At 65.5% G+C, this 57,671-nt stretch carries 48 protein-coding genes and 1 riboswitch; of the genes, 42 read left to right on the top strand and 6 right to left on the bottom strand.

Features of this window, described 5'->3' with window-relative positions; genetic code table 11:
• Window positions 1-158: 158 nt before the first annotated feature.
• Window positions 159-331: riboswitch (SAM riboswitch) on the top strand.
• Between the two features lie 88 nt (window positions 332-419).
• The 12 genes from ENJ37_06650 (at window position 420) to sat (ending at window position 12,982) form a co-directional block, all read left to right on the top strand.
• Window positions 420-1,667, top strand: coding sequence for a threonine synthase (locus tag ENJ37_06650; GenBank protein ID HHL40168.1), 1,248 nt, complete (start codon window positions 420-422; stop codon window positions 1,665-1,667).
• Window positions 1,668-1,901: 234 nt separating this feature from the next.
• Window positions 1,902-4,355, top strand: a complete 2,454-nt coding sequence (locus ENJ37_06645; GenBank protein HHL40167.1) for a hypothetical protein — start codon at window positions 1,902-1,904, stop codon at window positions 4,353-4,355.
• Between the two features lie 88 nt (window positions 4,356-4,443).
• The gene (locus tag ENJ37_06640; GenBank protein HHL40166.1) at window positions 4,444-4,725 is read left to right on the top strand and encodes a MoaD/ThiS family protein; all 282 of its coding nucleotides are present in this window, start codon (window positions 4,444-4,446) and stop codon (window positions 4,723-4,725) included.
• On the top strand, window positions 4,722-4,958 hold the full coding sequence (locus ENJ37_06635) for a FeS-binding protein (protein ID HHL40165.1): 237 nt from the start codon (window positions 4,722-4,724) through the stop codon (window positions 4,956-4,958). Before ENJ37_06640 ends, ENJ37_06635 begins: the two co-directional genes overlap by 4 nt.
• A 353-nt stretch (window positions 4,959-5,311) precedes the next feature.
• Complete coding sequence (locus tag ENJ37_06630) at window positions 5,312-6,247, top strand: cysteine synthase (GenBank protein ID HHL40164.1); 936 nt, start codon at window positions 5,312-5,314, stop codon at window positions 6,245-6,247.
• A 1-nt stretch (window position 6,248) separates the two neighbouring features.
• Window positions 6,249-6,665 (top strand): M67 family peptidase, encoded by a 417-nt coding sequence (locus ENJ37_06625; protein HHL40163.1) that lies wholly within the window; start codon window positions 6,249-6,251, stop codon window positions 6,663-6,665.
• A 77-nt stretch (window positions 6,666-6,742) separates the two neighbouring features.
• Window positions 6,743-7,564 carry a molybdopterin-synthase adenylyltransferase MoeB gene (gene moeB, locus ENJ37_06620; protein HHL40162.1) on the top strand — a complete coding sequence of 274 codons (822 nt, stop codon included), beginning with the start codon at window positions 6,743-6,745 and terminating at the stop codon, window positions 7,562-7,564.
• A gap of 59 nt (window positions 7,565-7,623) precedes the next feature.
• A complete protein-coding gene (locus tag ENJ37_06615; protein ID HHL40161.1) occupies window positions 7,624-8,850 on the top strand; it encodes a radical SAM protein in 1,227 nt (408 codons plus the stop codon).
• A gap of 55 nt (window positions 8,851-8,905) precedes the next feature.
• Window positions 8,906-10,357, top strand: coding sequence for a DASS family sodium-coupled anion symporter (locus tag ENJ37_06610; GenBank protein HHL40160.1), 1,452 nt, complete (start codon window positions 8,906-8,908; stop codon window positions 10,355-10,357).
• Window positions 10,358-10,359: 2 nt separating this feature from the next.
• Window positions 10,360-10,824, top strand: coding sequence for a universal stress protein (locus tag ENJ37_06605; protein ID HHL40159.1), 465 nt, complete (start codon window positions 10,360-10,362; stop codon window positions 10,822-10,824).
• A 124-nt stretch (window positions 10,825-10,948) separates the two neighbouring features.
• Complete coding sequence (locus ENJ37_06600) at window positions 10,949-11,653, top strand: phosphoadenylyl-sulfate reductase (GenBank protein HHL40158.1); 705 nt, start codon at window positions 10,949-10,951, stop codon at window positions 11,651-11,653.
• 147 nt (window positions 11,654-11,800) lie between these two features.
• Window positions 11,801-12,982, top strand: coding sequence for a sulfate adenylyltransferase (gene sat, locus ENJ37_06595; GenBank protein HHL40157.1), 1,182 nt, complete (start codon window positions 11,801-11,803; stop codon window positions 12,980-12,982).
• Between the two features lie 285 nt (window positions 12,983-13,267).
• Here sat and ENJ37_06590 read toward each other — a convergent pair whose 3' ends face one another.
• Entirely contained in the window at window positions 13,268-13,663 is a 396-nt protein-coding gene (locus ENJ37_06590; protein HHL40156.1) for an FxsA family protein, read from the bottom strand.
• 195 nt (window positions 13,664-13,858) lie between these two features.
• Between ENJ37_06590 and ENJ37_06585 the strand changes: the two genes are divergently transcribed.
• From ENJ37_06585 to ENJ37_06570, 4 genes are all read left to right on the top strand, one after another.
• Complete coding sequence (locus ENJ37_06585) at window positions 13,859-14,434, top strand: hypothetical protein (protein HHL40155.1); 576 nt, start codon at window positions 13,859-13,861, stop codon at window positions 14,432-14,434.
• Window positions 14,435-14,471: 37 nt separating this feature from the next.
• Window positions 14,472-17,021 (top strand): tetratricopeptide repeat protein, encoded by a 2,550-nt coding sequence (locus ENJ37_06580; GenBank protein HHL40154.1) that lies wholly within the window; start codon window positions 14,472-14,474, stop codon window positions 17,019-17,021.
• A gap of 140 nt (window positions 17,022-17,161) precedes the next feature.
• Window positions 17,162-17,548, top strand: coding sequence for a hypothetical protein (locus tag ENJ37_06575; GenBank protein HHL40153.1), 387 nt, complete (start codon window positions 17,162-17,164; stop codon window positions 17,546-17,548).
• Window positions 17,549-17,681: 133 nt separating this feature from the next.
• Complete coding sequence (locus ENJ37_06570; GenBank protein ID HHL40152.1) at window positions 17,682-20,000, top strand: hypothetical protein; 2,319 nt, start codon at window positions 17,682-17,684, stop codon at window positions 19,998-20,000.
• Between the two features lie 132 nt (window positions 20,001-20,132).
• Here the strand turns inward: ENJ37_06570 and ENJ37_06565 are convergent, their stop codons facing one another.
• Window positions 20,133-20,651: a hypothetical protein gene (locus ENJ37_06565; GenBank protein HHL40151.1), complete on the bottom strand. Its 519-nt coding sequence runs from the start codon at window positions 20,649-20,651 to the stop codon at window positions 20,133-20,135.
• 210 nt (window positions 20,652-20,861) lie between these two features.
• Complete coding sequence (locus tag ENJ37_06560) at window positions 20,862-22,562, bottom strand: methyl-accepting chemotaxis protein (GenBank protein HHL40150.1); 1,701 nt, start codon at window positions 22,560-22,562, stop codon at window positions 20,862-20,864.
• Between the two features lie 434 nt (window positions 22,563-22,996).
• On the opposite strand from ENJ37_06560, the gene ENJ37_06555 reads away from it, so the two are divergent.
• The 25 genes from ENJ37_06555 (at window position 22,997) to ENJ37_06435 (ending at window position 54,403) form a co-directional block, all read left to right on the top strand.
• A complete protein-coding gene (locus tag ENJ37_06555; GenBank protein ID HHL40149.1) occupies window positions 22,997-24,433 on the top strand; it encodes a hypothetical protein in 1,437 nt (478 codons plus the stop codon).
• Window positions 24,434-24,500: 67 nt separating this feature from the next.
• Window positions 24,501-25,967 carry a hypothetical protein gene (locus ENJ37_06550; GenBank protein HHL40148.1) on the top strand — a complete coding sequence of 489 codons (1,467 nt, stop codon included), beginning with the start codon at window positions 24,501-24,503 and terminating at the stop codon, window positions 25,965-25,967.
• 97 nt (window positions 25,968-26,064) lie between these two features.
• Window positions 26,065-27,033 carry a hypothetical protein gene (locus tag ENJ37_06545; GenBank protein ID HHL40147.1) on the top strand — a complete coding sequence of 323 codons (969 nt, stop codon included), beginning with the start codon at window positions 26,065-26,067 and terminating at the stop codon, window positions 27,031-27,033.
• Window positions 27,034-27,042: 9 nt separating this feature from the next.
• The gene (locus ENJ37_06540) at window positions 27,043-28,254 is read left to right on the top strand and encodes an S-layer homology domain-containing protein (protein ID HHL40146.1); all 1,212 of its coding nucleotides are present in this window, start codon (window positions 27,043-27,045) and stop codon (window positions 28,252-28,254) included.
• A gap of 48 nt (window positions 28,255-28,302) precedes the next feature.
• Window positions 28,303-29,172 carry a hypothetical protein gene (locus tag ENJ37_06535; GenBank protein ID HHL40145.1) on the top strand — a complete coding sequence of 290 codons (870 nt, stop codon included), beginning with the start codon at window positions 28,303-28,305 and terminating at the stop codon, window positions 29,170-29,172.
• A 331-nt stretch (window positions 29,173-29,503) separates the two neighbouring features.
• On the top strand, window positions 29,504-30,259 hold the full coding sequence (locus ENJ37_06530; protein HHL40144.1) for a hypothetical protein: 756 nt from the start codon (window positions 29,504-29,506) through the stop codon (window positions 30,257-30,259).
• A gap of 36 nt (window positions 30,260-30,295) precedes the next feature.
• On the top strand, window positions 30,296-31,078 hold the full coding sequence (locus ENJ37_06525) for an ABC transporter permease (GenBank protein ID HHL40143.1): 783 nt from the start codon (window positions 30,296-30,298) through the stop codon (window positions 31,076-31,078).
• Window positions 30,949-31,764, top strand: coding sequence for an ATP-binding cassette domain-containing protein (locus ENJ37_06520; protein HHL40142.1), 816 nt, complete (start codon window positions 30,949-30,951; stop codon window positions 31,762-31,764). The genes ENJ37_06525 and ENJ37_06520 overlap by 130 nt, the downstream gene beginning before the upstream one ends.
• 30 nt (window positions 31,765-31,794) lie before the next feature.
• Window positions 31,795-32,835 (top strand): MCE family protein, encoded by a 1,041-nt coding sequence (locus ENJ37_06515; protein HHL40141.1) that lies wholly within the window; start codon window positions 31,795-31,797, stop codon window positions 32,833-32,835.
• The gene (locus ENJ37_06510) at window positions 32,825-33,790 is read left to right on the top strand and encodes a tetratricopeptide repeat protein (protein HHL40140.1); all 966 of its coding nucleotides are present in this window, start codon (window positions 32,825-32,827) and stop codon (window positions 33,788-33,790) included. The genes ENJ37_06515 and ENJ37_06510 overlap by 11 nt, the downstream gene beginning before the upstream one ends.
• A gap of 5 nt (window positions 33,791-33,795) precedes the next feature.
• Window positions 33,796-34,878 (top strand): response regulator, encoded by a 1,083-nt coding sequence (locus tag ENJ37_06505; protein ID HHL40139.1) that lies wholly within the window; start codon window positions 33,796-33,798, stop codon window positions 34,876-34,878.
• Window positions 34,879-35,216: 338 nt separating this feature from the next.
• Complete coding sequence (locus tag ENJ37_06500; GenBank protein ID HHL40138.1) at window positions 35,217-36,527, top strand: ribosome biogenesis GTPase Der; 1,311 nt, start codon at window positions 35,217-35,219, stop codon at window positions 36,525-36,527.
• 17 nt (window positions 36,528-36,544) lie between these two features.
• Window positions 36,545-37,429 carry a YihY/virulence factor BrkB family protein gene (locus ENJ37_06495; protein HHL40137.1) on the top strand — a complete coding sequence of 295 codons (885 nt, stop codon included), beginning with the start codon at window positions 36,545-36,547 and terminating at the stop codon, window positions 37,427-37,429.
• Between the two features lie 431 nt (window positions 37,430-37,860).
• Window positions 37,861-39,810 (top strand): ATP-dependent metallopeptidase FtsH/Yme1/Tma family protein, encoded by a 1,950-nt coding sequence (locus tag ENJ37_06490; GenBank protein HHL40136.1) that lies wholly within the window; start codon window positions 37,861-37,863, stop codon window positions 39,808-39,810.
• 196 nt (window positions 39,811-40,006) lie between these two features.
• The gene (folP, locus tag ENJ37_06485; GenBank protein HHL40135.1) at window positions 40,007-41,260 is read left to right on the top strand and encodes a dihydropteroate synthase; all 1,254 of its coding nucleotides are present in this window, start codon (window positions 40,007-40,009) and stop codon (window positions 41,258-41,260) included.
• 322 nt (window positions 41,261-41,582) lie between these two features.
• A complete protein-coding gene (locus tag ENJ37_06480) occupies window positions 41,583-42,944 on the top strand; it encodes a phosphoglucosamine mutase (GenBank protein ID HHL40134.1) in 1,362 nt (453 codons plus the stop codon).
• Window position 42,945: 1 nt separating this feature from the next.
• On the top strand, window positions 42,946-43,662 hold the full coding sequence (locus tag ENJ37_06475) for a pyridoxine 5'-phosphate synthase (GenBank protein ID HHL40133.1): 717 nt from the start codon (window positions 42,946-42,948) through the stop codon (window positions 43,660-43,662).
• A 419-nt stretch (window positions 43,663-44,081) separates the two neighbouring features.
• The gene (locus ENJ37_06470) at window positions 44,082-44,432 is read left to right on the top strand and encodes a 4'-phosphopantetheinyl transferase superfamily protein (GenBank protein HHL40132.1); all 351 of its coding nucleotides are present in this window, start codon (window positions 44,082-44,084) and stop codon (window positions 44,430-44,432) included.
• Window positions 44,429-45,988 carry an NAD(P)H-hydrate dehydratase gene (locus ENJ37_06465; protein HHL40131.1) on the top strand — a complete coding sequence of 520 codons (1,560 nt, stop codon included), beginning with the start codon at window positions 44,429-44,431 and terminating at the stop codon, window positions 45,986-45,988. The genes ENJ37_06470 and ENJ37_06465 overlap by 4 nt, the downstream gene beginning before the upstream one ends.
• On the top strand, window positions 45,978-46,460 hold the full coding sequence (gene tsaE, locus ENJ37_06460; protein HHL40130.1) for a tRNA (adenosine(37)-N6)-threonylcarbamoyltransferase complex ATPase subunit type 1 TsaE: 483 nt from the start codon (window positions 45,978-45,980) through the stop codon (window positions 46,458-46,460). The genes ENJ37_06465 and tsaE overlap by 11 nt, the downstream gene beginning before the upstream one ends.
• A 3-nt stretch (window positions 46,461-46,463) precedes the next feature.
• Entirely contained in the window at window positions 46,464-47,855 is a 1,392-nt protein-coding gene (gene lpdA, locus ENJ37_06455; protein HHL40129.1) for a dihydrolipoyl dehydrogenase, read from the top strand.
• A gap of 5 nt (window positions 47,856-47,860) precedes the next feature.
• A complete protein-coding gene (locus ENJ37_06450) occupies window positions 47,861-49,099 on the top strand; it encodes an aspartate kinase (protein HHL40128.1) in 1,239 nt (412 codons plus the stop codon).
• A gap of 255 nt (window positions 49,100-49,354) precedes the next feature.
• Entirely contained in the window at window positions 49,355-51,070 is a 1,716-nt protein-coding gene (locus ENJ37_06445) for a citramalate synthase (GenBank protein HHL40127.1), read from the top strand.
• On the top strand, window positions 50,980-51,417 hold the full coding sequence (locus tag ENJ37_06440) for a helix-hairpin-helix domain-containing protein (protein HHL40126.1): 438 nt from the start codon (window positions 50,980-50,982) through the stop codon (window positions 51,415-51,417). Before ENJ37_06445 ends, ENJ37_06440 begins: the two co-directional genes overlap by 91 nt.
• Window positions 51,418-51,955: 538 nt before the next feature.
• Complete coding sequence (locus tag ENJ37_06435) at window positions 51,956-54,403, top strand: PAS domain S-box protein (GenBank protein HHL40125.1); 2,448 nt, start codon at window positions 51,956-51,958, stop codon at window positions 54,401-54,403.
• A 57-nt stretch (window positions 54,404-54,460) separates the two neighbouring features.
• Here the strand turns inward: ENJ37_06435 and ENJ37_06430 are convergent, their stop codons facing one another.
• The 3 genes from ENJ37_06430 to ENJ37_06420 are packed head-to-tail and all read right to left on the bottom strand — an operon-like array spanning window position 54,461 to window position 57,206.
• Window positions 54,461-55,114, bottom strand: coding sequence for a uracil-DNA glycosylase (locus tag ENJ37_06430; protein HHL40124.1), 654 nt, complete (start codon window positions 55,112-55,114; stop codon window positions 54,461-54,463).
• Between the two features lie 20 nt (window positions 55,115-55,134).
• Window positions 55,135-56,235 (bottom strand): HD domain-containing protein, encoded by a 1,101-nt coding sequence (locus ENJ37_06425; GenBank protein HHL40123.1) that lies wholly within the window; start codon window positions 56,233-56,235, stop codon window positions 55,135-55,137.
• A complete protein-coding gene (locus ENJ37_06420; protein HHL40122.1) occupies window positions 56,232-57,206 on the bottom strand; it encodes an NAD-dependent epimerase/dehydratase family protein in 975 nt (324 codons plus the stop codon). Before ENJ37_06420 ends, ENJ37_06425 begins: the two co-directional genes overlap by 4 nt.
• Before the next feature lie 280 nt (window positions 57,207-57,486).
• On the opposite strand from ENJ37_06420, the gene ENJ37_06415 reads away from it, so the two are divergent.
• Window positions 57,487-57,671: archease (locus tag ENJ37_06415; protein ID HHL40121.1), on the top strand; the 185-nt coding region annotated here is incomplete at its 3' end.

Raw genomic sequence — 57,671 nt, 5'->3', positions numbered from 1 at the left:
GCGGCGGAGCCTGGGCGGGTGCGCCGCCTTCCGGTTTCGGCCGGCCGGACAGGAGCCGGGAGCCCACGCAGCTTTTTTGTCGCAGAGACCGTCCATTATTGTCTTGACATTCGGCCGTTTTCATATTATATAACCAGATACAACTGAATACGCTAACGTTCTTATCAAGAGTGGCAGAGGGAACTGGCCCTGTGAAGCCACAGCAACCGGCCTCTTCGGGGGTGACAGGTGCTAATTCCAGCAAGGTCCGCCACGTCCCGGCCGGGGTCTGCCGGGGGGCGAATGGCGCCTCGGGCCCCGGCAGGCCGAGGAGGACCTTGGAAGATAAGAAAAGGTCTCGTACCTCTTCTTAGCTTCAAAAGAAGAGGTTTTTTTTTGGCCGCCGAAAAAGAGTTTTTTCAAGCAAGGGGGGAATGGAGATGAGTTACGTGAAGGCGCTAAAGTGCAGGGAGTGCGGCAAGGAGTACCCCAAAGAGGCGCTCCATGTCTGCGAGTTCTGCTTCGGCCCGCTCGAGGTCGTCTACGAATACGAAGAGATAGCGAAGGCGCTGAGCCGCCGGGTCATAGAGTCGAGGCCGGCGAACATGTGGCGCTACCGTGAGCTCCTGCCCCTTGACGGAGAGCCAACCGTGGGCGCACAGGTGGGCTTCACCCCCCTTGTGAGGGCCCGCAACCTCGAAGAGGCCCTCGGCGTTGACGAGCTCTACATAAAGAACGACGCCGTCAACTACCCGACCCTCTCCTTCAAGGACCGGGTCGTCTCGGTGGCCATATCGAAGGCTGTGGAGCTGGGCTTCGACGTGGTGAGCTGCGCCTCCACCGGCAACCTCGCAAACTCGGTGGCCGCCAACGCCTCGGCGGCGGGCCTCGAGAACTACGTCTTCATCCCCCACGACCTGGAGCCCACCAAGATACTCGGCACCCTCGTCTACGGCTGCAACATGGTGCGCATCAGGGGCACCTACGACGAGGTCAACCGTCTGTGCAGCGAGATAGCGGGCAAGTACGGCTGGGCCTTCGTCAACATAAACATAAGGCCCTACTACGCCGAGGGCTCCAAGGCCTTCGGCTACGAGATCGTCGAGCAGCTCGGCTGGAGGCTGCCGAAGCACGTGGTCGTGCCCATGGCCGGAGGCTCGCTCATAACCAAGGTATGGAAGTCCTTCAAGGAGTTCCACAGGCTGGGGCTCGTCGATGGGCCGCTGGACTCGAAGATCTACGGCGCCCAGGCCACCGGGTGCGCCCCCATAGTGACGGCCGTGAAGGAAGGCTCGGAGCTCATAAGGCCGGTGCGGCCCGACACCATAGCCAAGAGCCTCGCCATAGGCAACCCGGCCGACGGTTACTACTCGGCCAGGACCATGCGCGAGAGCGGCGGCTGGGGCGAGGACGTGAGCGACGAAGAGATAATAGACGCCATAAGACTGCTGGCCGAGACCGAGGGCATCTTCGCCGAGACGGCCGGAGGCGTAACGCTGGGCGTTACGAAAAAGCTCCTCGAACAGGGCCGTATCCCGCGAAACGAGTCCATCGTCGTCTCCATAACGGGCAACGGCCTCAAGACACAGGAGGCCCTCTACGGCAAGCTCGGCGAGACACCGGTCATAAACGCAAGCCTCAAGGAGTTCGACGCCCTCGTCAAGGGCCGGAAGAGCTGCGCCCTCTGAGGCGCCGGGCCGCCGCCCGCGCGGAGAGGTTTGTTGCGGGGGACCTCCGCAGTGGCGGCCACGGCCCGCACCTTCGCCGCTGGAGCGGACAGGGAGACAGGGGGACAGAGGGGCAGGTGGGGCAGGAGGATGCCTCACGGCTTGTTTTCCGCCAGCAGGGGCGTCCGCGCCCGGACGGTCCCTTGATAGAGAGGCACCGGCTGGGCAGTTCTCCTATCGGGAGTTGAAGAGATAATGAGTGATGTAAAGCAGGCGAAGAGTTTCTACGAGATACCGCAGGAGATCATCGACGACATCGACGTCTACGCCGCCGAGGTGGAGAAGGTCCTGCGCGGCGAGATATCGCGCGAGCGCTTCAAGCCTTTCCGCGTCACGAGGGGCGTATACGCCCAGCGGGGCCAGACGACCCACATGATGAGGATCAGGGTCCCGGCGGGCGGACTGCTTCCCGAACAGATGCGCCGCATAGCCGACCTCTCGGAGCGGTACGGCAACGGCATACCCCATGTGACGACCCGCCAGGACGTGCAGCTCCACCGCGTGGTGCTCGAGGACACGGTCAAGGCCATGAGGTCGCTTGCCGAGGTGGGTCTATCCACACGCGGCGGCGGGGGCAACACCCTCAGAAACGTGACGGCCTGTCCAGAGTCGGGCGTCTGTCCCCGCGAGTCTTTCGACGTGGCCCCCTACGCCGTGGCCGTCACCGAGGCGCTGCTGACGCACCCCAGCGCCTACAGCCTGCCCAGGAAGTACAAGATAGCCTTTTCCGGCTGCGCCGAGGACTGCGCCCTGGCGACCATAAACGACGTGGGCTTCGTGGCCGTGAGGCGCGGGCGCGGCGGTGCCGCCGAAGAGGGCTTCCAGGTGTGGGCCGCCGGCGGGATGGGCGCGTGGTCGCGTCCGGCAACACTCATCGAGGAGTTCATACCGGCCGACCAGGCCCTCGCCGTGGCCGAGGCGGTCATGAACCTCTTCGACAAGCACGGCAACAGGCGCAACAAGCACAAGGCGCGCCTTCGCTTCGTAATCGAGAAGTACGGCGAGCGGAAGTTCCTCGACCTCTACCGCCGGGAGCTCGATGCGGTGCGAAGCAGCGGCCCCAGGCCCATGGCGCTGCGGCCCGTCCCGCGGCTTCGTGACGTTGGCGCGGTCGAGGCCGGCGAGCCGCCGGCCGGTTTCGACGAGCGGGGCTTTGAGCTCTGGCGCGCCTCCAACGTGAGGGAGCAGAAGCAGCCCGGCTTCCACTACGCCCGCATAAGGCTCGAACTCGGCGACATCGAGGCCCCCGTCCTCAGGCGTCTTGCCGACGTGGTCGAGCGCTTCGGCGAGGGCACGCTCCGCACCGGCCACGACCAGAACCTCATGATCCGCTGGCTGCGCGAGGAGGAGCTCAGGCCCCTCTTCGCCGCGCTCGCCGAACTCGGCCTCGGCCGCGCGGGCGCCGGCCGCATCGACGACGTACTCTGCTGTCCCGGCGCGTCGACGTGCAACCTGGGCATATGCCTCTCAAGGAACATGGCGGCCGAGCTCACCAGGGAGCTTTGCGGCGGCGGACTCGATCTCGGCTCCCTCGACGTGGACATAAAGATAAGCGGCTGCCCCAACGCCTGCGGCCAGCACCCCGTAGGGGCGATAGGCCTCTACGGCGCGGCCAAGAGAGGCGACGGGCGGCTCGCCCCCCACTACGAGGTGCTTGCCGGAGGCAGGGTCGAGGCCGGCAAGACGAGGCTTGCCGAGACCTACGGCTTCGTGCCGGCGAAGAGGATACCGGCCTTCGTCACCGAGCTGCTCGGCCGCTACGCCGCCGAGAGGGGGGAGGGCGGCTTCCACGACTACCTCGACGGCGGCGGCAGGGCCGTTGTGAGGGAGCTCGTCGAGCGGTACTCGACCATGCCGCCCCATGACGAGGCCCCGCAGATGTACACGGACTGGGGCGTGGACGAGGAGTTCTCGCTGGCCGGTCTCGGTCCCGGCGAGTGCGGCGCCGGTGTCTTCGACATAATAGACGTGGACATAGAGGAGGCCGAAGGCTCGCTGGCCGGGGCGCGGCGGGCGCTCGCGCAGGGCCGTCTCGAAGAGGCGTCGGAGGCCGCCTACAGGGGCCTTGTGGCCACGTGCAAGGCGCTGCTCATAACACAGGGCATAGAGACCGCCTCGGACGAGGAGGCCGTAGACCACTTCGAGTCCAAGTTCATAGGCCGGGGGCTCGTCCCGGAGCGCTTCGCGGGGCTTGACAGGACGGCCGAACTCCTCTCGTCGCGCTTGCTCAACGAGCGGGGGCTCGATGAGTACCTGGGCCGCATCGAGGCCATGCTGGACCGCGTCAAGGCCCTCTACTCGTCGATGGACGACTTCTTCCACTTCAGGCTCGAGAGGATAGAGGGGGAGAAGGGCGGGGAGGGCGAAGCCCCGGCCCCGGAGAGCCGGCAGGCCCCCGGCGGCGCGGAGGACGAAGGGGGCGCCGGGCCCGTGCTTATGGACCTTCGCGGCGTGAAGTGCCCCATAAACTACGTGAAGGCCAAGATCAAGCTCGAGACCATGAAAAAGGGCGAGGAACTCCTGCTCTACCTCGACGAGGGCGAGCCCATAAGGAACGTCCCCTCGAGCCTGAGAAACGACGGCCAGGAGATCCTGCGCATGGAGAAGACCGGCGACCATTACGAGCTTCTCGTCAAGAAGGCGGTATGACCCCGTCCCCGCGGCCGCGGCGGCGCCGGGGGCGGCGGGGGGCGGCGGGACGGAGTAGCCGTCTACAAAACACAGGAGGTGCATACAGATGGCGGTAAAGGTGAGGATACCGACTCCCCTGAGGAAGATAACGGGCGGCCAGGACGAGGTGACGGCCGAGGGGGCCACGGTCTCGGAGGTCATCGAGGACCTCGAAAAGAGGCATCCCGGTCTCAAGGAGCGCATCTGCGACGAAGACGGCAACCTCCGTCGCTTCATAAACATATATATCAACGACGAGGACATACGCTTCAGGGACAACCTCTCCACGCCGACAAGCGACGGCGACGAACTCTCCATCATCCCCGCCATAGCGGGAGGCGTGCGTTGAAGAAGAGGGTCTACCTTACATATCCCAAGGAGCGCATCCGGGAGCCCCTCATCTACGAGGTGGGACGTCGCTTCAGGGTCGTCACCAACATACGCCAGGCCTCGGTCTCTCCGAGCCTCGGACTCGTGGCCCTCGAGTTCGACGGCGAGCCCGAAGAGATAGACAAGGCCATCGATTTCTTCATCGACAAGGGCGTCAAGGTCGAACCCATAGAGCTCGACGTCATCGAGTGAGGCCCCGCGGTGAGAGTGCCTGCGGCGGCTGCCCTGCGCAGCCGCCTCCCCTCACGCCCCTACGGTCCGCGGCCCCTTGCGCTGCGTCCCGGCCTGCGGGCCGATCCCGTAAAAAAAGGCACACAGGTCCTTAAATTTCTTGACAAGTTTAGTAGGGTATTGTAAACTTGACAAGCTTAGTAGGGTATTGCGTGCCGTTCCATTACGGGGTCTTTTTCAGCGACGGATGAGCCGCGTCAACGCGATATGCAACCTGCTCGATGGTCCTGAGTTCCATTAGGGGGTCTTTTTCAGCGACGGATGAGCCCCCTCGACGGAGGTTTTGCACAATGAGTGGAGAGAAGGCGGTGCGGATGCACGCGTTCAGGGCCCAGGGACTCGGCGTCAAGTCATCGGCCGTTGAGCTCGTCGGTAATACGCCGCTTGTGCGTATCAACCGTATTACCCGCGAGCTTCCGGCCGAGGTGGAGATATACGCCAAGCTCGAGGGCTGCAACCCCGGCGGCTCGGTCAAGGACCGGCCGGCGCTTCGCATGATAGAGGACGCCGAGGCCGCCGGCATACTGACGAAGGATAAGGTCATACTCGACTCCACCTCGGGCAACACGGGCATAGCCTACGCCTGGATAGGGGCCGTGAAGGGCTACAGGGTGGAGCTCGTCGTGCCGGCCAACGTGAGCGAGGAGCGCAAGAAGATACTCCACGCCTTCGGCGCCAACGTCGTATTTTCGAGCCCGCTCGAGGGGTCGGACGGGGCCATAAGGCTCGCCTGGAAGCTCTACGTCGACAACCCGGAGAAGTACTGCAAGCTCGACCAGTACAACAACCCCTCCAACCCGAGGGCCCATTACGACACCACAGGCGTGGAGATATTCGAGCAGACCGAGGGGCGCATAACCCACCTGGTCGCCTCCATAGGCACGGGCGGCACCATAATGGGCACGGGCAGGAGGCTCAAGGAGTACAATCCCCATATCCAGGTCGTGGCCGTAGAGCCCGACAGCCCGCTCCACGGGCTCGAGGGCCTCAAGCACATGGCCTCTTCCATCGTGCCCGGCATATACCACGCCGAGGAGCACGACGACAAGATAGCGGCCCCGACCGAGGAGTCCTACGACATGGCCAAGCGCCTTGCCCGCGAAGAGGGCCTTCTCGTCGGCCAGTCCTCGGGCGCCGCCATGTGGGCTGCGATGCGGCTCGCCTCGAGGATCGAGAAGGGGCTCATCGTCGTCATCTTTCCCGACGGCGGCGACAAGTACCTGAGCACCAGGCTCTGGGAGGGCGCCTGAGGTGCTCCGCATGACGAGGGAGCTCTACGACGAGCTCACGGCGCACGCGCGCACGGCCTATCCGCGCGAGTGCTGCGGGGTGCTCGTGGGCACGGCGTCGGAGGTCAAGGTCGTGGAGAGGGTGGTGAGGACGGAGAACAGGAACACCGAGCGCGCCGGGGACCGCTACGAGATATCGCCGGCCGACCTCAACAGGATAGACAAGGAGGCGAGGGCCGAAGGTCTCGACGTGCTCGGCTTCTACCACTCCCATCCCGACCACGCCGACAGGCCCTCGCGCTTCGACAGGGAGAGGGGGCAGCCCTGGTATTCGTACCTCATCGTCTCGGTGCGCGGGGGCAGGGTCGAGAGCGCGCGAAGCTGGTGCTTCGAGGAGCCCGACGAGCCCTTCGCCGAAGAGGCGCTGGAGATTGCATGATTAGGGAAACAAAGTTTCCCCCAGGGTAATTAATCAAGAGCTTCCATAGGAATTTCCACAGTAAGAGGTATCGCGCCATGGACTTCACAGAAGAGCAGATAGAGCGTTATTCGCGTCACATAATCCTGCCCGAGGTGGGCGGAACGGGCCAGGCCAGGCTCCTGGAGAGCAAGGTCTTCGTGCTCGGCGCCGGAGGGCTCGGCTCGCCGGCCCTCTACTACCTGGCCGCCGCCGGCGTGGGCACCATCGGCATAGCCGACGGCGACGCCGTGGACCTGAGCAACCTCCAGCGCCAGATAATCCACGACACCTCGGACATAGGCAGGCCCAAGGCCCTCTCGGCCAGGGAGTCCATCGAGAGGCTAAACCCGGACTGCAAGGTCGTGGCCTACAACGAGCGCCTCACGGCCGACAACATCCGCTCCGTCATACGCGACTACGACGTGGTGCTCGACGGAAGCGACAACTTCCCCACCCGCTTCCTCATGAACGACGCCGCCTTCTTCGAGAAGAAGACCCTGGTGTCGGGCTCCATGTTCCGCTTCGACGGGCAGGTGACGGTATTCAAGCCCCATGAAGGCCGGCCCTGTTACCGGTGCCTCTACCCAGAGCCGCCGCCGCCGGGGCTCGTGCCGAGCTGCCAGGAGGCCGGAGTGCTCGGAGCGCTGGCCGGTGTCATAGGCGTGCTCCAGGCCGTGGAGGCCATAAAGGAGGTCCTCGGCATAGGCGAGAGCCTGGCCGGTCACCTCATGATATTCGACGCCCTCAAGATGAGCTTCAGGAAGGTGCGGGTGGGGAAGGACCCGAACTGCGCCCTCTGCGGCGAGAACGCCGTCATAAAGGAGCTCGTTACATACGAGCAGAGCTGCGAGCTCCAGGCGGCCCGCTGCGAGACGTGAAAGGGGGCTTTGAGGGGGCTCTCAGGGAGCCTCGCCCCTCTTCCCGCCATAAAGGATAGATGGAGAAGAGTTACCTCCATAATCCCGGCGCGCTGAAGATCGACCTGATGCTCCGCGGCATCAGGATCGACCCCTCCATAGCCGCCGAGATAGAGGCGGCGGCCAACAGTCTCGGTCTGGACCTCTTGCTCCCCAGGGGAACGCTCGTCAACGTCCCCTTCAGGGAGGAGTTCACCGGGGCGTCGCCCTACCTGCTCACGAGCGGGGGCCGGGGGTTCAGGATCGTCGACCACAGCGGCGAGGTCGACGTGGAGGTGGTCAGGCCGCCGGAGTTCTACGGGCGCTCCACCTCAACGGGCGTGCCCTTCTCCAGGATAGCGACGGCTCACGGCCGTTACGCCGTCATAACGCCGTCGCCGAGGTGCGAGTTCTTCAACCGCAGCGTCGAGTGCCGCTACTGCGCCGGCAACTTCGATATAGACGGCGGAGATGACCGGGTATACACAGTCGACGAGGTCGTCGAGACCGTGGAGGCCATACTCAAGGAGAGGGCATCGGAGATAATCTACCTCTCCATCGGCTTCAGCTCCGGCGACGACGGGGGCATTGAGTTCCTGAGGCCTTACATCACGGCGGTGAAGAAGCACTTCCACTGCCTCGTCGCCGTGGAGGCTCTGCCGCCCAGGGACAACCGCTGGATAGACGAGACCTACGCGGCCGGAGCCGACTCGGTGCTCTACAATCTCGAGATCTTCGACAAGGAGCTCTTCGAGATGATATGCCCCGGGAGGGCGCAGCTCATAGGGCGCGAGCGCTACATCGAGGCCCTGCGCTACGCCGCCGGCATCTTCCCCAGCGGCACCGTGGCCTCGCACCTCATCGTGGGCCTTGAGATGCCGGGCTCCACCTGTCAGGGCATAGACTTCCTGACCGGCATGGGGGTCGTCCCAATCCTGCCGATCTACAGGCCGTCGCCCGAGAGGGCGCTGAGGATAGAGCCGCTTACGGCCGAGATAATCGTGCCCATTTACAGACACCTCTACGAGGCCGTCAAGCGCAACAACATAAGCATGAACTGGGTGCGCGACATCAGCGTCGTCACCACCCCCATGGAGGGGGCCCTGCTCGCCGGAGAGAAGAGCGGCTTCAAGGACATATTCGGCGGCTTCTACAAGACGCGGCTCGGCATGAAGGCCGCATGGGGGCTCTCCACGCTGCGAAGAAAACTTCGTGTGAGGGACGAGGCGGGCGAGGAGGCGGGCGGCGCCGCGACGGAGAAGGATTGAGCGAAGAGGGCGCAGCCGCCGGTCCGCCCCCTTCCGGCCCCGGCGCCGCGAGGACATACCCGTAAGGTGGAGTCGCCCCGTGGCTGTAAAGATAGACAGACGGTCCATATGGCTGCTCCTCGTCCTCAAGGGGCTCAGACCCTTATTCTTTCTGGCGCTGGCCGTCCTTTTCTGGTATATTGTCAGCCTGCCCACCCCGCAGGGACTCACGCCCGAGGGCCAGCGGGCCATGGCCATATTCATGGTCTGCCTGGTGCTGTGGGTCTCCAACGTGGTGCCGCTGGCCATAACGAGCATACTGGCCATAGTGCTCGTGCCCCTTCTGGACGTTCTGAGCACCCAGCAGACCTACGCGCTCTTCGGCAACGAGGCCGTCTTCTTCATACTCGGCGCCTTTATCCTCGCCGGGGCCGTCATGCAGTCGGGGCTCTCCAACAGGGTGGCACTGGCCATACTGGAGAGGTTCGGCGCCTCGCCGCGGCGGCTTCTGGTGAGCATATTCCTGCTCGCCGCCTCGCTTTCGTGCCTCATGAGCGAGCACGGCGTGGCGGCCATGCTCTTTCCCATAGTGCTGGAGATAGCAAAGGGGCTGGAGCTGCGGCCCGGCAGGTCCAATTACGGAAAGCTGCTCTTTCTGAGCCTTGCCTGGGGGTGCGTCATAGGAGGGGTGGCGACCTTCCTCGGCGGGGCGAGGGTGCCCCTTGCGGCCGGCATACTCAAGGAGACGACCGGTGAGACGATAGGGTTTCTCACCTATACCGTCTCGGTGGCCCCACTCGTGGCGGCCATGCTCGGCGTTGGGTATCTGGTTCTCACCAGGACCTTTCCCATGGACATAGAGAGTGTGGAGAAGGCCCGCGAGGTGCTGGGCCGCCGCATATACGAGATGGGCAAGGTGAGCTACCGCGAGTACGCCGTCGGCGCCGTCATGGCCGGCACCGTCGTCGTCTGGATGACGCTGGGACACTCGCTCGGTCTCGCCAACATAGCCCTCACGGCCGTGGTGCTGCTCTTCGCCCTGAGGCTCGTGCGGTGGAAGGACATCGAGGAGTACGTCAACTGGGGGATCATCCTCATGTACGGCGGCGCCATCATACTGGGGGCCTCGCTCGAGAAGAGCGGCGCGGCCCTCTGGCTCGCCGACAGGACCATCGGCGAGTGGGTCGAGGCGCCCTGGGCCGTCGTGGCCCTCTTCTCGCTCGTGACGCTGGTGCTCACCGAGGGGATAAGCAACGCCGCCGTAATCGCCATACTCGTGCCCATAAGCGTCGGAATGGCCGAGAATTTCGGCATGGAGCCCGCAACGCTCACCTATGCCGTGGCCGTGCCCGCGGGGCTGGCCTTCACGCTGCCGCTCTCCACGCCGGCAAACGCCATCGCCGTGTCGAGCAGCTACGTGACGGTGCGTGACATGGCGAAGATAGGCATCCTCATGAGCGCGTCGGCCTGGGTGCTCTTCAACCTGGTCGCAAACCTCTACTGGCCGCTTGTGGGCGGGGGACGCTGAAGATGGAGACCGTGCTCGTCGTGCTCACCACGTCGAGGTCCTCGCAGCGGGCCGTCGACTACGCCGTTGAGAGGGCCGCCCGCCAGGGAGCGCGCCTTCTCGCCCTCTTCCTCGTGGAGTCGGAGATCGCCAAGGGCATATTCGACACCTTCAGCGACATCGGCTTCATAGGCGAGAGGCCATCGGCGGAGCTCACCGAGGCGGTCATGCGCGAGTACAGGCTGCGCGGCCGCGAGCGGCTCGCGGCGGTCGGGGAGGCGGCCCGCAAAAGGGGCGTTCCCTTCGAGGCGAGGATGGAGGAGGGGGACTTCCTGCCCACCGTGCTGCGCGTCATAGAGGAGAGCGGAGCCGCCACGGCCGTCGTCGCAAGGAGGAAGCTCAAGACCCTCAGGCGCTACTTCTCGGCCTCGCTCTCCGAGGAGCTCAGGGAGAAGGCCCCCTGCGAGGTCGTGATCTTCGACGAGTAAGGGAAAGTGGCTTCGACGCTTTGCGCCGCAACGGCGCCCATGTGGCCGGTGGTGTCTCCGACGACCCGCCACCTGTGGAGGCGGAGCAGGGACAAAGCAACAAAAAAGGACGGAGGTAGCAGAGATGTCAGCAAAGGTATGGACCGAAGAGGAACTGAGCAGGGTCAACGAAGAGCTCGACTCCAAGGGGCCCGAGGACGCCCTGCGGTGGGCGCTCGACAACTTTCACCCCAACGTGGCGCTCGCCTGCAGCTACGGCCCCGAGGACGTGGCCCTGGTGGACATGCTGCTCAGGATAAGGCCCGATGCGAGGGTCTTTTACCTCGACACGGAGCTGCTCTTCAAGGAGACCTACGACGTGCGCGACAGGATAGCCGAGAAGTACGGCCTCAAGGCCGAGCGTTTCGCTTCCAGGATGTCGCTTGAGGAGATGGAAAAGGAGTACGGCCCCGAGCTCTGGAAGCGCGACCCCAAGAAGTGCTGCCAGATACGCAAGATATCGGCCCTCAAGGAGGCGCTGGGAACGCTGTCGGCCTGGATAACGGGCATCCGCCGCGAACAGTCGCCCACAAGGGCCAACGCCCCCATCGTGGGCTGGGACTCGCTCTTCAACCTCGTGAAGATCAACCCGCTGGTCAAGTGGACCGAGGCCCAGGTCTGGGAGTACATCCGCAGTAACGACGTGCCCTACAACGTGCTCCACGACCGCAACTACCCCAGCATCGGCTGCGAGCCCTGTACCCAGCCCGTCAAGCCCGGCGAGGACCCCAGGGCCGGCCGCTGGGCGGGCCACGCAAAGACCGAGTGCGGGCTCCACAAGGACGAGTAGCGGCGGGCGGCCGCGGGCCGCGCCGCCGCATGGACAGGACCGGCGTCGCCCATCCGTCAGGATGGGCGACGCCGGCGGTGATGACCGTTTTGCCCGGGAAGTCGGGGGTTGCGTCCCCGGGGACTTCCCCGCCGAGGAGGTAAGGAAGTGCCGGAACTGATAGCCCCCCACGGGGGCGAGCTCGTAAACAGGGTGGTCGAGGGCAAGGAGCGCGAGGAGCTCGAGAAGAAGGCCGGGCGGCTGCCGAAGATAAGGCTCAACGAGCGCGAGATATCGGACCTCGAGATGATAGCCGTCGGCGCCTTCAGCCCGCTCAAAGGCTTCATGACCAGGGCCGACTACCACTCGACGATGGACACCATGACCCTCTCCAACGGCCTGCCCTGGACCATCCCCGTAACGCTCTCATGCAAGGCCGAGGAGGCGCGCGGACTCAAGGAGGGCTCGGACGTGGCCCTCGTGGACGGCTCGGACGCGCTCCTTGCGGTGCTCCACCTCGAGGAGATATACCCGCACGACAAGGAGAAGGAGGCCATACAGGTCTACGGTACGGCCGAAGACGCCCACCCGGGGGTGAAGAAGGTCTATGAGATGGGGGAGATGCTCCTGGGCGGACCGGTGTCGCTGCTGCACCGGCGCACCTACAGGGAGTTCAACGAACACCGCCTCGACCCGGCCGAGACGAGGGCGCTCTTCAGGGAGAAGGGCTGGCGCAGGGTCGTGGGCTTCCAGACGAGAAACCCCATTCACAGGGCCCACGAGTACATACAGAAGTGCGCGCTCGAGACGGTCGACGGCCTCATGATCCATCCAATCGTAGGCGAGACCAAGAGCGACGACATACCGGCCTCGGTCCGCATGGAGTGTTACAAGGTCCTCATAGACAACTACTTCCCAAAGGACAGGGTGGCGCTCGTCGTGCTGCCGGCGGCCATGCGCTACGCCGGTCCGAGGGAGGCCGTCTTCCACGCCCTCATCAGGAAGAACTACGGATGCACCCACTTCATCGTGGGCCGCGACCACGCCGGCGTGGGCAGCTACTACGGCAGCTTCGACGCCCACTACATCTTCGACGAGTTCGACGCCGGGGCCATAGGGATAACGCCCATGTTCTTCGACTACACCTTCTTCTGCGGCAAGTGCGGCGGCATGGCGTCTTTCAAGTCCTGTCCCCACGACTCGTCCGAGCACATATCGCTCTCGGGCACGAAGGTGAGGGAGATGCTCTCAAGGGGCGAAGTGCCGCCCGCCGAGTTCTCAAGGCCCGAGGTGGCCCGCATACTCATAAAGGCCATGAAGGGCGGCGGCAAGGGCAGGGAAAAAAAGTAGCCTCCATCCTCGGACTCTTCGACGGAAAACAGAGGCGGCCGTTCCCGCAGGGAAGGCCGCCTCTTCTATTTTCTGGGGGAAACTTTCTGTAGAAGGGCCACAGGCCCACGTTTCCCCCGGACCCCCTTCAAAGACTTTAAATACGAGTTGGTTTCCCCCTGTTTTGCTATGCAAAACAGGGGGAAACCAACTCGCGTTAAAAGTCTTTGGAGGGAGTCTGAGGGAACCGTGGGGCTGTGACCCTTTACAAAAAGGTTCCCTCAGTAACCTGCCTGGGGGGCGTGCTCATCGCGGAAAGTTCGTGTCGATGGTGATGATCGTCGAGCTCTTCTCGATGCGGCGGCGAAGCCGGGCCTTTATGACGGCCCGTGTGGCGGGTATCACTATGAGAAGGCCCAGCACGTCGGTGAAGAAGCCCGGCGTGACGAGAAGCGCCCCGGCGACGAGCAGCAGCGCGCCGTCGAATATCTCCTCCGCCGGAAATATCCCCTCCGAGAGGTTGCGCTGGAAGCGGTACATGACGCCGAGTCCTTCGAGCCTCACGAGGTAGGCGCCGGCCAGGGCCGTCGCTATGACGATCATCACCGTGTTGAATACGCCGAGAAAGGAGCCCACCTTTATCAGCAGGGCGAGCTCGATCACCGGTATTAGGGTGAACAGGATGAAGAGCCTGAAGAACATTCGTCAACTCCTTTGCGCCTGAAGAGGCCCCCGCGCCGGCGCGGGGCCGTTGCCATAATTATTCCACATCGGCGCATGAAAAGCCACCGCTAACGCCCGTGCGGCGATCCCTTTGACAGACCCAAGGCCGTTGCATTGAGCCCATCTCCATGGTATATTTCAGTTGATGACCGAAGTCCCGCAAAGGAGGGGGGTATGAAGAGGGTCCTTCTCGTCCTGGCCTTTCTCGTCACGGCCGCCTGCGTTCTTCCCGCCTCGGCCTTCCCGGCGGAGGATGTCTACTACGCGCGGTGCAACCTCAAGGTGGTGAAGGGCCGTCTCATATCGTGGGTCAACTGGCAGGCGGCCAGAGAGATGATCCCTGCGGGCACGAAGCTCCTGGTGAGCTACGACGGCGGCGACGAGGCGGAGATCGAGGACCCGGCCACGGGCCGCGTCTACAGGCTGCTGCTCGGGGCCGAAGGCCGGCCCTACCTCGAAAAGTTCGTAGTAAGGGAGCCTGTGACGGTCGTGCCCTCGTCGCCTGAGATAGCGGCCGAGATGAAGAAGGGGCTCATAGCGGTGGGCATGACCAAGCTCGAGGCCTACACGGCCATGGGGCCTCCGGCCAACGCCGACATGGTCAACACCGACACCATGACGTACGATGAGATCATGGAGGCCGATCTCTGGGTCTACAAGCGAAAGAGGTTCGGCAAGAACATAGGCGTCGCCTTCGATCCCGACACCGGCCTTGTGACGAGGACCGAAGGCATATGGCGCAGGCAGTGAAAGAGCCCGTCCAGGCGGCGGCTTCCCCGGCGAGCCCATGGTTAAACGTTCGCTTCTCTCCATCGTCCTTGCGGTCCTGCTCGTGACCGGCCTGTCGCCGGCCGGCCTCGAGGCGGCCGGTCCCGGAGCCGCGGCTGGCGGCGGGCCGGCGGATGTGGAGGCGCTGGCCGCCGAGGCCGCCTCCGCCCTGTCGAGGCGGCTTTACAAGGCGGCCGCCGAGCGCATGGAGGCCATGCTCGCAAGGGACCCCTCCCTTGCGCCGAGGGTGGCTCCGCTTCTCGCCTACGCCTACGAGCGCAACGGGGAGCGGGAGCGGGGGCTGAAGCTTCTGGCGGGGTCGAGGAAGGCGAGGTACGCGCTTGCGAGGGCCGCCATAACGGGCGCGCCGCTGCGGCTCGACGGCCTGGAGCGCGAGGTGGCCCGCACGGGACTCTTCTTCGTCGACGTGGGGCTTGCTTCAGGCGTATCGGGCATGGGGCTCGAGTCGGCCGTCAGGAGGAAGGCGCTGGAGCGGGCCCTGAAGGACGCCTTCCTCTCGCTCGTCGCCGAGCCCGGCAAGAAAGAGCTTTCGAGATTCAACGACAACATCCTCTCCTCCGCCGACTCATACTACCTCTCCCACTACATATTCTCCACCGGCGAGGGCCGGGGCTTTTTCAGGTTTGCCGTCGTCGTCTTCATCGACATGGGGGCCCTGACGGACACGCTCGAGTCCTACGGCATGATCAAGGCGCGGCGCAAGAGCACGCTGCAGGTGGGCCTTCTGACGCGGAAGGGGTCGGACCGGCTGCGCAAGATGCTGCTCTCCTCGCTCCGCTCGGCGGGCTTCAACGCCGTTGACATGGGGGCCGGGGCGCTCAACCCGGAGACGATGAAGACCAAGGGCTCCATCGTCGTGGAGATAAGCGAGAGTCCCAGGGTGGCCGGCACGGTGCTGGGCTCCAACTTCAAGAGCATCGAGTGCGTCGTGGAGTTCGCCGTGGTAAACGGCAACAACGGCGTCGTCATCACAAGGCTCAAGGGGTCGCATTCGCTCGTCCACCTCAACGAGGAGGCCGGCAAGGAGGCGGCCGTAAAGCTCGCCTACGAGAAGGTGGCCGACACCCTCAGGGCCACGCTCTCGGACATAGGAAAGCGCATGGGCGAGGAGATCGCCTCCGGCGCGCTGCCTCCCATCGAGCTCTCGGTGGCCGACAGCGTGGAGATATTCTCCAATATCTACAAGTCCTATGCGGAAGAACCCTTCGCGTCGGTGCGGCTCGTCAACAACAGCGAACGCGAGATCCGGGGCGTCAAGGTTACGCTCATGGTGAAGGATTACATGGACTTCCCCTCGGAGCGCCTCATCGAGCGCATGGCCCCGGGCCAGAAGAGGACGGTCGAGCTCACGGCGGTCTTCAACAACAGGGTGCTCGAGCTCACGGAGAACACGCTGCTGCAGTCGGAGATAGTGGTCACCTACTACGACGGCGCCGAGAGCAGGTCGGTCACCGCGGCCCTGCCGATCCACGTCTACGAAAAGCACGCCCTCGTATGGGACGACAAGGCCAAGATCGCAAGCTTCATAACGCCGCGCGACCCGGTGGTCTCGACCTTCGCCTCCATGGCCGTGCGCGAATACAACTTCCCCTACATAAACCAGGCGCTCGTCAAGGCCCGCGCCGTCTTCGAGGCCCTCGGCGTCCTGGGCGTCACATACATCGCCGACCCCACGCCCTACGCGACCGTCTCCAGCGACACGACCATAGTGGACCACGTCCAGTATCCGCGCGAGACGCTGGAGCGCAAGGGGGGAGACTGCGACGACCTTGTAAGCCTCTTCGGAGCGGCGCTCGAGAGCCTGGGCATAAAGGTCATGCCCGTTGACGCGCCCTCCCATCTCTTCATCATGTTCGACACGTCCATACCGGAGCACCTGGAGGGCGAGTTCGGCTTTCCGCCCGACATGTACGTCGTCCACGACGGCACAATCTGGGTGCCCTTCGAGACCACGCTCGTGGGCTCGTCCTTCCTGCTGGCCTGGGAGAAGGGGGTGGAGAACTACGGCAAGTGGGGCGGCGAGGCGGCCTTCGTCGATCCCCGAAAGGCGTGGAAGAAGTATCTGCCGGCGACCCTGCCGCCCGCCGAGTTCAAGGGCGAGGTCTCGAAGGCGGCCATAGAAAAGGTCTTCGGCGGCGAGCTCGAGGAGCTGCGGCGCAGGCGGGTGCGCAGGCTCGCCGCCAGGTATCTGGACCTCGGGGAGAAGGGGCTGGCGCAGGCCGTCATCGTCTACGGGGAGAACGGTCTCGTCGACGACGCCCTCGCGCTGGCCAGGAAGCTCGACGCCTCCGGCGCTCTCACCCCCGACACGGCCAACAACATAGGCAACGTCCACTTCCTCAAGGGAGACTATGAAAAGGCGCTCGGCTACTACCGCATGGCCCGCGAAAAGGACGCCACCGACCCGGGCATACTGGTCAACATGGCGAGGGCCTACCTCAAGCTCGGCGACCGTGAGCGGGCCAGGGAGGTCTTCGCCGAGGCCATGGCCATGGATGCCGGCGTCAAGGAGAAGTACCTGAAGGTCTATGTGGAGCTCGGCCAGTGAGCGGCCGGGCGTGAAGGGCGGCCTGTGCGCCCCTTCGGGGGCGACCGTCGCGGGGCCGCCGGCCCTGGCGCCGGTCACGGGACAACACAAACGCCACGCAGGGCTATAGGCCTGCGCGGCGCTTTCACCGGAGGTTGGCCATGAAGCTCAGAAAAGGCATGATAGCGATCCTTGCGGCGGCCGTCGTCGCCCTCGGCGGGACCGGACCGGTCGAGGCGGGCGGTCTCATGTCATGGCTCAAGTCGATGATCGCCAGGTTCGACAGCCACTCCAGGGGGAAGTCGCGCCACTCCACCAGTGTGGCCGGCGTGAAGGGCGCTCCCGAGACGGTGGACGACGACCTCTACTGGAAGGGGCCCCTGAGCGACACGGAGATCAACGCCTTCATGGAGGCCATAAGCTACATAGAGAACGGCGACAACGAGACGGCGGCGCGAAAGCTCGAGACCTTTGTGAACGACTACCCCGACAGCCCGCTCGCCGCCGACGCAAGGGAGGGGCTCAGGCTTCTGCGCTCTTCCCTCTGAGGGGTCTTTCTCCCTCTCGCCCGGCGCGGGCCGCCGGCGAGACAATCCGACTTGCAGGGGGAGGCGCGGGAAACCCGGGGCCGTGACCTCCCCGGCCGAACCCCCCGGAGAGTCCTTCCCGCAGCGAGGTGTCATGAAGAGAGTCGTAACGCCGGTGGTGTCGCTGCTTCTCTGCCTGCCGCTCCTGGTCTCCTGCGCCGCCGACGGGGCGGCCCGCAAGGAGGGGCCCGTCGTGGCGGCAGTCCCCGCCGGCGTGAGATACCCCGCCGTCATAGCGGTGCTGCCCTTCGGCAACGAGACAGACGACGTCGCCGTGGCCGGCCAGGTGCGCCGCAGCTTCTACAACCACTTCAGCAGCAAGCCGTTCCGCGACATCGAGATAAACGTACTCGACCCCAAGCTCGCGCTGCTGGAAAAGGAGAGGGGTAAGGACTTCGCCGAGATCCCTCCGGCCGAGATAGCGGAGGCCCTCGGCGCCGAGGGCCTCGTCTACGGCAGGGTGACCGACTACCAGCGCGTGTACGCCGTCGCCTACTCGCAGATGGGCGTGGAGGCCGAGGTCTGGATGGTCGACGCGGCGACGGGCAAGGAGCTCTGGCGCATAAAGGAGGCGGTGCGCTATCACGAGGGCGGGGTGCCGCTCTCGCCGGTGGGCGCCGTCATGACGGCCGTCACCACGGCCATGAACATCCGCGACATCCAGAGAACGCGCGTCATAAACGAGCTGGGCTGGAAGCTCAACGAAAAGGTGCCGGTGCCAGAGGGCTTCGAGGGCGAGCGGGAGCCTGTCATCCGCAACGTCATGACCAACGCCGGCGAGGGGCCCTTCGGCAAGGGGAAGGTCTTCAAGGTCGCCATGGAGGGCGAGCCGGGTCTTGTGGGCATCTTCGAGATCGGCGGCTTCAGGAAGGCGCTGGCCATGAGGGAGGTCAGCCCAGGCGAGTACCTGGGCGAGTACATGGTCGTCCCCGGCGACGAGGCGAGGGACGCGCCCGTGGTGGTCTACCTCGGGCGTCCCGGCGGGGCGCAGGCGCGGTGGTTCGACATCACCGGTCTTGTCACCATCGACACGGAGCCGCCCCCCAGGGTCGGGGGGCTCACGGGTGTGGCCTTCACCGACAGGTTGGAGCTTGCCTGGAAGGGGGTCGACGCCTCCGATCTCAAGGGCTACAGGGTCATGCGCAGCATCAAACCCCTCTCCGGCTACGAGGAGGTGGCCTTCGTCGAGGAGACCCGCTTCGCCGACCGCTCCGTGCAGGCCGCAACGCCGTACTACTACAGGGTCACGGCCGTCGATGCCGCCGGAAACGAGGGGGAGCCTTCGGAGTCCAGGCGTCTTGTGCTGAGGCACGGCGAGCCCGTGGCCGTCGGCGGCGTCATCGCGGAGGACAGGACCTTCTACGCCGGCGACTACGTCCTTAAGGGAGAGGTGACCGTCGCCGAGGGGGTGAGCGTGGAGCTCGAGCCCGGTGTGCGCTTCTTCTTCGAGCCCGGCGCTTCGCTCGTGGTGCTCGGCGCGCTCCGGGCCGTGGGCACGGCCGATTCGCTCGTCGAGTTCCTCCCGGGCCGGGCGGTCGAGGCTGACGGCGGGCGCTGGAAGGGTATCTTCTTCGATTCGGCGTCGGGCCGCTTGGAGAGGGCCAGGATAAGCGGCGCGGCCATGGGGGTTGTGGTGACAAGGAGCGCCGTCAAGATCGTCTCCGCCGTCATGGAGGGCAACGTGACGGCCCTTGCGGCATCGGGACTGCCCTCGCCGGAGGTGACGGGCTCCACCGTCTGGCACAACGAGGCGGGCCTTCGCCTCGTGGAGACAAGGGCCGTCGTCAGGGGCAACGACATCACCCAGAACGGCGTCGGTATCGAAGCCGTCGATTCAAGCCCCGTCATCGAGGGCAACAACATCTACGACAACGACGTCAACGTCAGGGCCCGCGGCGCGGCCCTATCGCTCGACGGCAACTACCTCGGATCGGTCAAGGTCCAGCAGATGAGGATCGAAGGCGAGGCCGCGGCGGCGAAGGTCCTTGACGGACCGGCGCCCGAGGGCAGGCCCGTCGACGCCGTCGAGGACCCCTATGCCTCGCTGAGCGACGAGGAGCGCCGCGAGCTCCACACGAGGCTCGTCATAGAAGGCGGCCGCTACTTCAGGAAGCGCAACTTCGGAAAGGCCGCCGACAGCTTCGAGAAGGCCCTCATGATAGAGCCCAGCGAGGCGATCTACTACTACCTCGGGCTCTCCTACCAGGAGATGGACGACAACGAGCGCGCCCTCGCCTATCTCACCGAAGGGGTGGAGAAGTACCCCAATGACTCGGGGCTCGCCAAGGCCCGGGCCCTGCTCCTCTACCAGCTCGAAAGGCTCGACGAGGCGAGGCGGGCCCTCGCCGAGGCCCTGAGGCTCAATCCCGGCGACCGCCAGATAAAGTTCATACTGGAGAGGCTGGAGAGGTAGGGGGAGGGCCGGCCTCTTGTCGCCGTCGCCGCGCGGGGCGTTGAGGTTCCGGGCGTCCCTCGAAGGCAGGGCGGGTCGAAGGGGTTTGAGGGAACCTTTTCGGCAAGCAAAAGGTTCCCTCATCAGGCAAGCTCACTTCTTGGTCCCGCACTGGCCGTTTACGCAGAAGGCCTTGTAGCCCGAGTGGCAGGTCCTGCACGTGTTGGGGGCCAGTCCACCCGAGGCGGCGGCCATGTCCTTGCCGTCCTCCGAGTAGACGCCGTAGACGGCCTTGCCGCCCTTGTGGCCCGTCACGAAGAGGAGCTTGAGGTCCTTGAGATGGAGTATCATGTTGGGACCGTCGCCGAAGCCTCCGCTCCGTGCCTTGTAGGCGCCCACGGCGCCGGGCCTGACGAGGACGGCCACCTTTCCGGGACCTCCGGGTCTTACGCCGCAGTAGGTCTCCACCGTCTCCTGGTATATGGGCGGAAGGGAGCTCACGTCGGCGTCGCAGCCGGGAAGCGCCCCGATCTTGGTCAGCGTCGTCGAGATGCTCGTCCAGTTCTGCCAGTCGGAAGGAAAGGACGTCTCCGACGCGGCGCCGGCCTCCACGGTGGAGACGGCCAGCAGCGCCGCAAGGATCGCCGAGGTGCATAGGGCCTTTGTTCTCATCTTTCTGACCTCCTTGGGATGGTTTGTTGCGTCCGTAACGGTAAGCCTGTATCCTGCGCTGAAGACCCGGCGGGCTCTCACTTTCTCTCCCGGCGGCCCGGCCGGCGGCTCTCTTCCCGCGCGCCCGGCTGCACGGGCGTCGAGTCGGGGCCGCGACCGGTTGACCGGTTGCTCCGGGGGCGATGAAGCGGAGCGGAGGTCCTCCGGCCGCTACATGACGGCGGCCCTGGCCTCCGGCTTTCCGGGGGGCGGTGAGGCCGGCATGGCCGCGACCTCCTTTACCCGGCCGTTGAGCTTGAACTGCTCCACCTCGCGGTTGAGCTTCTCCGACATGCTGTCGAGCTCCTTGAAGGACTCGTACATGGCCAGCGTGCTCTCCTTGACGGCCTCCGTCGTCTCGAAGGCCCGCTGGATGTTCTCGTAGATCTCTTTTGTCGTCGCCGCCTGCTCGTCCGTGGCCGCCGCCACCTGTATGTTCATCGACGTGATCTCCTTGACGAGCTTCTCTATCTCGCCGAGCGCCTCTCCGGCCAGGTTGGTCTTCACCACTCCGCCCTCCACGTGGGTGCGGGCCCCCTCCATGGCTTCTATGGCCTCTGCGATGTTTGCCTGGATGGAGGCTATCATCGACGATATCTCCTTTGTGGACTGGGAGGTCCTCTCGGCGAGCTTTCTCACCTCGTCGGCCACGACGGCGAAGCCGCGGCCCTGTTCGCCGGCCCTTGCGGCCTCGATGGCGGCGTTGAGGGCCAGGAGGTTCGTCTGCTCGGCGATGTCGTTTATGACCAGTATGATGTCGCCTATCTTGTCCGAGCCCTTGCCGAGCTCCTCCATGAGGCTCGCCGTGCTGCTCACCTCCTTGGCTATGAGGTCCATCTCCGCCTTCGAGTCGTCCACGATCCTGGTGCCCTTGCTGACGTTTTCGAGGACCACCTCGGCGGAGCTGGCCGTCGAGTTGCTGCTCTTGGCCGTCTCCTCTATGGTCGCCCGGCTCTGCTCGGCGGCGGCCGCCACCTCGCCCATCTTCTGGCTCTGCTCGTTTATCCTCGCCAGCATCTCCTCGGTGCTCGCCGAGAGCGTCGAGATCGCCTTGCCCACGTATTCGCAGTGATCCTTGAAGGCCCAGATGGCCTTGTTGAGCTTGTGGACGAAGTCGTTGAAGCTGTTGGCCAGGGAGCCGATTTCGTTGTCGGCGTCCACCTTCACCGTCGATGAGCCGAGATCGAGGGTCTCGGTCGTGTAGGAGATCTGGCGCGACACCTCTATCACGGGCCTGACCAGCCTGTTGGTGCGGTAGACGGCTATGAGGCCGGAGATGAGCGATATGACGACGGCGACGATGGCTATCCTTTTGAGCACCTTGAGCCACGTGCCCTCTATGGCCCTGGCCGAGTAGACGGCCGTGAGCTCGCCGCCGTTGGGGATGTCGAGCTTCTTCTTTATGTAGAGGAGATAACGCTCGCCGTCGAGACTGTAGCCCTCGTCCTTTGCGGAGAGGCCGCCCGAGCGGAAGGCGCCGGAGAAGGTGTCGATGTCGTCGTCGGTGATCCCTTCCTTGACGTATGTGTACTCTATGTACTGCGGAGGTATGGCGTCGAAGAACTCGGTCTTGGGGGTGCCTTTGCTCGTGCCGCTCATCTTGAGGTAGAGGAGGTCGCTGTTGGCCTTGTAGAGCTCCCGGGCGGTCTTGTTCTTGAGCTTCATCACGTTGCCGCCGTTTATGCTGCCCGCCGCGAGGAAGCGGATGGGCTGGAGCGAGGCGTTGGCCGTGTCGACGAGCGAGCGTTCCAGAAGCTTCAGCTCGCTCAGGTACTGCAACACCCCCATGCAGGCGAGCGAGAAGAGGACACTGGTTATTACAAGAAACGTCACTTCGCGCCTGATGCTCTTGCTGTTCGATTGCCTCAACATCGATCACCTCTTTGTTTGTCCATGAAGGCCTGCCGGTCGCTGCATGCCGATTGTTGAACGTTATGAGGGATACCCCGGCTGATTGCGCGGGGAGACCCCGTGTCAGTTAAGGGGCGCAGGCCGGCGTTTCCCCTCTATTATATGTGTATTATGTTCTTCCGTTGCGTGACGCTCCCGGAGAGGTTCTGACAGAAAAGGCGTAAAGGTGCCGTCGGAGCGATCCGGACCTCGTGGTCCCCATAGCGGAACAGAATCGGCGCTTCCTCAAGTTATGTTTGCTGTTGCAGGATTTGGAGGCGTCAGCACGTTTGAGTTGTTCTTCGTCATCATGGCGCCGAAACTTTAGGGCTTCGCCCGAAAAAATGTAACCAGTGGCCTGAGGCCGCTCGGCGGGTGATAAAAATCGTTGCAACTCTGGAATTTAGGGATATAATATGCCTGTAGGCCGGAAGCCGCTGGCGCCGGAAGCCGGTCTCCGGGCGTGGGGCCGCGGCGCCAGAGGGTGGGGCCGCGGCGCCGTAGCGGGCGGCCGCCGGCCCGCCGCAGGGAGGCAGCCGCCTCCAGCCGACTCGCATCAAATCATTCATCCGTTATTCCAGTCTATGATGGGCGGGCGTCTTCAGTGGTGTCCGCTCGCGGGAGGGTTCGGGATGATATCTGTCCATGCGCCGTCATCGCGCCGCGGCGGAGTTGCGATCCTCGCAGGCTGCGGACTCCTTTTACTCCTTTTGCTTGCGCATCCCTCTGCCGTCCGCGCCGAATCAAGGGTCGTGGAGGCGAGGGGCATAGCCACCATCGTCGACGGCAACGTGGCCCTCGCCCGCGACGGCGCCGTGAGCGACGCCCTGCGCAAGGCCGTGGAGCAGGCCGTGGGCACGCTCGTCTCGTCGGAGACGATGGTCGAGAACTTCGCCGTCCTGAGCGACAGGGTCTATACGAGGACGAGGGGCTACATCAAGGACTACACCGTGACCGGCGAGGGCCAGTCGGGCGCGCTCTATCAGGTCTCGGTGCGCGCCACGGTGGAGATGGGAGAGCTCAAGGACGACCTCGACGCCCTGGGGCTTCTCATGCGGCGCGTGGGCAAGCCGCGCGTGCTCTTCATGGTGGCCGAGCAGAACATCGGCGACAGCTACTACGTCTTCTGGTGGAAGTGGTGGGGCACCAGCGAATTCCACGGCGAGACCTACTCGATGCTCGCCGGCGAGACGGCCCTGAAGGAGGCCTTCCTCTCCAAGGGCTTCAACGTCGTCGACATATCGGGCACGACCGGCGCCTTCGAGATATCGAACGCCTTCAGGGTCGCCGACCTGACGGCCGACGGCGCCAGGACCATAGGCGGCAGGCTCGGCGCCGAGGTGGTGGTGACGGGCAAGGTCGTCGCCCGCGAGGGTCCGAGGACGCCGGGCAGCCGCGTGGCCCCCTATCTCGCCGACATGACGCTCCAGGCGGTGCGCGTGGGCGACGGGGCCGTGCTCGGCTCGGCCAGCGGCCACGGCGTGGCCCGCCACATCTCGCCCGTCTCCGGCGGGAGCCAGGCCATAGCAAAGGCGGCGGCCCAGGCCGGCGAAAGACTCATGGAGCAGATAATCGCCAAGTGGACCGGCGGCGCCATGACGGTGAGGATAAAGATCAGGGGGCTTGCCGACTACGGCCAGCTCACGGCCGTAAAGGACATGCTCCGGGGCCGCGTGCGGGGCGTCAAGGCCGTCTACCAGCGCAGCTTCGAGGGCGGCGAGGCGGAGCTCGACGTGGAGGCCGACTCCACGGCCCAGCAGATGGCCGACGCCATAGCCTCGGCGAAGCTCGGCTTCCCGCTGAGCATAGTCAAGGCCACACAGAGCACCATAGAGCTCGTCGTGGGCAGGTAGACGCCGGCCGGGGTGCGGCTGGGACGGCGGCCCCGGCGGATGAGGTGGATATGCAAGGAGGTCTTTGATGATGAAGAGGTTTCCCCTCGGCGCCGTCTTTGTCGTGGTGCTTCTCCTGCTGAACTACGGTTGTGTGCCCGCGCCTTCCATAGCGCCGGACCCGTCCAACCCGGTCTACACGGTGGCGCTGCTGCCCATCTACAACGCCACAAACGACGTGGACGCGCCAGCCAGGCTGAGGGAGGCCTTCGCCAAGAGGCTCGAGGGACGCCATTACAGGGTCCTGCCCCTCGACGAGACGGACCGCATCCTGCGCGACCGCATGGGTATAACCCTCGGCGCCCAGCTCGACATGACCACGCCCCGAAAGCTCGGCGAGGAGCTCGGCGTCGACGGCGTCGTCTACGGCTATCTCCTCAACTTCGACGACGTGACGACGGGCGTCTACAACGTCAAGAAGGTCCGGGCGGGCTTCAGGCTCGTCCACGCCCGCTCGGGCAGGACGCTCTGGGCGAGGGGGCACGGCGTGAAGAGCATCCTTACAAGCGGCGGGCTCATAGGCGACGGCGTGGCCGTGGCCGCCGAGGTGAAGGACGCCCGCGAGGGCATGGAGCCCTTCCGCTCCATCGAGGGCATATCCGAGATACCGGGGCTTACGGAGTGGGACGTGCGCTACCACCGGGAAGAGAGCGTAAGGGACGCGGCCATCATGAGCCTCGGCGAGAAGCTCATCACCAAGGCCGCCGGCATGCACCTCGCGGCCGAGACTTCCCGCATGCTCGACTTCGTCTTCGCTGACTTCCCGGCGGGCCGCGGCGGCGCGGCCTACGTGGCGAGCGCCGAACCCCCGGAGGAGCCGGCCCTGGAGCCCCCGGCGATTGACATGGACTTGGAGGCCGTGCCGGAGCCCGACGTGGCGCCCCTCTACTTCCTCGAAGAGCGCGACTTCAGCGCCGTCATCACCTCCACCGCCGTCCGCAAGCGCGGCGGCGGGACGACGAAGACGACCATGAAGGTGGCCAAGAGGGGCGGAAGGCTGCGCGTGGACCTGCTGGAGGCGACCGGCGGGGAGATGCCCCCGATCGGCGGCATGTCGTTCATCTTCGACGTTGACGGGCGCAGGTCCTACTCCATCCTCCACGACCGGCGCATGTACATCGAAGACGTCATGGAGGCCGAGGACGAGGGGGCCCCCGCCGAGGACAAGGAGTTCCTCGGCGAGGAGAGTGTGGCCGGCCGCCGCTGCAGGAAGTACAGGGTGACCGTCCGTTACTCCGACGGCCGCGTGGAGACCGGCACCGTCTGGGAGGCCGTGGACCTTGACGGCTTTATCGTGAGGACGGAGTTTGAGAACGACGATGCGAGGATAGTCACCGAGGCCGGGGAGGTGAAGCTCGGCAGCCCGGACGAGGACCTCTTCGTCGTGCCGGCCGGCTACGAGAAGGTGAGCCTGGGCCGCATGTGGGAGGAGAGAGAAGACGAGGGGGGCGGAGAGCGCCGCGAGCGCGAGGTCCGGGAGCGCGACGAGCGTTGACGGCGCGGGCCGCGAGACCCCGGCAAAATAAAGTCTCCGCCGGCTGCGTGGACTGAGAGTTTCCGCGATGGAAAAGGAGGTACCATAAGGAGGTAACATGATGTCCGTAAGGTCTTACTTGTTGGGAGCTTCGTACGGAGCTGTGGTGCTTGCGGCGCTTCTTCTCGCCGCCGGATGCGCGCCCACGACCACCGGTGCCGTCAAGGAAGACGTCTCGCTCACGGGACAGCGCCAGGAGCTCGAGGAACTGGGAGCTCAGTACAGGGGGCCGCAGTACACCGTAGCCATACTGACCTTCGAGAACAAGACGCCGAGCAGGGTGCTCGGCGTGGGCGAGGCGGCGACCGAGATACTGCGCACCATCGTGAAGAAGTCGGGCCTTGAGCCCATCGTCCTCACCGACGAGGAGATGCGCCAGCAGGAGCGCCTCATCGAGCTCCAGCAAAGCGGCGCCGTGAAGGTGGGCAAGAAGGACGCCGCCGAGGGCTACATGTCCATCGATTACAGGATATCGGGCGCCGTCACCGCCTACTCGGAACTCGAGGAAGGCTCCGACATCCTGGTGGCCCAGTCCAAGACGCAGGTGGCCCGCGTCCAGGTCGACTACGCCCTCGTGGACGTCGCCACCGGCAGGACGCTCCTTGCCGAGTCCGGCGCTGGCGAGTACCGCAAGAAGACGGGCGGGGTGCTCGGCCTGGGGTCGAGGTCCACCTACGACACGGGGCTCCGTGAAGGGGCGCTGCGCGACGCGCTCACCAAGGCCATGGCGAGCATGATCAAAAAGCTCAACGCCCAGCCCTTCCGCACGAGCATCGTGCTCGTCGACGGCGACACCATCCTCATCAGGGCCGGCACCAGGAGCAGGCTCGCTCCCGGCACGGTGCTCGCCGTATACAGACCGGGCGAGGAGCTCGTCGATCCAGAGACGGGCCGCGTCATCGGAAGGCGCGAAAAGCGCATAGGCGAGATAGTGCTCACGGCGCACCAGGGGGAGCGCGTATCCGAGGCGACCGTCAAGAGCGGCGTGGGCTTCAAGGTCGGCGACGTGGTGAAGGAAATCAAATAGGAGGTGGCCATGAAAAGGGTTGGATACCTGTCGCTTCTGCTGGCGGTTCTCATCATGACGGTCGCGGGGTGCGCAAAGCCCACGCCGCGATGCACGAGCCCCGAGGACAACCCCCAGCACCACTATCTGCGCGGCATGGAACTCATCGACGACGGCAAGCTCGACGAGGCGGCCGGCAAGTTCAACAGGGCCGTCTATTGCGACGAGAAGTTCGGTCCCGCCCACGCGGGCCTGGCCATCGTTTACGCCCTGAAGGCCGGAGACAAGCGCGACCCCGCCTACAGGCAGGTCGACAGCGACAAGGCCTTCGAGCATCTCAAGCTCTCGTGGAAGCGCTCGGAGTCACCGGAGGACCAGTTCCAGTACTGGCTCGCCTCGCTGCGCGTCTACACGGAGCTGAAGACCGACGACTGGCTCGACTACGCCGTCAAGAGCTACAGGAAGGCCATGAAACTCAAGGTCGACGAGCGCAGGCTCGTCTACTACGACGGCCGCGAGGCCGCGCCGTACTTCATGGGTGTAGCCTATCTCGAGGGCCGCGAGTTCCAGAAGGCCCGCGACATGTTCGGCGAGGTCCTTTCCATGAAGCGCGAGGGCAAGTGGAACGCCAAGGCCGACAAGGGATGGAAGCGGGTCGACAAGATCGTTCGCGCCATGGCCGGCATAACGCTCGGTGACGTGGGCAAGGAGATAGCCCTCAAGGAGGAGGTCGCGCGGGGAGACATGGCGGCGCTGCTCGTCGACGAGATGAAGATCGACAAGCTCTTTGCGGGCCGCATCCCCGTAAAGAGCGAGACGGCCCGGCTCAAGGCCGACTTCATCCCCGCCGACGTGCTGAACCATCACTTCAAGGAAGAGATACTGACCCTCATGAAGTGGGGTGTGCGGGGGCTGGAGCCGCAGTACGACCCGGTCACCAAGGCCAACCTCTTCAAGCCCGACCGGCCCATAACACGAAAGGAGCTGGCCTTCGTGCTCGAGGACGTTCTCATAAAGCTGACCGGCGACGAGAGCCTGGCCACGGCGTTCTTCGGCCACGACCGCTCGCCCTACCCCGACGTGCCGGCCTCGGCCGCCTGGTACAACGCCGTCATGAACATGACCACCCGCAGTATCATGGAGACCGAGCTCTCCGGCGAGTTCAGGCCCGACGACTACGTCGACGGCGCCGAGGCCATCCTGGCCATAAGGGTCCTGCGACAGAGAATGAACATATACTGACGGACCGCGCACGTCGCGTCCCGCAACGACAGTTCAAGGAGGCGTTATATGAAACGGACTATATCCCTGCTGGTCGGTCTCTTTCTCGCCGTCACCTCCGCTTCGGCCTTCGCCCAGATGGGAGGCGGCCCCCCGGCGCTCGTGACCGACCCGGCCCAGGCCTTCATGGCCGGAGTCATAACGGTCAAGGGCGAGGGCGCCGCGCCGGCCGACAGGCCGCTCTCGCCGGCGCAGAAGGCCATCCTCGCAAAACGCGCGGCCAAGGTCGTCGCTCTTCGTGAACTCGCCGAGATACTCAACGGCGTGGCCATATACGGCGAGACCATGGTCGTCGACGCGGCGGCCCAGTCCGACACGATAAAGGCCACGGTCCAGGGGGTGGTCAAGGGCGCCCAAGTGGTCTACGAGGTCTACGACCCGGCGGCCGAGATGGCGGCCGTCTACGTGTCGGTGCCCATGAAGGGGCCCGGGGGCCTGCTGGGCCAGCTCATGCCACGCATACTCCCAACCCTGCCTCCGCCGTCGGCCCCGGTCTACACGCCGGCCGCTCCGGCCGCGCCGGCGCCTCCCTCGGCGCCGAACTACGACGGCCTCATACTGGACATCACCAAGCACCGCTTCAAACCGGCCCTCATAAACCGCGTGCTCGCCGAGAACGGCGACATACTCTACGACCCCACGAAGGTGGCACAGGAGATACTCATCGAACGGGGCGCCGGCGAGTATACCAACGACGTGGGCAAGGCCAAGGCCCTGCTCGGCGAGCGGGGAGCGAAGAACCCCCTTGTCGTCGAGGCCGTCGGAGTGGTCAAGGGCACGGACGTCAAGGTCTCGGGCGGCGATGCCGGGGTCATATTCTCCGCCAACCAGAAGACCAACTTTCTCGAAGGGGCGAAGGTGGTCTTCGTCCTTCGCTGAAGGGGCGGCCGAGGGGGCTGACCAGGGGCGGCCGAGGGGGCTGACCAGGGGCGGCCGAGGGGGCTGACCTTGCTGGGGCGGCGGCCTCAGGGCTTCCCCTGCCCTCCGACAGGCCGTAGCCTCCCCGGTCCGTGGGGCGATGGACGAACCGCTGTGCAGGAGGCGGAGCTTCCGTAACAGTATAGCCTGAAGCGGGCGGCCTGAGCGCCCCGCCTCCCACAAGGCGGGGCGCCGCCGTCTCTTCCGGCGGCCCCTCGTCGCTGCGGCCTGTCGAGGCGGTTCAGGCCGGCGGTCCTGCGCCGGCCGCAATGACTAATGTGAGGAGAGACTCTTGAAGAGATATACCATTATCGCGGTTGCGGCGCTCTCCGTCCTCGCGCTCGGCGCTACCGATGCGTCGGCCTTTCTGAAGGTGGAGGGCAGGTACTGGCTCGTGGGACTGGGAGCCGACATGAACGTAAGCGGCGGCGGCAGCCGCGGCAGCTACCTCGACCTCGCCGAAGACCTGGGCATGGACGACCAGGAGAACTTCTTCGAGGGAAGGGTCGAAGTGGGGCTCCTCAAAAACCACAAGCTCCGCTACGCCTACATGCCCATGAGCTGGGACGGAGGCAAGACCCTCAACGCCGACATCACCTACAACGGCGTGACCTACCTCAGCAACACGGCCGTCACCTCGGAGCTCGACGTCGTCTACCACAGGCTCGGCTACGAGTACGACCTGGTGGACACGCTCGGCAACCGCCTGGGCGTCATCTTCGAGGTCAAGTACTTCGACATCGACACGGCCGTAAGTGCGGCGACCAACGGCAGGTCCGAGTCGTACATGCTCATCCTGCCGGCCGTTGGAGTTACGGCCCAGGTGGGGCTTCCCCTGCTCGCCAAGCTCGAGGGCGAGATAACGGCCTTTACAATGGGAAGCTACGGCTACGCCGTAGACGCCGAGGCCGGGGTGAACGTCTCGCCGCTGCCTTTCATCACCATAGCGGGGGGCTACCGCTATCTCATCGTCAGCAGCAACCAGGGCGACGACGAGTTCGACATAGCCTTCCAGGGCCCGTTCGTGGCGCTGCGCGCGGGCTTTTAGGGGAGGAGCGCCGGGAGAGGCCGGAGGCCGCCGCCCATGGGCATTGTCGACCGTCTTGGCAGGGTGGTGATCGATAAGGTCGCGGTGGTCAAAGACGTGGCCTCCCTCACGGCCTCGTCGCTGGTCCTCGTACTCTCGGGGGGCGCGCTGCGATCCAGGGCGTCGAAGACGGTCTTCATGCGCCAGATATACTTCACCGTCTTCGAGGCCCTCTCCATCATCTTCTGGATAGCGCTCATCATCGGGCTCATAATCGTAACCGAGTCGTTCGATATCCTGCCCAAGCTCGGCGAAGAGCTTCTCATAGGCGAGATACTCGTCCTTGTGGTGATCAGGGAGCTCGGCCCCCTCTTTTCGGCCGTCATCGTCATAGCCCGGAGCGGCACGGCCATGGCCTCGGAGCTCGGCTCCATGAAGATGTCGCGGGAGGTATCGTCCCTCGAGGTGATGGGCATAGACCCGCACGGCTACCTGGTGGCGCCGAGGGTGGCGGGCACGGCCCTCGGCGTAGTGGTGCTGACCTTCTATTTCGAGGTCGTGGCCGTGCTCGGCGGCTTCCTCCTGGCGGGCTTCGAGAAGAGGATATCCTTCACGGTCTACGCAAGGAGCGTTCTCGAGGCCATGGACTTTCTCGACGTCGGTGTGACGCTGCTCAAGAGCGCCGTCTTCGGGCTCATCATCGGCGCCGTCTGCACCTACAGCGGTCTCGAGGTGTCGGGGTCCATAACGCGTATCCCCCAGCAGACGACGAGGGCCGTGATCACGAGCCTCGAGCTCGTCTTCGTCGTCAACGCCGCCGTCACGCTCGTCCTGTTCTGAGGGGGCCGGTGGCTGCGCTCATCGAGATAGAGGGGTTGAGGCTTCGCCAGGACGGCAGGCTGCTATTCGACGGCGCCGATCTCTCACTCGATGGCGGCGGGCGGGTGGTTATAGCCGGCCCCGCCGGCAGCGGCAAGGGCGCGCTCGCAAGGGTGCTCATCGGCCTTGTGCGGCCCGAGGAGGGCAGCGTCAGGGTGCTCGGCGAGGACCTCCAGGCCCTCGACGACAGAGGGCTTTCGGCCCTGCGCAGCAGACTCGGCGTCGTCCTCGCTGACACGGCGCTCATAAGCAACCTCAAGGTGATCGAGAACGTGGCCCTCCCGCTGCTCCACCACTTTCCCGAAGTCCCCGCCGCCGAGGCCCTGTCCAGGGCGCGGGAGCTTCTGGACGTGGCGGGCTACAGGGGCGGGCTCTGGGACCTGCCGGGGCCGCTGTCGACGTTCACGAGGCGGGTCGTCATGATCGCCAGGGCCGCGGCGGCGCGTCCCCCCGTCTACATCTTCGAGAGGATCACCTACGGCCTCTTCGACAGGGAGGCGGCCGGGGTGGTCGAGGTGACCAGGCGTATTCACGGTCTCGATCCTTCGGCCCTGATGGTCTTCTTCACCGGGAGTCCGGCCGAGCTCAAGCTTATCGGGCCGACGCGGCTCATCAGGGTTTCGGGCGGAAGGTTAGAGGAGGCGTAGAGGCGCCGGAGGGCCGGACGATTTCGGGATATGAGCGAGTTGGAGGACAGGGACCCGAGGTTCAGGCACCTGGAGACGAAGGTCGGGCTGCTCGTGCTGCTGACCATGGCCGGCATCGTCGCCGTGATCGTCCTCATCGGCGTCGAGCGCGACGTCTTCACCAAGAAGTTCCGCATCCACTTCATCGCCGAGTCCGGCACGGGCCTCATCGAGGGCATGCCGGTAAAGCTCTCGGGCTTCAGGGTGGGGCGCGTAAAGGAGCTGGAGCTCGCCGACGACGCAAGGGTGAGGGTGACGCTGGAGATCAACAAGCGTTACCGCAAGTGGATTCGACGGGGCTCCATGGCCTCGCTCGTCAAGGAGGGCTTCATAGGGGAGGCCGTGGTGGAGATCTCGGTCGGAGAGGCCGGAGCCGAGCCCCTGCCCGACGGTGGCTTCATCCCCTTCGAGAAGGCCGGAGGGATCGAGGAGCTGGTGGCCAGGGCCAAGCCCGTGCTCGTGGAGGTGAAGGACATAATCCACTACGCCAACGACCCCGACGGCGACCTGAAGACCACGGTGAGGAACATGAGGCTGCTGACCTCCGAGCTCCTCGATATCCGCGCCGAGGTGACGCGGACGCTGGCCGAGATAAGGAAGACCTTCGAGGGGGCGACGGCCATTGTGGACAAGGCGGGCGGCGTGGTCGACAGGATAGACAGGGAGGCCGCGCCGGTCGTGGAGAGTGTTTCCAGGGTGGTGGCCAACGTCGAGTCGGCGAGCGAGGAGCTCGGCCCCGTCATAGAGCGCGTCAAGGCCGTTGCGCGGCGGACCGACAGGGTCGTCGAAAGACTGCCGGAGGTGGAGCGCAAGGTGGAGGCCGTAATAGACAACATAAAACGCATAAGCGATGTGGTGGCCGGCGAGAGCGCGCGCATAAGGGAGATACTGGTGAACATGGACGAGGCGGCGGCCGAGGGCAAGGAGGCCGTAAAGGGGGTGCGCAGGAGCTGGCCCCTAAGGCTCATGATGCCGCCGGTCGAGGAGCCCTCGCTCATCCCCTTCGATTCCTTCGCGGGCCATGGGCGTTAGGGCGGCCTGGACGGCTGCGGTGCTTGCGGTGCTGCTCGCTGCGGCAGGCTGCGCTTCCGCGCCCGAGCCGGTGCCGGGGCCGCCCCAGTCCGAAAGGGCTTCGCAGCTCAACGTGGAGGGCGTGGCCGCGGCGGCGCGGGGGGAGTACGCCCTTGCGCTCCTGAAGTTCGAGGCGGCCCTTGCCCTGAGCCGCAGCGTTGACGACAGGCGCACGGAGCTTGCGGCGCTGCGCAACCTCGCAGCGGCGTACACGGCCCTCGGACGTCTTGAGCGGGCCGGGGAGGCGGCGCAGGAGGCGCTGGAGATCGCCGCGGAGGCCGGCGACCACCGGGCCGAGGCCGCGCTCTGGGGCATGCTGGCAAAGCTCGCCTACATGAGAGGGGACGCCGCAGGCGCCCTCGGACTCCTCGACAATGCGGCCCGCCTCGATGCGAGGTTCGCGCACGCCGACAGGGGCGCGCGGCTGAACCTGAGGGCCATGGCGCTGCTGAAGCTCGGCAGAAGAGACGAGGCCGCCGCCGTCTTGGACGAGGCGCTCAAGCTCAACGAAGCGGCCGGTCTCGACGGCGAGGTGGCCAACTCGCTTCGGCTCAGGGCCGACATGTTGAGCGGGGAGGGAAGGGATGACGAGGCCGCCGCCCTCTATGAGCGGGCCCTTGAGATCGACCGGAGGCTCGGCAGGTCTTCGCGCATATTCCACTCGCTCTACGCCCTCGGCCGCATCGCCCTTGCCGGGGGGGATGAGGACGGCGCGCTCGGACTCCTTGACAGGGCGCTGAAGGTGGCGCTCGCCGCCGGCCTCTCGGAGGGGGCCGGAGAGTGTATCGACGCGATGGCGGAGATATACGCGGGCAGGGGCGACGACGAGATGGTCCGCTTCTACAGGGCCATGAAGGAGAAGGTCGAGAGGGGGAGCGGCCCGGGCGCTACGGGGCCTGCAGCGGGAGAGGGGTAGCGCAGATGAAGCCGAGGGTCCTCATAGTCGATGACGACGCCGGCATCCGTGAGCTCATAGCCAGCAAGATGGTCATGGACGGCTACGAGGTGGAGCAGGCCGGCGACGGCCTGGAGGGGCTGGACAAGGTCGAGGCCTTTCACCCGGACCTCATCCTCGTGGACGTAATGATGCCGCGCATGGACGGCTACGAGATGTGCAGGCGCCTCAAGAGCGACGACAGGACAAGGCTCATACCGGTCGTCATGCTCACGGCCAAGTCCGAGCTCGAGGACGTGGTCCTGGGACTGGAGCTCGGCGCCGAGGACTACATAGAGAAGCCGTGCAGCCTCATCGAGGTGTCGGCCAGGGTCAAGTCGCTCCTCAAGATGAGGGCCATGCAGACCAGGCTCCACGACAGCGAGAAGCTGGCCGCCCTGGGAGAGATGGTCGACGGCATAGCCCACGAGATACGCAATCCGCTGGCGACCATAGGCGGCATGGCCCGGCTCCTGCGCTCCAGGGAGCGCGACGACAGGAACAGGGAGTACATCTCGACGATCATAAAGGCCGTGGAGCGCATGGAGCGCATGATACAGAGGATCGACGAGTACAAGGGCATACTCACCTCGCGGCTGCAGCGCTCCGACGTGAACCTGGTGATGCTCAAGGCCCTCGAGGACCTGCGCGACATCATGGACGGCAAGGAGATAGAGATCGACCTCGACCTCATGGCGGACCCGCCGGAGGTGCTCCTTGACCGCAGTAACCTCAAGAAGGCCTTCTTCAACATCCTCCAGAACTCGGTGGAGGCCATAGAGAGTAAAGGCGAGATACGGATCCGCTCCCATGTGGAGGACGGCTCCTCCCTTGTCGTGGAGATAAGCGATACGGGCTGCGGCATCGAGGAGGACGACCTCTTCAAGATATTCAGTCCCTTCCATACCTCCAAGATGACCGGAGCGGGGCTGGGCCTCACCATGAGCTACCGCATCGTCCAGGACCACGGCGGCGATATAAGCGCCGAGAGCGAGCCGGGACGGGGCGCAAGCTTCACCATAAGGCTGCCTCTGGCAAGGGCCTCGTCCCGGGGCGACCGAGGCGCGTAAATAATGGGCCCCATTAGCCCAAATTGAAAGTCCGTGAGGGGGGCTTGCCCGCGCCCGCTGCCTCGGGGGCGGTACCGGGGAGGTTCGGGCCGCGCCAGGCGGGATTTTTTTACGCCTTTGCGGCCCGAACCTCCCCGGTACCGCCGAACATCCGAATAAGATACGAGAGGGCGCGGGGAAACGTGGGCCTGTGGCCCTTCTACAGAAAGTTTCCCCCAGGGTAATTAATCAGGGTTTCCCTGTGCGCGCCGCGTGGGTTTCATGGTGATTGTGAATAAGAGACCTCTTTTTCTCTCTGGCCGGCTTTTTCCCTTCCGGGCAGGCCATGGGGTGGCGGCATGAAGCCGCTTGTCGCCATAGTGGGCCGTCCCAACGTGGGCAAGTCCACCCTCTTCAACAGGCTCATAGGCAGGCGCAAGGCCATAACGCGCAGCGAGCCGGGTGTAACGCGGGACCTCAATTACGGCGATGTGAGCGAGGGGGGACGCACCTTTACGCTCGTGGACACCGGGGGCTTCGAGCCGGAGGCCGCCGGCGGGATCATGGGCAAGGTCAAGGAGCAGATGCGCCTTGCCGTGGAGGAGGCCGACCTCGTGATCTTTCTCATGGACGGCCGCGAGGGGTTGACCGCGGCCGACCGCGAGCTCGTGGACATGCTGAGAAAGACGCACAGGCCCGTCATCTACGCCGTCAACAAGGTGGACTCGCCGAGGCTCGAGGGGGCGCTGGCCGAGTTCTACGATCTCGGCGTGGATAGGGTCATGGCGGTGTCGGCCGAGCGCGGCGACGGGGTGTACGAGCTGCTCGAAGAGGTGATGGCCGCGTTGCCGGTCCGCCGCGGCAAGGATAGGGACGAAGCGGTCACGAAGGTCGCCATCGTGGGCAGGCCCAACGCCGGAAAGTCCTCGATCCTAAACAGGCTGGCCGGCCGCGAGCGCATGATAGTGAGCGAGGTGCCGGGCACCACGCGCGACGCCGTGGACACGGAGATACGCCACCACGGCCGCAGATTCGTCATCGTCGACACGGCTGGCATAAGGAAGAAGAGCAGGGTGAGCTCCAGGCTCGAGAACTACGCGGTCATGGCGGCCATCCGGTCGGTGGAGAGCTGCGACGTTGCGCTCCTGGTCATTGACGCGCTGGAGGGGGTGAAGAGCCAGGACGCGAAGGTGGGCTCGCTCATAGCCGAGAGGGGCAAGCCAGCCCTCATCGTGATCAACAAGTGGGACCTCGTGGACAAGGACTCCCACACCATGGCCCGTTACGAGCGGGAGGTGAGAGCGGCGCTGCCTGGTCTCGGCTTCGCCCCGATCATATTCGTCTCGGCCCTGACGGGCCGCAGGACGGGGGCGATCCTCGACGCCGTCTCCTCGCTCGACGAGGCTGCGTCGAGACGTGTGCCGACGGCGCGCCTGAACGAGGTCTTCGCCGGGATTACGGCGCGCAAACGTCCCCCGGTCTACCGCGGCAGGCAGGTGAAGCTCTACTACATAACCCAGAGCGGCGTGCGGCCTCCCACCTTCGTGGTCTTCGCCAACTACCCGGCCGGCGTGGCCGAGCACTACCGCCGCTATCTCGTAAACAGGCTGAGGGAGCTGCTGGACCTCGGCGAAGTGCCGGTGAGGCTCCACTTCAGGATGAGGAAGTAGCGCGCCGGGCCGGTCGTGTGCGCCGCGCCGCAGAGGACATGACCAATCCCTTTTCCATCCTCCATCGCAGCTTCGAGCGGTTCTGGCGCCACGACGGCTTCAACAAGGCCGCCGCCATCTCCTTTTACGCCCTCTTTTCGCTCATACCCATCCTCTTTCTGCTCACCGCCTTTCTCGGTTTCATACTCGGCGTGCAGGCCGGGCTCCTCGACAGGATCATTGAGCTGGTGCGCGAGGGACTCCCCTACCTGAGCGACAGCCTGGTGGAGGACGTGCGGGGCCTTGCGCGCAACGCGCCCACCTTCGGATGGGTCGGTCTTCTGACGCTGGTCTGGACGGCCGACTTCGTGCTCTCGGCCATGCAGGACTCGCTGGCCGACATCTTCGAGGTCCGCGAGGCGAGGGGCTTTCTCATGCGAAGGCTTACGGGCATGGCCGTCATCCTCGTGGGCCTTGTGACGGCCCTCTTTTCCCTCGGCATGACGGCGCTGGTGGAGGTGGTGAGAAAGATAGACATCACCGTCTTCGATATAGACCTTTCGGAGTGGCTCGTAAGGAGTCTGACCTTCAGCCATATCCTGCCGGCGCTGCTTCTCGTGCTGAGTGTGGCGGCCGTATTCAAGATAATAGCGGGCCGCTCCATGGGTTTTGTCGACGCGCTGTGGGGAAGCGTCTTCTTCACGCTGCTGTGGGAGGCGGCCAAGACGCTCTTCAAGTGGTACATATCGAATTTTCCGAGCTACAACAAGTTCTACGGCTCGCTCGGCACGGTCATGATACTTCTCGTATGGATTTACTACTCGACGGCCATCTTCCTCTACAGCGCCTCGGTCTCCGCAACGCTGGCCGGGCGCGGGAGAGAGCGCGGCGGTCCCGGGCGGGGCGGGCCTCCGGGCGGCTGAGGCGAAGGTTTTTTCTGTTGTATTGGCCGTCCAGTTGTGTAAGAATATCAATTTATATATGAGAAAGGGCCGATGTATTCCACTGAAGGAAGCTTCTTGAAAGAGGGTCACGGCCCCACGGCTCCCTCGGACTCTCTCCAGGACTTTCTATTCGCCGTTTGAGCCGCGCCGGCTCTTGCGACCGCCGGAGGAGGCGGGCTCCATCGGCCCGAGTAATAAAGTCTCCGGAGGGGTTTCCTGACACCGCCCGCCGCCCGGGTGGCGGTCCCCTGAGGTTCGGGCCGCCCGGGCGGGGGTTTTTACGCCCTTGCGGCCCGAACCTCCGGGGACCGCCGAAGACACGAATGACACACAAGGGATAGGGGGCGACCCTTCTTCAGCAAGTTTTCCCCGGCGGCCGCGGGAACCGAAAAAGACCGGGAAAGGTAACCATGAACCAGCTTTACAAAAACATAGCCATGTGGCTAATCATCATAGTCACGGTCATCTTCATGTTCAACTTCCTCAGCTACAAGCAGCCTCCGCTTGAGCAGATAGTCTTCAGCGACTTCATGGAGGCCGTCGAGAACGGCGAGGTGGCCGAGGTGACCATCCAGGGCAGCGACATACGGGGCAGGCTCAAGAGCGAGAAGGGTTTCAGGACCTTTGCGCCCGACGACCCCGAGCTCGTCAAGCGTCTGCGGGCCGCGGGGGTGAGGATAAAGGCCGAGCCCGTGCTCGACACGCCGAGCTGGGGGACGATCTTCGTCTCCTGGTTCCCCATGTTGCTGCTCATCGCTGTCTGGATATTCTTCATGCGCCAGATGCAGTCGGGCGGCGGCAAGGCCATGAGTTTCGGCAAGTCGAGGGCGAGGCTTCTCACCGAGGAGCAGCACCGCGTGACCTTCAAGGACGTGGCTGGCGTTGAGGAGGCCAAGCAGGACGTGGAGGAGATAATCGAGTTCCTCAAGGCCCCCAAGAAGTTCACCAAGCTCGGCGGCCGCATACCGAAGGGCGTGCTCCTGGTGGGGCCTCCCGGCACGGGCAAGACGCTTCTGGCCAAGGCCATAGCCGGCGAGGCGGGCGTACCCTTTTTCACCATATCGGGGAGCGATTTCGTCGAGATGTTCGTCGGCGTCGGCGCATCGAGGGTGCGCGATCTCTTCATCCAGGGCAAGAAGAACGCCCCCTGCATCATATTCATAGACGAGATAGACGCCGTGGGACGCCACAGGGGCGCCGGGCTGGGCGGAGGCCACGACGAGCGCGAGCAGACGCTCAACCAGCTCCTCGTCGAGATGGACGGCTTCGAGAGCAACGAGGGCGTAATAATCGTGGCCGCCACGAACCGGCCCGACGTGCTCGATCCCGCGCTTCTGCGTCCCGGGCGCTTCGACCGCACCGTCGTGGTGCCCAAGCCGGACATCAAGGGGCGCGAGGAGATACTGAGGGTCCACACGGCCAAGACACCCCTTGCGCCCGACGTGGACCTCTCGAAGATCGCCCGCGGCACCCCCGGGTTTTCGGGCGCCGACCTCTCCAACCTCGTCAACGAGGCGGCCCTGCTCGCGGCGCGGCGCGGCAAGGACCGCATCGAGATGGCCGACATCGACGAGGCCAAGGACAAGATACTCATGGGCAGCGAGCGCAAGTCCATGATCATAAGCGAGGAGGAGAAGCGCAACACCGCCTACCACGAGGCGGGACACACCCTCGTTGCGCGGCTCATCCCGGGCACCGATCCCATACACAAGGTCTCCATCATACCGCGGGGCATGGCCCTCGGCCTTACGCAGCAGCTCCCCGTCGACGAGCGCCACACCTACAACAAGGAGTACCTCGCCAACAAGCTGGCCGTGCTCATGGGCGGGCGGGTCGCCGAGGAGCTTGTGCTCAACCATCAGACCACGGGCGCCGGCAACGATATCGAGCGCGCCACGGAGCTCGCCCGCAAGATGGTCTGCGAGTGGGGGATGAGCGAGCGGCTTGGCCCCCTGGCCTTCGCCAAGAAGGAGGAGCACATATTCCTGGGCCGCGAGATAGCCCAGCACCGCGACTTCAGCGAGAAGACGGCCGTGGAGATCGACACCGAGGTGAAGAGCCTCGTCATGGAGAACTACGAGAGGGCGAGAAAGCTCATCGAGGATAATATAGACGCGCTCCACAGGCTCGCCGAGGCCCTCCTGAAGAAAGAGGTCCTCGACGGCGACGAGATAGACAGGCTCATACGCGGCGAAGCGCTCGAGGGCCCCGCGGCCGGAGGCGGGGACGGTGAGGAGGGGACCGCGGTGGAGACGACGAGACAGGCGGCGAGGGAGAAACTCGCCGACAAGGACGAGGCCGACGTCGAGCCGGGGTTGCCGGCGGGCGAGGGGATCGGGGCCGGAGCGCCGGCCAAGTAGGCGGTCCTTCGCCGAGCGGCCGCCGGGCGGACCGCCGCCGTCTCCGGCCGCGCCGGCGCAGGCGGAGTACCGGGCGGCGCCGGGGGCGCGGAATGCGGCCCCGCGCCTTATGCGCCGCAAGAGCTGATCGGCACGCTGAGGGTCCCGGTGGCGTCGAGCCCCCCGGGACCGTTTTTTTGGGGAAGAGATCGTTTCCATGGAAAAGGGCGGGCGCAAAGGTGCTCGGCGCTTCTGCGTGAGGGTCCTCGCTGCGGCTGCGTCCGGCGGCTTCGTCTCCGAGATGGAGCGCATAGGGGTCGATCCCGTCGGCGTGGCGCTCATGGCGCCCAAGCAGACCCACTACAACCTCAAGGTCGAGGGGCTCAGCGCCGCGCAGGCCAACATCGTAAAGCAGGAGATGCTCGCCGTCGGCGGCGAGGCGGCCGTGTCGAAGGGGGTCGTCTCCTGCGCCGTGGAGCGCACCGACGCCCTGCTCTCGGGGACGAAGAGGCAGATGAGCCTCTTTTTGCGCAAGCTCCGCTCCCAGCCCTACGGTCTTGGGGAACTGGAGTCCGAGATAAGGGCGGTCCTCGACGACCACGGGCGCGTGGAGTTCGCCGTCCCGCTTCGAAGCGGGACGCTCGAGCTCCGGCGGCGCACGGCGGTGATGGGGATCCTCAACGTCACGCCCGACTCCTTCTACGACGGCGGCCGCTACGCCGACGTCGACGCGGCGGTGGAGCGGGCCGTGGCCATGGCCGAGGAGGGCGCCGACATCATCGACATCGGCGCCGAGAGCTCCCGGCCCGGCGCCCGGCCCGTGGACCCGGCCGAACAGAAGCGGCGGCTCGTGCCCGTGCTCTCGGCCCTCGCAAGGCGCGCCGACTTCACCGTGCCCCTCTCGGTGGACACGACGAGCGCCGAGGTCGCCGGGGCGGCGCTACAGGAGGGGGTCCAGATCGTAAACGACATAAGCGCGCTCCGGGCCGACGAGGCCATGGCGCCCCTGTGCGCGCGGAGCGGCGCCGCCGTGGTGCTCATGCACATGAGGGGCACGCCGGCGACCATGCAGCTCAACACGGCCTATGGCGACATCGTGGCCGACATCTACCGCTTTTTCGTCGAGCGCGTCGCCTTCGCCGTATCGAGCGGCATAGAGCCGAAGAGACTCATCCTCGATCCGGGCATCGGCTTCGGCAAGGACGTGGACGGCAACCTCGATCTGCTCGGCAGGCTCGGCGAGTTCCGTTCCCTGGGACTGCCGCTTCTCGTGGGGCTTTCGAGAAAGTCTTTTATCGGCAAGGTCATGGCCGCGGCCGGAGCCGGGGGGGGCGGCGACCCTCTGCTCACCGGAACGGTGGCCGCCCACGCGGCCTGCATCCTCGCTGGGGCGAGCATACTGCGCGTCCACGACGTGGCCGAGGCGCGCGCTGTTGCGGCCGTCGCAGACGCCTTGAAGGCGCGCCTTTGATTGCCCCGGGGGAACCTTTCCGTGGAAGGGCCAGGCCCCCGCGTTTCCGCAGGGGTGATCTGTCAGGGGCTCCTTCTGTCGTTCGGATATGCGGACCGGGCCTCCTCCGGGCCGACCCGCGGCAGGCGGGGGGCAAGATACCCCAAGACTTTTTGTCTGGACCGGGGGAGCCCGTCTCCTCCGGCGATCTCAAGAGCCAGGGCGGATGGAAGGGTGAGCGGAAGGTTCTTGGAGGGAGTCTGAGGCGGCCGCGGGTCCGTGACCCTTTTCGGGAGGTCCCCTCGGCGGAATAAATCGGAGTTTCTTCAGGGAGGGAGGTGTCATGGCGGAAAAGAGACTCTTCGGTACCGACGGTGTGAGGGGGATTGCCAACATCGAGCCCATGACGGCCGAGACGGCGCTGCAACTGGGCCGGGCCATAGCCTATGTATTCAAGAAGGAGCCGCGCCGTCACAGGATAATAATAGGCAAGGACACGAGGCTTTCGGGCTACATGATCGAGGCAAGCCTCATGGCCGGGGTCTGCTCCATGGGGGTGGACGCCTACATCACGGGACCGCTCCCGACGCCGGGCATCGCCTTCATCACCTCGAGCATGAGGGCCGACGCCGGTGTGGTCATCTCGGCGTCCCACAACCCCTACCAGGACAACGGCATAAAATTCTTCTCCCGCGACGGCTTCAAGCTGCCCGACGAGCTCGAGCTCGAGATAGAGGACTTCATATTCAACAGCACCGACGAGGCGAACCACCGTCCCACGGCGAGCGAGGTGGGCAAGGCTTACAGGGTCAACGGCGCCATAGGCCGCTACGTCGTCTTCGTCAAGAATTCCTTTCCCAAGGACCTCACGCTCGACGGCCTGCGCATCGCCATCGACTGCGCCAACGGCGCGACATACAAGGTCGCGCCCGAGGCCTTCACCGAGCTCGGAGCCGACGTCGTGGCCCGGCGGGGCGTGAAGCCCGACGGGGAGAACATAAACCTCGATTGCGGCGCGCTCCACCCCGAGACGCTGGCCGGGGAGGTGAAGAGGAGCGGCGCCCACATAGGGATAGCCTTCGACGGCGACGGCGACCGCTGTATACTGGTCGACGAGAAGGGCGAGATCGTCGACGGCGACAGGGTGCTGGCCATGAGCGCCACGGCCATGCTCAAGGAGGGCGCGCTGAACAACGGGACCGTGGTGGCCACGGTGATGAGCAACTCGGCGCTCGAGGAGGTCGTGGAGGGCGCGGGAGGCCGGGTCGTGAGGACCAGGGTCGGCGACCGCTACGTGGTCGAGGAGATGCGAAGAGGCGGATACAACCTCGGCGGCGAGCAGTCGGGCCACCTCGTCTACTTCGACCACACCACCACCGGCGACGGCATCATAACGGCCATGCAGGTGCTCGCCATGATGGTGCGCTCCGGCCGTCCCCTCTCCGAGCTCGCCTCGATCCTCGACCCCTATCCCCAGGTGCTCCTGAACGTGAGGGTCGGCAAGAAGCGTCCGCTCGAAGAGATGCCGCTTCTGCAAAAGGCCCTCGACGGAGTGAGGGAGAAGCTATCGGGCCGGGGCCGCGCCTTCATAAGGTACTCGGGCACCGAGCCCCTTGCGCGCATAACCGTCGAGGGCCGCGACAGCGCCCAGATCGAGACGATGGCCGCCGAGCTGGCCGACATACTGAGAAAGGAGCTCTGCTGAGATGCCGACTCTTTCGGTCAACGTCGATCACGTGGCGACGGTCCGGCAGGCGCGGCTCGATACGGAGCCGGACCCGGTGGCCGCCGCATACCTGGCCGAGCTCGCCGGAGCCGACGGCATAACCGTTCACCTGCGCGAGGACCGGCGTCACATCCAGGACCGCGACCTGCGCCTGCTGCGCGAGACGATCAAGACCGAGCTCAACCTGGAGATGGCCGCCGTCGACGAGATGGGCGACATAGCCGTCGAGGTGGGACCTGACATGGCGACGCTGGTGCCCGAGCGCAGGGCGGAGCTCACCACCGAGGGCGGGCTCGACGTGGACGGACGCTTCGACTCGCTCAAACCCTTCATTGCGCGCCTGCGGGACGCGGGTATCAGGGTCAACCTCTTCATCGACGCGGACCGCGCGATGATAGAGAGGGCGCGCGCCCTCGGCGCCGACGGCGTGGAGATACACACCGGCCCCTATGCCGAACGCTTCAGGCGCGGCGGGCACGCGGACGAGCTTGAGAGGATCGCCGACGCCGCGGCGCTGGCCTCGAGTCTCGGCCTCGCTGTCCACGCGGGCCACGGCCTCGACTTCAGGAACGTAAGGCCGCTGCTTGCCGTAAGGGAGATAACGGGCTACGCCATAGGCTTCAGCATCGTGGCGCGCAGCATATACGTGGGCATGGAGGCCGCCGTGCGGGAGATGGCGCGCATCGTCAAGGGGTAGGCGCCTTGCCGTGTTCTCCACGGCCCCCCTGTACGTTGTTTCGTATCTTCGAAAGACGGCGGCGGTCCCCGGGGGGTTCGGTCCGCGCCGGGCGGGGTCTTTTACGCCCTTGCGGACCGAATCCCCCGGGGACCGCCGCCACGAGGCAGCCGGCGCGGACCGAACCCCCGGTGCAGCCGAAGAGCCGGATAACATACGATGGGGCAGGGGGAAACGTGGGCCCATGGCCCTTCTGCAGAAAGTTTCCCCCAGACCCCCTTCAAAGACTTTCAATACGAGTTGGTTTCCCCCTGTTTTGCCAGGCAAAACAGGGGGAAACCAACTCGCGTCAAAAGTTTTTGGAGGGAGTCTGAGGGAACCTTTTTACAAAAAGGTTCCCTCGGTGCAATAAATCAGAGCTTCCTTAAGGGTGCGCGCCTGTGGAGATCGTCGGCATCGGCATGGAGATGGTCGATATCGGCCGTTTCGAGGCGGCCATGGAGCGCCGGGGACGGCGGCTTCTCGAGCGGCTCTTCACGGCCGCCGAGATCGAGTACGGTCTTTCCCGGAGGCGTCCGGCCGCGGCTCTCTCGGCGCGTTTCGCCGCCAAGGCGGCCCTGCGCAAGGCGCTGGGCAGGGCCGTGCCCTTCAGGCACGTGGAGGTCGGGCGCGACGGCCTCGGCAGGCCCGTGCTCGTCGGGGCGTGTCTCGAGGGTGTGGCCGCGTCGCTGTCGATGAGCCACGACGGCGGCGTAAGTCTTGCGAGTGTCATTGTGGGGAGGACGCCATGAGACTCGTCGATGCAAGGACCATGAAGGAGATGGACCGCAGGGCCATGGAGACCTACGGCGTGAGCGGGCTGCAGCTCATGGAGAACGCCGGCCGCGGGGTGGCCGATGTGGCCGTCTCCATGCTCGACGGCGGGAGGGGGCCCGTGGCGGTCGTCGCCGGCAAGGGCAACAACGGTGGAGACGGCTTCGTGGCGGCCCGTCACCTCTGCAACCGCGGCGTCTCGGCCGTCGTCTTCTCCCTCGCCTCCATCGACGAGATAAAAGGCGATGCCGGCCGCAACGCCCGTAGCTGGGTGAGGATGGGCGGCGAAGTCCATCTGGTGCGCACGACCGAAGAGCTGAAGCGCCACTTCTCGCCGCTCATGATGAGCACGCTCATAATCGACGCCGTCCTCGGCACCGGCCTTTCAAGTCCCGTCGAGGGTTTTTACGGCGAGGTCATCGACCTCATAAACGGCCTCGACAAGCCCGTGCTCTCGGTGGACGTGCCCTCCGGGCTGTGCGCCTCGACGGGCCGTGTGCTGGGCCGGGCCGTGAGCGCCGACGTGACGGCCACCATGGCCCTTCCCAAGACGGGCCTCTACGTCTATCCCGGACGCGCCCATGCGGGCCGCATCGAGGTCGTCGACATCGGGGCTCCGCGGGCCGTGCTCGAGGAGGGGGAGGCCGAATTCGAACTCGTGGACGAGGACTTCGTATGGAAGGTCCTGAGACCCCGCGGGGCCGACTCCCACAAGGGCACCTACGGCCACCTGCTCGTTGCGGCCGGCTCGCCGGGCAAGGGAGGGGCGGCGTACATGAGCGCGGCTGCGGCCATGCGCGCCGGAGCGGGCCTGGTGACGCTGGCCGTGCCCGAGAGCATCGCCCAGGCCATGGAGGCGAAGACGACCGAGGTCATGACCTGCGCCCTCGCAGCCGGCGCCGACGGCGCCTTCTGCAAGGCGTCGGCGGACGGCGCGAGGGCCCTGCTCGAAGGCAAGTCGGCGCTCGCCGTAGGCCCCGGCATCGGCGCTTCCGACGCCACGGCCTCTTTCGTCTCCGCGCTGCTCCGCGAGGCGCGCTGCCCGGTGGTAGTCGACGCCGACGGCCTCAACGTGCTGGCCGGCAGGCTCGACGGTCTAAAGGAGGTGGAGGCCCGGCTCGTGCTCACGCCCCATCCCGGCGAGGCCGCGAGGCTGCTCGGAACCACGGCCGCCGGGGTCCAGGACCACAGGCTCGCTTCGGCCCGCAGGCTCGCGGACCTGACCGGCGCGGTCGTGGTGCTCAAGGGCGCCGGCACCGTCGTGGCCGCCGCTTCGGGAAAGGTCTACGTCAATCCCACGGGCAGCGCGGCCCTCGCCTCGGCCGGCACGGGCGACATACTGACGGGCATAATCGGCGCGCTGCTCGCCCAGGGGGCCGCGCCGGCAGCGGCGGCCGCCGCCGGCGCCTACATCCACGGCCTGGCGGCGCAGAGGCTCGCCAGCCGGGGCTACGAGGCCGGCCTGGTGGCTACCGACCTCCTGGAGGCGCTCCCGCCGCTTCTGAGCGAGCTTTCGAGGTCCCGTGACCCTTAGACACGGCGTCCATACCACCGAGGGCCCGGAGCAGACCGAGCGCCTCGGCGCCGGGCTCGCCGGGGAACTGGGGCCGGGAGACGTGGTGGCGCTCTGCGGAGAGCTCGGAAGCGGAAAGACCTGTTTCGTCCGGGGGGTGGCCAGGGGGCTCGGCTTCGATGGATACGTCAAGAGCCCGAGCTTCACCATCGTAAACATCTACGAGGGCGGCAGAGTGCCGATCTACCACGTGGATCTCTACAGGGTGGCGGACGCCGGCGAGCTCCCCGACCTGGGGCTCGACGACTGCCTCTACGGAGAGGGCGTGACGCTTGTGGAGTGGGCCGACAGGTTTCCGGAGATCGTGCCCGACGAGGCCCTGGTGGTGAAGATAAGCCGCATCGGGACGGGACGCAGGCGGATCGAGATCGCCCGGCGCGGGCCGGGGACGGGCACGGGGGCGGACCGCCTTGAAAATACCGAGGGGAGGTAATTGATGAGGGAGTTCGACATCGTTGTCATAGGCGGGGGGCCCGGCGGCTACGTGGCCGCCATAAGGGGCGCTCAGATGGGGGCGAAGACGGCCGTCGTCGAGAGGGACAGGGTCGGCGGAACCTGTCTCAACCGCGGCTGCATACCTACGAAGGCCCTCTACTACTCGGCCAGGACCCTGACGGCCGTGAAAAAGGCCCAACGCTTCGGAGTGAGTGTGGCAGAGGCGTCCTTCGATATGGCCGTGGCCGTTGACCGCAAGGACGAGGTGGTGAAGAGACTCGTCGGAGGCGTGGAGCAGCTTCTCAAGGGCAACGGTGTGGAACTCCTGCGCGGCAACGGACGCCTCGACGGCGCCGGGAAGGTGGTCGTCGAGCGCGACGGCGCCACGGAGACGCTGCTTGCGAAGAACGTCATCATAGCCACCGGCTCCGAGCCCGCCGAGATAGCGGCCTTCAACATGGACCGCGAAAACGTCCTCACCTCCACCGAGATGCTCGACATCAGGAAGGTCCCGGAGAGCCTGCTCGTAATCGGAGCCGGTGTCATGGGCTGCGAGTTCGCCACCATCTTCGCCAAGTTCGGAAGCCGCGTGACCATGGTCGAGCTCCTGCCCGCCATCCTCTCCACCGAGGACAGGCAGGTCGTTCGCACCGTCATGAAGAGTTTCAAGGCCATGGGCGTGGAGGTGCTCACCGGTGTCGGCGTGGAGGAGGTGGAGGTCCGCGACGGCTCGGTCAGGACCGTCGTCTCCGGCGGCCGCGAGATAACGACCGAGAAGGTGCTCGTCTCCATAGGCCGCCGCTTCAACTCCGGGGGGCTCGGACTCGAGACGGCGGGCGTTGAGACCGAGCGGGGCCGCATAAAGGTCAACGAGCGCATGGAGACGAACGTCCCCGGCATATACGCCATCGGCGACGTGACGGGCGGGATGCTCCTTGCCCACACGGCGAGCGCCGAGGGCGGGGTGGCCGCCGCCAACGCCATGGGCGGGTCCGCGGCCATGAGCTACGACGCCGTGCCCGCCGGCATATTCACCGACCCCGAGATAGCGAGCGTGGGGCTGCGCGAGAAGACGGCGGCCGAGCAGGGCATGGACGTGAAGGTCGGCCGCTTCCCCTACGCCGCCTGCGGCAAGGCCCTGGCCATGGACGAGACCGAAGGCTTCGTGCAGGTCGTGGCCGACCCAGGCACCGATCGCGTACTGGGCTGCACCATAGTGGGCGCCCACGCCACCGACCTCATAGGCGAGGTGGCCCTTGCCGTGAGAAGCGGCGCGAAGGTGAGGGACATAACCGGCACCATCCACGCCCATCCCACGCTGCCGGAGGTCGTGCTCGAGGCGGCCGAGGACGTGCACGGCCTGGCCGTCCACAAGGTGGGCAGGAGGAGGTAGCGGCCGTGGCGCTGGTGGTCCAGAAGTACGGCGGCACCTCCGTGGGCTCCATAGAGCGTATCCGGAACGTTGCGCGCCGGGTGGTCGAGACCCGCAAGGCCGGAAACGACGTGGTCGTCGTCGTCTCGGCCATGGCGGGCGAGACGGACAGGCTCATCTCGCTCGTGCGCCGGTGCTCGCATGACCCGCCGGGCCGGGAGTACGACACGGTGGTCTCCACGGGCGAGCAGGTGACGATAGGGCTTCTCGCCATGGCCGTGGAGGAGCTGGGGACGCCGGCGGTGAGCCTGCTGGGCTTTCAGGTGCCGGTGCGCACCGACGGCCGCCACGGCTCGGCCCGCATCGAGGAGATAGAAGACGGCCGCATAAGAAGAGAGCTCGGGGCCGGCAGGGTCGTCGTCGTCGCGGGCTTCCAGGGCATAGACGGGCGCGGCGACATAACCACGCTCGGCCGCGGCGGCTCGGACACCACCGCCGTGGCCCTGGCGGCGGCCCTGAGCGCCGACCTCTGCGAGATATACACCGACGTGGAGGGCGTCTATACCACCGATCCCGCCATCTGTCCCCATGCGCGCAAGCTCAAGAAGATATCGTACGACGAAATGCTCGAGATGGCGAGCATGGGCGCAAAGGTCCTTCAGACCCGCTCGGTCGAGTTCTCGAAGAAGTACGACGTGCCCATCATGGTGCGCTCCTCCTTCTCCGACGCGCCGGGCACGCTCGTATGCAAGGAGGATGAGGAGATGGAGAAGGTCGTTGTCTCTGGCGTGACCTACAACCGCAACGAGGCCAAGATTTCGGTGCTCCGCGTGCCCGACAAGCCCGGCATCGCCGCAAGGCTCTTCGAGCCGCTCACCGAGAAGGGCATAAACGTGGACATGATAGTCCAGAACATAAGTCACGACGGCTTCACGGACATGACCTTCACCGTGACCAAGGACGACTACAAAAGGGCCTTCGAGCACGTGAAGGGCATCGCCGCCGGACTGGGCGCGCGGGACGTGGTCGGCGACCCCGACATAGCCAAGATATCCATCGTCGGCGCCGGCATGAGAAGCCATGCCGGCGTGGCCTCGCGCATGTTCGCCGCCCTGGCCGCGGAGAACATAAACATCCAGATGATATCGACGTCGGAGATAAAGATATCCTGCGTCATAGACTCGAAGTACACGGAACTGGCCGTGAGGATCCTCCACGACGCCTTCGAACTGGGAAGAGACGACGTGGAAGAGGAACTGCCCTGAAGAAACCTTTACTGAGGGAACCTTTTTAAAAAAGGTTCCCTCAGACTCCCTCCAAAAACTTTTAACGCCCTGCGGATCATCCCGATTTTGCTTGCAAAATCGGGATGATCCGCAGGGAATTAAAAGTCTTTGAAGGGGGCGTCCTGCCCGCCCCGATTGCCTCGGGGGGCTGTGCCGGGGGGTTCGGGCCGCAAAGGCGTAAAGATCCCGCCTGGCGCGGGCCGACCCCCCGGTGCAGCCGAAGATCCGAAAGAGATACATATGATTACCCTCTACGACACCACGCTGCGTGACGGCACGCAGGCCGAGGACATATCGTTCACCGTCGAGGACAAGGTGCGGATTGCGCAGGCCCTCGACGAGCTCGGCGTCCACTACATCGAGGGCGGGTGGCCGGGGAGCAACCCCCGGGACATCGAGTTCTTCGAGGAGATGTCGAAGGTGAAGCTTGCGCGCTCGGTGCTCACGGCCTTCGGCTCCACGCGCCGCGCCCGCACCAGGGCGTCGCGCGACGCCAACATAAAGGCCCTTCTCGGCGCGGGCACCGCGGCCGTGACCATCTTCGGCAAGAGCTGGAAGCTGCACGTGACCCATGCCCTCAAGGTCCCGCTCGAAGAGAACCTCGACATGATCCGCGACTCGGTGGCCTACCTGAAGAAGAGGGTCGATACGGTCTTCTACGACGCCGAGCACTTCTTCGACGGCTACAAGGCCGACGCCGACTACGCCATGCGCACGCTCAGGGCCGCCGAGGAGGCCGGGGCCGACTGTCTCGTCCTATGCGACACCAACGGCGGGACACTGCCCGGCGAGATAGCGGAGATCGTCGCGGCCGTTAAGGAGCGGGTCGCCGCGCCCCTGGGCATCCACGCCCACAACGACTCCGAGACGGCCGTGGCCAATACCCTCGAGGCCGTGCGCATGGGGGTCGTCCACGTGCAGGGCACGCTCAACGGCTTCGGCGAGCGCTGCGGCAACGCCAATCTGTGCTCCATCATACCGGCGCTGCGGCTCAAGATGGGGCTCGACGTCATAACGGCGGCGAGGCTCAGAAAGCTGCGCGAGGTCTCGCGGCTCGTCTACGAGCTCGCCAATCTCCCGCACTTCAAGCACCAGCCCTACGTGGGCGAGAGCGCCTTCGCCCACAAGGGGGGCATACACGTGAGCGCCGTGACGCGCGAGCCCGAGACCTACGAGCACATAAGGCCCGAGCTCGTCGGAAACCACCAGCGCGTGCTCGTCTCCGACCTCTCGGGCCGCTCCAACATCCTCTACAAGGCCCAGGCCTACGGCGTGGACGTGGAGAGCCGCGAGGAGGCGGTGCGAAAGGTGCTCCACGACCTCAAGGTCCTCGAGCACCAGGGCTTCCAGTACGAGGGCGCCGAGGCGTCCTTCGAGCTCCTCATCCAGCGCACTCTCAGGAAGAAGCGGCGAAAACCCTTCAAGCTCCTGGGCTTCAGGGTAATCGACGAGAAGAGGAGGGAGGGTGAGGAGCCCTACTCGGAGGCGACCATAAAGCTCGAGGTCGGAGGGGTGGTGGCCCACACGGCGGCCGAAGGCAACGGACCGGTCAACGCCCTCGACAAGGCGCTCAGAAAGGCCCTTGAAAGGTTCTATCCATCGCTGAAGGACGTGGAGCTTCTGGACTTCAAGGTCCGGGTCCTCACCGCCGGCGCGGGCACGGCGGCCCGCGTGCGGGTCCTCATCGAGTCCGGCGACAGCGAGGACCGCTGGGGCACCGTCGGCGTCTCGGAAAACGTCATCGAGGCGAGCTGGCAGGCCCTGGTCGACAGTATCGAGTACAAGCTCTACAAGGACAGAAAGAAGAAGAGGAGAAGAGGTGGCCCGCCCCATGAAAGACCGCCTCCGAGGACGATTCCATGGCCCATGAGCGGGAAGGGGAGGTCTCTTTCGAGCGTGATCGCGAGCGCGGCCTTGCGCTCTTGCTCCTGGCGGCGCTCATGGCCGTAACAGCGGCGCTCCGTTCCGATCTGCCGCGCCGTGCGGCCGTCTGGTTCTTCGGCCCTTCCCCTTCCGCCGGGGTGCGTTCTCTTGCCGGTCCGCCGCCTGTGCCGGGAGTTCCCATCGACATCAATTCTGCCGGAATCGAGGAGCTCGTCCTGCTGCCCGGCATAGGTTACGGGCTGGCCGGGGCGATTGTCGCGGAGAGGGCGCGGCGCGGGGGCTTCGGCTCCGTGGGGGAGCTTCTCTACGTCAGGGGCATAGGCGCATCGCGCCTGCGGGCACTGGAAGGACTCGTCTTCGCCGGGAGCCGTCAGTCGCCTCCCTTTGCCTCCCCCGGTTCCTCTCCACCATAAGTACTTCAAAGAGACGGCTTTCCGTGGTATGAATTAAGGAGAGTCTGACTTATTGCCCTGAGGGAACCTTTTGTAAAGGGTCACGGACCCACGGGTCGCAGACCCACGGTTCCCTCGGACTCCCTCAAAAAAACTCTTAACGCGAGTTGGTTTCCCCCTCTTTTGCCTGGCAAGACAGGGGGAAACCACCTCGTATTGAAAGTCTTTAAAGGGGGCGTCTTGCCCGCATCAGCTGGCCGGGGGGCGGTCCTTTGGGGGTTCGGCCCGCAAAGGCGTAAGAAAACCCCGCCTGGCGCGGGCCGAACCCCCAAAGGACCGCCGGACATCCGAATAACATACGAGGGAGCCGCAAGTTCGCCCCAGGGTAATTAATCAGGGCTTCCTCATATCTTATTCGTCCCTGCGTGGCGGTCGCCGGGAGGTTCGGCCCGCAAGGGCGTAAGGCCCCGTCCGGCGCGGGCTGAGCTTCAACGGGGACCGCCATGCAGGCGGGGGATGGGTTCCCCTTCGGCCGGGACGACGACCTGCATCTGCGCACTTGCAGCAGGACTGGATGGGCTCGATGCGCATCACGTACTTCATATACGGCCTTGCCCTCTTTCTTTTGGGGCTCGGCCTCTTCCTCCGTCCGCAGCGCCCCTCCCTCACGGCGACTGTCCTTGGGCGCGGCGTTCCGTGGTTCGCCCTCTTCGGCCTCTGTGTCATCGTAGTCTTCGGGGTCGCCGCTGGCGAACCCTCGGGCGGCGCGTCTTACGCCCTGGAGCAGTGGGAGCTCGTCTTCTCTCTTGCGGCCCTCGGGACGGCGTCCCTCGGAGCGGCGTACTCCATCGTGAGGGCGCTGCGGGCCGTGGGGGGAGACGATGGCGGCGGCGCCGCCTCCGGCGTCGCCTCCCCCCTGCCGGAGACCAGGTACCGGGCCTTCTTCGAGTCGGCCGGCGACCCCATCCTGGCCGTGGCCGGCGCCGGGGGGCCGGCGGCCGCGGTGATCGACGCCAACGAGGCGGCGCTCCGTATGCTCGGCTGGTCGGCCGAGGGGATCAGGGGCCTTGCGGCCGAGAGGATCATCGCACCGGAGGTCTACGAAAAGACCCGGCGGGCCATGGCCGCCGCGGCCGATTCCGGCGGCTCCTTTCTCGTAGAGACGCTCTGGACGACGAAGGCCGGGGCCAGGATACAGGTGGAGGTGAGCGGCCGGGCGGTCTCGGTCGGTGGCGAGAGGGTGGTGGTCCTTACGGGACGCGACATCACCGGCCGCAAGCGGGCCGAGGACGAGATGCGGCTGCTCCAGAGGATGACAAGGGCCATAAGCGAGGCCGACGACTTCGACGAGGCCCTCGGTGTGGCGCTCCGCATGGTGAGCGACGCCACGAGCTGGCACTACGGCGAGGCCTGGACCATGAACGCCCGCACCGGCGCGCTCGAACTGAGCCCGGCCTGGTACACCTGCCACACGAGCCTCCACGCCTTCAGAAAAGAGAGCGAGCGCTTCCGGTTCGAGCCCCACGTCGGGCTTCCCGGCAGGGTCTGGGCCTCGGGGCGGCCGGAGTGGATACCGGACGTGTCGGCGACCTCGGAAAAGGTCTTTCTGCGCACCTCGCTCGCCCTGGAGACGGGGCTCAAGGCGGCCCTCGGAATCCCCATCGTAGCATCGGGCGAGGTCCTGGCCGTGCTCGTCTTCTTCATGTTCCAGTCCAGGGAGGAGGACAGAAGGCTCATCGAGCTGGTCTCGACGGTGGCGGCCCAGCTGGGCGTCATCATACGGCGCAAGCACGCCGAACAGGCCCTGAGGGCGAGCGAGGAGCGTTTCAGGGAGATGGCCGAGAACATAAAGGAGGTCTTCTGGATGGTCTCGCCCTCGCAGAGGCGGCTCATCTACATAAGTCCCGCCTACGAGAAGATATGGGGCCGCAGCAGCGACGCCCTCTACTCGGACCTCCTCTCCTACATAAAGGCCGTCCACCCCGAGGACCGCAGGCGCGTGGCGCGTTATTACGGCGGCTACACCGACGGCGAAACGCTGATCGAGTACAGGATAGTGCGTCCCGACGGCTCGGTGCGCCACATACGGGACCGCGCCTTCCCTGTCCACGGCGACGACGGGTCGCTCACAAGGCTCGTCGGCATAGCCGAGGACGTGACGGGGCTGAAGGAGTCGGAGCGGGAAAAGCGCGAGATGGAGGCGCGGCTCTACCAGTCCCAGAAACTCGAGGCCGTCGGAAGGCTCGCCGGAGGCGTGGCCCACGACTTCACCAACCTCCTGACGGCCATAAAGGCCTTCACCTACTCGGCCATGCTCAAGCTCGACAGATCAGACCCCGTTTATGAGACGGTGAGCAAGATACGAACCACGGCCGAGCGCGGCGCGAGGCTTACGCGCCAGCTCCTCGAGTTCAGCCGCAGCCGGGCCCTCGAGCTCGAGGAGGTGGACTTAAACCGCCTCATCGAGTCGCTGCTCCACATACTCAAGCCCGTGTTGGGACACAACGTCCGCATAGAGACGGAGCTTGCCGAGGGGCTCGATCCCGTGCTCGCCAACGTGGGCAAGATGGAGCAGGTCATAATGAACCTCGTCGTCAACGCCGGAGACGCCATGCCCGAGGGCGGCGTGGTCACGGTATCGACGCAAAGCGTCGTTGCCGGCGAGGGGGGCGCGGCGGCTCCGCCGGGGCTGGAAGCGGGACGCTACTGCCTGATCACCGTGAGGGACAGGGGCGTGGGCATGGACGAGGAGACAAGGCGCCGCATATTCGAGCCCTTTTTCACGACCAAGGGGCGGAGCACCGGCACGGGGCTCGGGCTTGCCGTGGTCTACGGCATCGTCAAGGACCACAACGGGAGCGTCTTCGTCGACTCGGCCCCCGGCGAGGGCTCGGAGTTCAGGGTCTTCCTGCCGGCCCTCGACCCGCGCCGCCGGAAGTGCGGCGCAGACGCCATGCCGGCAAGGAGGCTTCCCGAGGCCTCCCCCCCAATAGGGAGATCCCGGTAACGCCCCCCAAGGCGTCGGGAGCGGGCAGGCCCTCTTCAGAGCTCCCACGGGGCGTTCCTAATCGGAGCTTCCCTCTCTTTGCTTCTTCTCGGAGCGGCGTCTTCTCCTCCGTCTGCGGCGAGGCTTTATGAGGGCCGCCACCTCCTTGAGCGCCGCGCGCAACTCTTCCTCCAGCTCGGCCATGCTCCTGCGTCTGCGCTGCAGGTAGGCCGGATGGTAGACGGGCATTATCCTCAGTCCCTCGGTCTCGACCCACCTGTTGGGCTTGAAGGCCCGCTCCGGCACCAGGGCCTTGAAGGCCGTCTTCCCGACGGCGATGATGACCACCGGCTCCACGGCCGCTATCTCCTTCATGAGATAGGGGAGGAAAAAGGCCTCTTCCGCCGCCGACGGCGCCCTGGTCCTCCCCCGCGGCGTGTCGATCTTGGGCCAGACCTTGACGACGTTGGTGATGTATATCCTCTCGCGCTTGAGGCCGAGCTCTTCCTCGAGTATGGAGGTGAAGTAGGCGCCGGCCTTGCCGACGAAGGGCTTTTTCTCCCGGGTCTCGGTCCTGCCGGGCGCCTCGCCCACTATCATGAGCTTGGCCGGGGCCGGCCCCTCGCCGAAGACGAGTGAGCCGTCGCTGAAGAGCGGGTTCTTGCGGCAGGCCTTCTCTACCGAGTCGTTTATGCGCTTCAGAGCGTTTTTGGTGGTCTTCTTGGACGGCATATGGCAGGGTCGGCCCGGCTCTAAAAGAGCTCGAGCTCCTTGTCTTCCTTGACGGCGGCCGGGTCGGCGGCCCTCTTTTCGGCGGGTGTGTCGTCCGGGGCGCCTCCTGCGGTCCTCTTCCCGCCCCGGGCCGTCTCCGTCTCCGCCGGCTCCCGCTCGTCCGAAGGGGCGGCTGGGGCCTTGTAGAGGTATCTTTCGAAGATGCGCTGGTAGGGGGTCCAGCGCTCGTCGGCCCCGCCGGAGTCGACGGCGGCGCGGAAGGCCTGCACCTTTGCGTCGAGGTCGTCTATGAAGGAGAGTATGAGCGCTTCGAGCGACTTCGGGCGCTTTGGAGACCCGTATTCGAGCAGACCGTGGTGGCTCAGTATCATGTGCTTGAGCTGCATGGCCGTCTCCCTCGGGAAACCGGGCAGAAGGCGCAGCTTTTCGTCCACGAGCTCTACGCCGATGGTGATGTGCCCTATGAGGCGTCCCTCGTCGGTGTAGTCGAAGCTGCGCTCGTAGCTGAGCTCGTATATCTTTCCTATGTCGTGAAGCACCGCTCCCGCGATGAGCATGTCGCCGTTTACGTCGCCGTAGTGGTCAGCCGCGAGGCGGGCGAGGCCGCACAGCGAGAGTATGTGCTCGATCAGGCCGCCGAGATAGGCGTGGTGCATGCTCTTTGCCGCCGGCGCCGTCATGAGACGCCTTCTCACGTCGTCGTCGGCGAGCAGGGCCTTGAGCAGTCCCTTTATGTGCGGGTCCTTCAGCCCTTCGACCACGGCGTCGAGTTCCGCGATCATCTCCGCGGGGTCGCGCCGCGACGAGGGCAGGAAGTCGCGCAGCGAATAATCCTCCCGGCCTACGGCCCGCACGTCGGTGAGGTTGAGCTGTATCTCGCCCCTGAAGGTGGCGGCGTGTCCCTTCACGGCCACCACGTCGTCCTTTGCGAAGGCCCGCCCTATCCTCTCGGCGTCGTCCCACACCCGCGCCTCGACCTCGCCGGTGCGGTCCCTGAGCCGCAGGCTCAGGTATGGCCTGCCGGTCCTGCTCATGGAGGTCTCCTTCTTCGTCACGAGAAAGAGGCCCTCCACGCCGCCGCCCTCGCTCAAGTCCCTTATGAACGTCTTTTTGAGATTCAATGCGCCTCCCCGCCGCCCCCGGCGGCAGCCCTTGCCAGGAACCACTCCACGTAGCGTCCCACGCCTTCCTCTATGCCCACCTTCGGCTCGAAGCCGAGAAGGCTCCGCGCCTTTGTTACGTCGGCGTAGGTTACGGGCACGTCACCGGGGGCCTGGGGCCTGTACCTTATGCGGGCCTTCCTGCCGAGCCTGGACTCGATGACCGCCACAAGCTCCCTGACCTCGACGGTCCGGGAGCCTCCGAGGTTTATTATCTCGTAGCGGCGCGGTGTCTCCAGGGTCCTCAGCAGCCCGTCCAGTATGTCGCCTATGTAGGTGAAGTCCCTGCGGAAGGAGCCGTCGCCGTAGATCTCCACCTCTTCCCCCGCCCATATCTTCCTCGTGAATTTGGCCACCGCCATGTCGGGCCGGCCGCGTTCGCCGTAGACGGTGAAAAACCGCAGGCACGTCGCCGGCAGACCGTAGAGGTGGGAGTAGGTGTGGCAGAGGAGCTCGCCCGCCCTCTTGGTCGCCGCATAGGGTGAGATGGGAGAGGTTATGGGGTCGTCCTCCGAGAACGGCACCTTGCTGTTGATGCCGTAGACGGACGACGACGAGGCGAAGATGAAGTTCTTCACCCCGTGCCTTCGGGCCGCCTCCAAGAGCGCGAGGGTGCCGATGGAGTTGACCTCCTCGTAGAGGAAGGGGGCCTCTATCGACGGCCGCACGCCGGCCCTTGCGGCGAGGTGGAAGATCGCATCGGGCCTCGACCCTTCGACTATGCTGTCCATCCGCCCCCGATCCCTTATGTCGGCCTCGTGGAGCCTGAAACGGGGGTTTTCGAGCAGCGGCGCCACGTTCCCGCGCTTGAGGGCCGGGTCGTAGAAGTCGTTGAAGTCGTCGATGACCGCCACTTCGTCGCCCCGGTCGAGAAGGGCCCTCACCAGGTGCGAGCCTATGAAGCCGGCCCCGCCCGTTACGAGTATCTTCATCTTCTCTCTCCGGCCTCGGGGCGCGAGGGCGCAGGCTCCGCCGCGTAACGCGCCGCCGGCCGCAGGGGGAACTTTTTCATGGCGAGAAGGTAACATACAACCGAAGGGCGGTCAAGTGGTACAGGAAGTCTTTGCGCTCTCTCCTTCGCGCACACACCCCTTCCATCTACCGGTTTGGTTTGCTCTTTGAGCGGCGAACTGTTACAATTCACCACGGTATGGCGGGAACGTACCGGATGGCGGCGTTTTTCCCCGGTGGCGACGACTGGAAGGAGGGGATATGCCGTACACATACCTGGAACACGGCGCCGACGTCGGCATACGCTCCGAGGGGCGACGGCTCGAAGAGGCCATAGAGGCCGGGGCCGAGGCCATGCTGGGCGTCATGTTCGACCTCGACAGCGTGAGGGAGAGGATAGCGGTGACCATCAGGGCGCAGGCGCCGACGCCCGAGCTCCTCTTCGT

It is taken from the genome of Deltaproteobacteria bacterium, from assembly GCA_011375175.1.
GTDB lineage: Bacteria > Desulfobacterota > GWC2-55-46 > GWC2-55-46 > DRME01 > DRME01.
This window is presented reverse-complemented; position numbering and strand designations above follow the sequence as displayed.

What these genes read in the sequence shown, in the direction of transcription:
- ENJ37_06545 (HHL40147.1), top strand. Translation starts at nt 26,065, where the DNA reads ATGATGTCCGTAAGGTCTTACTTGTTGGGAGCTTCGTACGGAGCTGTG.
- ENJ37_06615 (HHL40161.1), top strand. Translation starts at nt 7,624, where the DNA reads ATGGAGAAGAGTTACCTCCATAATCCCGGCGCGCTGAAGATCGACCTG.
- ENJ37_06525 (HHL40143.1), top strand. Translation starts at nt 30,296, where the DNA reads ATGGGCATTGTCGACCGTCTTGGCAGGGTGGTGATCGATAAGGTCGCG.
- ENJ37_06505 (HHL40139.1), top strand. Translation starts at nt 33,796, where the DNA reads ATGAAGCCGAGGGTCCTCATAGTCGATGACGACGCCGGCATCCGTGAG.
- ENJ37_06480 (HHL40134.1), top strand. Translation starts at nt 41,583, where the DNA reads ATGGCGGAAAAGAGACTCTTCGGTACCGACGGTGTGAGGGGGATTGCC.
- ENJ37_06440 (HHL40126.1), top strand. Translation starts at nt 50,980, where the DNA reads ATGGCCCATGAGCGGGAAGGGGAGGTCTCTTTCGAGCGTGATCGCGAG.
- ENJ37_06540 (HHL40146.1), top strand. Translation starts at nt 27,043, where the DNA reads ATGAAAAGGGTTGGATACCTGTCGCTTCTGCTGGCGGTTCTCATCATG.
- lpdA (HHL40129.1), top strand. Translation starts at nt 46,464, where the DNA reads ATGAGGGAGTTCGACATCGTTGTCATAGGCGGGGGGCCCGGCGGCTAC.
- ENJ37_06515 (HHL40141.1), top strand. Translation starts at nt 31,795, where the DNA reads ATGAGCGAGTTGGAGGACAGGGACCCGAGGTTCAGGCACCTGGAGACG.
- ENJ37_06500 (HHL40138.1), top strand. Translation starts at nt 35,217, where the DNA reads ATGAAGCCGCTTGTCGCCATAGTGGGCCGTCCCAACGTGGGCAAGTCC.
- ENJ37_06555 (HHL40149.1), top strand. Translation starts at nt 22,997, where the DNA reads ATGCCTGTAGGCCGGAAGCCGCTGGCGCCGGAAGCCGGTCTCCGGGCG.
- ENJ37_06475 (HHL40133.1), top strand. Translation starts at nt 42,946, where the DNA reads ATGCCGACTCTTTCGGTCAACGTCGATCACGTGGCGACGGTCCGGCAG.
- ENJ37_06650 (HHL40168.1), top strand. Translation starts at nt 420, where the DNA reads ATGAGTTACGTGAAGGCGCTAAAGTGCAGGGAGTGCGGCAAGGAGTAC.
- ENJ37_06550 (HHL40148.1), top strand. Translation starts at nt 24,501, where the DNA reads ATGATGAAGAGGTTTCCCCTCGGCGCCGTCTTTGTCGTGGTGCTTCTC.
- ENJ37_06510 (HHL40140.1), top strand. Translation starts at nt 32,825, where the DNA reads ATGGGCGTTAGGGCGGCCTGGACGGCTGCGGTGCTTGCGGTGCTGCTC.
- ENJ37_06580 (HHL40154.1), top strand. Translation starts at nt 14,472, where the DNA reads ATGGTTAAACGTTCGCTTCTCTCCATCGTCCTTGCGGTCCTGCTCGTG.
- ENJ37_06430 (HHL40124.1), bottom strand. Translation starts at nt 55,114, where the DNA reads ATGCCGTCCAAGAAGACCACCAAAAACGCTCTGAAGCGCATAAACGAC.
- moeB (HHL40162.1), top strand. Translation starts at nt 6,743, where the DNA reads ATGGACTTCACAGAAGAGCAGATAGAGCGTTATTCGCGTCACATAATC.
- folP (HHL40135.1), top strand. Translation starts at nt 40,007, where the DNA reads ATGGAAAAGGGCGGGCGCAAAGGTGCTCGGCGCTTCTGCGTGAGGGTC.
- ENJ37_06575 (HHL40153.1), top strand. Translation starts at nt 17,162, where the DNA reads ATGAAGCTCAGAAAAGGCATGATAGCGATCCTTGCGGCGGCCGTCGTC.
- ENJ37_06570 (HHL40152.1), top strand. Translation starts at nt 17,682, where the DNA reads ATGAAGAGAGTCGTAACGCCGGTGGTGTCGCTGCTTCTCTGCCTGCCG.
- ENJ37_06490 (HHL40136.1), top strand. Translation starts at nt 37,861, where the DNA reads ATGAACCAGCTTTACAAAAACATAGCCATGTGGCTAATCATCATAGTC.
- ENJ37_06640 (HHL40166.1), top strand. Translation starts at nt 4,444, where the DNA reads ATGGCGGTAAAGGTGAGGATACCGACTCCCCTGAGGAAGATAACGGGC.
- ENJ37_06465 (HHL40131.1), top strand. Translation starts at nt 44,429, where the DNA reads ATGAGACTCGTCGATGCAAGGACCATGAAGGAGATGGACCGCAGGGCC.
- ENJ37_06535 (HHL40145.1), top strand. Translation starts at nt 28,303, where the DNA reads ATGAAACGGACTATATCCCTGCTGGTCGGTCTCTTTCTCGCCGTCACC.
- ENJ37_06585 (HHL40155.1), top strand. Translation starts at nt 13,859, where the DNA reads ATGAAGAGGGTCCTTCTCGTCCTGGCCTTTCTCGTCACGGCCGCCTGC.
- ENJ37_06420 (HHL40122.1), bottom strand. Translation starts at nt 57,206, where the DNA reads ATGAAGATACTCGTAACGGGCGGGGCCGGCTTCATAGGCTCGCACCTG.
- ENJ37_06605 (HHL40159.1), top strand. Translation starts at nt 10,360, where the DNA reads ATGGAGACCGTGCTCGTCGTGCTCACCACGTCGAGGTCCTCGCAGCGG.
- ENJ37_06645 (HHL40167.1), top strand. Translation starts at nt 1,902, where the DNA reads ATGAGTGATGTAAAGCAGGCGAAGAGTTTCTACGAGATACCGCAGGAG.
- ENJ37_06600 (HHL40158.1), top strand. Translation starts at nt 10,949, where the DNA reads ATGTCAGCAAAGGTATGGACCGAAGAGGAACTGAGCAGGGTCAACGAA.
- ENJ37_06630 (HHL40164.1), top strand. Translation starts at nt 5,312, where the DNA reads ATGCACGCGTTCAGGGCCCAGGGACTCGGCGTCAAGTCATCGGCCGTT.
- ENJ37_06565 (HHL40151.1), bottom strand. Translation starts at nt 20,651, where the DNA reads ATGAGAACAAAGGCCCTATGCACCTCGGCGATCCTTGCGGCGCTGCTG.
- ENJ37_06560 (HHL40150.1), bottom strand. Translation starts at nt 22,562, where the DNA reads ATGTTGAGGCAATCGAACAGCAAGAGCATCAGGCGCGAAGTGACGTTT.
- ENJ37_06590 (HHL40156.1), bottom strand. Translation starts at nt 13,663, where the DNA reads ATGTTCTTCAGGCTCTTCATCCTGTTCACCCTAATACCGGTGATCGAG.